Consider the following 56,112-nt stretch of genomic DNA (forward strand, 5'->3'; position numbering starts at 1 on the left):
GAGCCGGTCGCCGAGGCGGGTGAGGCCTTGCGTCAGGAATTTCTCGATCGACGCAGCGCCCTCTTTCAATACCTTGCGATTGGTGGTGAAGCGTGACGCCTTGACGCTGAATTGGAAGCCATCGGGGACCGTGGCCGCCCAACCCGCGAACGTCTCGGGCTTCTGGCTGCCGTAATAGGTGCTGTTGATCTCGATCCCGGTCAGATGCTGCCCGGCATATTCAAGCTCGCGTTTCTGCGCGAGGCCAGCGGGATAGAAGGGGCCGCGCCACGGTTCGAAGGTCCAGCCGCCGATGCCGATGTGGATGGTCACGGACCTTTCACCTCCGTCCCAAATAACAGCTCGTCATTGCGAGCGTAGCGAAGCAACCCAAGGCGTGACAAGCCGCTCTGGATTGCTTCGCTACGCTCGCAATGACGGATGAGGCAAGCGCCGCGCGGCTTAGGCCAAAGCCGCGTCGGCCCCCATCAACGCCGGGAAAAACCCCTCATGCGCCTCGCGCAGCTCGGCCAGCGTCACCTCATGGTCGCTATCCGGCAGCTCGAACACGATACGGTCCTTGATCGTCCGCCCCACCGGATCGACCGGCACGTCGGCCCGGCCCGCGGCGTCGAGGAAGTCGGCTAGGCAGGTGTCGCAGACCGTGACCAGATACAACCCCTGATCCTCACCAAAGAAACTCTCGGCAATACCGAACGGCTGTTCTTCGCTGACCAGCACGCCGATGTCGGACTTCAGCGCCATTTCGGCCAGCGTCACCGCGATGCCGCCGTCGGACACGTCATGGCACGCGGTGATCCAGCCCGCGTTGATCGCCTTGCGGATAAAATCGCCGGTGCGCTTTTCGCAGCGCAAGTTGACCGGCGGCGGCGGGCCTTCTTCGCGCCCATGGATTTCGCGCAGCCACACCGATTGGCCAAGGTGCCCGGCGCGTTCGCCGACCGCGAGCACGATGTCGCCGGTCCGCTTGAAGCCGATGCCGACCGCCTTGTTTAGGTCCTCGATCACCCCGACGCCGCCGATCGCGGGGGTCGGCAGGATCGCGCTGCCGCCGCCGGTCGCCTTGCTCTCGTTATAAAGGCTGACGTTGCCCGATACGATCGGATAGTCGAGCGCGATGCACGCCTGCGCCATTCCGTCGAGGCAGCCGACGATCTGGCCCATGATTTCGGGGCGCTGCGGGTTGGCGAAGTTGAGGCAGTTGGTAATCGCGAGCGGCGTCGCACCGACCGCGCTGATGTTCCGCCAGGTTTCGGCGACCGCCTGCTTGCCGCCTTCGACCGGGTCGGCGTAGCAATAGCGCGGGGTGCAGTCGGTCGACATCGCGAGCGCGCGGTTGGTGCCGTGGATGCGGACGAGCGCGGCGTCGCCGCCGGTCTGCACCGTGTCGGCGCCGACCTGGCTGTCATATTGCTCCCATATCCAGCGGCGGCTGGCGATGTCGGGGGTGCCCATCAGCGTCTTGAGGTCGGCGGCGACGTCCTGCGTTTCGGGGACGTTGGTGAGCTCGGCCTGTTTCGGCGTTGCGACGTGCGGGCGGTCATAGAGCGGCGCATCGTCGGCGAGCGGCGCGAGCGGGATATCGCAGACGATCTCGCCATGATGTTCCAGCACCATGCGCCCCGTGTCGGTGACGGTGCCGATGACCGCGAAGTCGAGTTCCCATTTGTGGAAGATCGCGGCGGCGAAATCCTCGCGGCCGGGCTTCAGCACCATCAACATGCGTTCCTGCGATTCGGACAGCATCATCTCATAGGTGGTCATGCCGGTTTCGCGCTGCGGCACATCGTCCATCTTGAGGTGGAGGCCGACGCCGCCCTTCGACGCCATCTCGACCGATGAGGAGGTGAGCCCCGCGGCGCCCATGTCCTGGATCGCGACGATCGCGTCCGACGCCATCAGTTCGAGGCATGCCTCGATCAGCAGTTTCTCGGTGAAGGGGTCGCCGACCTGCACCGTCGGGCGCTTTTCCTCGGCATCCTCGCCGAAGTCGGCCGAGGCCATCGTCGCACCGTGGATGCCATCGCGGCCGGTCTTCGATCCGACATAGACGATCGGATTGCCGACGCCGCTGGCGGCCGAATAGAAGATCTTGTCCTGCTCGGCGATGCCGACTGTCATCGCGTTGACGAGGATATTGCCGTCATAGGCCTTGTGGAAATTGACCTCGCCGCCGACCGTCGGGACGCCGACGCAATTGCCATAGCCGCCGATGCCGTGGACGACGCCCGAGATGAGGTGTTTCATCTTCGGATGGTCGGGGCGGCCGAAGCGCAGCGCGTTGAGGTTCGCGACCGGGCGCGCGCCCATGGTGAACACGTCGCGCAGGATGCCGCCGACCCCGGTCGCCGCGCCCTGATAGGGTTCGATATACGACGGGTGGTTGTGGCTCTCCATCTTGAAGATCGCGGCGAGCTTTTTGCCATCTGCGCCTTCGCCGATGTCGATGACGCCGGCGTTCTCGCCGGGGCCGCAGATCACCCACGGGGCTTCGGTCGGCAATTTCTTGAGGTGGAGGCGCGAGCTTTTATAGCTGCAATGCTCGGACCACATGACCGAGAAGATGCCGAGTTCGACCAGGTTCGGCTCGCGCCCGATCGCGTGCAGGACGCGCTCATATTCCTCGGGCGACAGGCCATGGTCGGCAACGACCTGAGGGGTGATGACGGAGGCGGGCGCGGTTGCGGTCTGAGTCATGGCGCGCCTTTAGCCGCGCGTGGGGAAAACGAACAGACCCCATGATGCGAAAAGCACCACGGGGTCTGCGATCGGACACGGTCAGCGCGAGGCGAGGGTGGTCGCGGGCTTGGCCAGCGGTTTGACGTCGCGCAGCGGGAAGCTGACCTGCTGCGATCCGACGGTGCCGCGGACGCGGTGGGGGCCGACGCGCAGCGTGAAGGGTTTGCCGGTGCGTTCCTCGACGCCGCTGATGACGCGAACATCGCCGACCTGGGTGACGGTATAGCTGTAGCTGCTGCCCTTATGCTCGAACCGCTGCGGTGCGGCCTCTTCGGCATGGGCGATAGCGGGAACCGCGGCGAACAGGCCGAGGATGGGGAGAATGATCTTTTTCATGATGCAAGTCCTTGTTTATCAGAACAAAACTTGCCTTTATGCCCCTCTCTCTTGTGCAATGCAGCATGATTGGCCGCGCGCCGCGCGGCAATTGCAAAAAGCGGAATCGGGATTGCCGGAAGTGAACAGCGTCACGCGCCGCGCGGCAGCAACGTCAGCACCAGCCATGCCGCGGCGCCCGCTGCAAATCCCGTCGCCAGCGTCCCCCACGCGATGTCGAGCAGCGTCACCTTGGTCGACCAGATCTTCATCGTCGCATGGTTGGTGAGGTCATAGGTCATGTAACAGAAGAAGCCGAACATCGCCCCCCACTGCGCCGCAACCTGCCATTTGCCCGCTGCCAGCGCGGGCGCGACGGCGAAAATCTGGATGCCCAGCATATAGAGCGCGTAGAAAATCAGCGCCGGAGCGGGGCGCCAGCCGTCCATCAGCAGCGCGCCGATTTCGGGGCGATAGACTTTGGTGACCATCATCCGCAGCCACAGCGCGTCGAGGACGCCAAAGATGACGGCGGTGGCGAAATAGGCAGCGATGGCTTGCGCGGTCATGGCAGGGTTTCCTTGGCAAGCGGCGGGCGATTGCGAGCGCCGATCAGGAGGAGCCAGCGTAAGCGCGCCTGGTGCGCCGTCAAGCCTGACCGCACTTGACCATTGGGGGGCGAACGGGCCAAAGCAGGGGCATGACGGAGACCCCCGAAGCCGCTGCCGCGCCCACCCCGGACCCTGCCATCGCCACGCTCTCGTTCGAAGCCGCGATGGGCGAGCTCGAAACGATCGTGCGGCGGCTGGAAAGCGGCGATGTCAGCCTGGAGGAATCGGTGGCGCTCTATGAACGCGGCCATGCGCTGCGCGGGCATTGCGAGGCGCGGCTCGCCGCGGCGCAGGCGCGGATCGAACAGGTTAGCCTGGGCGCCGACGGACGGCCGACCGGCACCACCGCCTTCGGCGAAGGCTGAGCGGATGGCGTCGACTAGCGACGAGCTTTCGCGCGCAACGCAGCTGTTGCTGAGCACCCAAGCCGAGGTGATGGCGGCGATCGACCGGCTGTTTGACCAGCTGCTGCCGGTGCCCAGCGATCCGCGCGCGCCGCTTTATGAAGCGATGCGTCATGCCGCGATCGCAGGGGGGAAGCGGCTGCGCCCGCTGCTCGTTCGCGCCGCGGGCGATCTGTTCCATGTCGATCGCGGGCTCAGCCTGCGCGTCGGCGCGGCGGTCGAGGCGATGCATGTCTATTCGCTGATCCACGACGATCTGCCGTGCATGGACGATGACGATCTGCGCCGCGGCAAGCCGACCGTGCACAAGGCATTCGACGAGGCGACCGCGGTGCTCGCGGGCGATTCGCTCCACGCGCTGGCGTTCGAATGGCTGTGCGATCCGGCGACGAGCAGCGATCCGTTCGTGCGCGGCGAACTATGCTGTGAGCTTTCGCGGGCGGCGGGTCCGGCGGGGATGGCGGGCGGCCAGATGATGGACCTTGCCGCCGAAACCGCGAATTTCGACCTGCCGACGGTGACGCGATTGCAGCAGCTCAAGACCGGCGCGCTGATTGCCTTTTCGGTCGAGGCCGGGGCGATCCTGGCGCGTATTCCGCCCGAGGGGCGCACCGCGCTCCGCGCCTATGCCCGCGACATCGGGCTGGCGTTCCAGATCGCCGACGACATCATGGATGTCGAGGGCGACGAGGCGCTGGCGGGCAAGGCGTTGCACAAGGACGAAGCGGCGGGCAAGGGCACCTTTGTCACCCTGATGGGACTGGAGCGCGCCCGCGAGCAGGCGACGGCGCTGGTCGATCAAGCGATCGGGCATCTGGCGAGCTTTGGCGATGAGGCGACGCTGCTGCGCGCCATTGCCCGCTATGTGGTGGAAAGGGACCGCTGATGCGTATTGGGGTTTATCCCGGAACCTTTGACCCGATCACGTTGGGCCACATGGACATCATCCGCCGCGGCGCCAAGCTGGTCGATCGGCTGGTCATCGGCGTCACCACCAACATTACCAAATCGCCGCTGTTCGACGACGACGAACGGATCGAGATGGTCCGCAGCGAAGTGGCGGGGCTGGGCGGCGATATTCGCGTCGTCGGTTTCAACTCGTTGCTGATGGATTTCGCCGAGCGCGAGGGCGCCGGGATGATCGTGCGCGGGCTGCGCGCGGTCGCTGATTTCGAATATGAATATCAGATGGCGGGAATGAACCAGCAGCTCAACGACCGGATCGAAACGGTCTTTCTGATGGCCGACGTCGGGCTGCAACCAATCGCATCGCGGCTGGTCAAGGAAATCGCGATCTTTGGCGGCGACATCCATAAATTTGTGACCCCGTCGGTGCGCACCGCGGTGGTTGCGCGCATCGCCGAGCGTGGGCTGTTGCAAGGCGATCACTGATACCGATCATTGAGCGTTCAGCTTTTTCACGCTAGGGCGCGCCAGTCGGGGCGCAAATCCAGTTTTTATCCAAAGGCCGATCCAGCATGACATTTTCTTTCCGCCCCATGATTCTCACGGCGATGGCGTTCGGTCTTACGGCGGCGGCCGTCGCGCAAGAGGCGCCGTCGGCGCCGAATCCGATGCCTGACACCGCCCAGCCTGCGCCGCCGATGGAAGCGCCCGCGCCGCCGGTCGAAACCCCGCCCGCCGATGCGCCCGCGGCGACCGAGGCCGCTCCCGCCACCGTCGCTGCGCCCGTCGTCGCCCCCGCGATGACCCCCGACCAATATATCAACAACCCCGAATATATGCTCAACATCGACCTTTCGACGGGGGGCCGGGTGGTGATCCAGCTCTATCCGAACGTTGCGCCCGGCCATGTCGAGCGACTGAAGCAATTGGCCCGCGCCGGCTTTTACGACGGGATCAAGTTCCACCGCGTGATCGATGGCTTCATGGCCCAGACCGGCGACCCGACCGCGACCGGGCAGGGCGGCTCGCAGCTTCCCGACCTCAAGGCCGAATTCAATGTAACCCCGCACCTGCGCGGCACCTTGTCGATGGCGCGCGCCGAAAATGAAGACAGCGCCAACAGCCAGTTCTTCATCATGCTCCAGCCGCGTTTTTCGCTCGATCGCCGCTACACCGCCTTCGGCCGCGTCGTGTCGGGGATGCAATATGTCGATGCGATCCAAAAGGGCGAGCCGCCCGTGGTGATGTCGCGCATGGTCCAGGTATCGGTGGCCGCCGACAACAAGCCGATCCCGCCGGCATCGCTGCTGACCGAGGCGGCGCCCGCTCCGGCCGCGGCGGCCGACGTGACGGTCGATCAGCTCAACGCGCCGATCGGCCAGTAAGCGCAGCGACGCGCCCGACAATCATGCGCGTCGACGCCTTCGATTTTGACCTGCCGAACGAACGCATCGCGCTGCGCCCAGCGCGGCCGCGCGACGCGGCGCGGATGCTGGTGGTCGACGGCGACCGGATCGTCGATGCGGGGGTCGGCGACTTGCCCGCGTGGCTGCGCCCCGGCGACTGTCTGGTGTTCAACGATACGCGCGTAATCCCGGCACAGCTGGAGGGACGCCGCGGCGTTCGACAAGATGACGTGCAGAGCGCGTCGGGGGCGAAAATCGGCGCGACGCTCCACAAGCGGATCGACCTGCGCCGCTGGCAGGCCTTCGTCCGCAACGCCAAACGGCTGCGGGTCGGCGAGACGGTCGATTTCGGCGCGGGCGTTTCGGCGCTGGCCGAGGAGCGATTGCCCGACGGCAGCTTCATCCTGGCGTTCGCGGGCGATGAGCCGGTGGAAGTCCTGCTCGACCGCGCGGGGACGATGCCGCTGCCGCCCTATATCGCGGGCAAGCGCCCCACCGACGATGACGACCGGTCCGATTACCAGACGATGTTCGCGACAAAGGATGGCGCGGTCGCGGCGCCGACCGCGGCGCTCCACTTCACGCCCGCGCTGCTCGAAACGCTGGCGGCCGCGGGAATCGCGACCGAGACGCTGACGCTGCACGTCGGCGCGGGCACCTTCCTGCCGGTGAAGGCCGACGACACCGAAGATCATGTCATGCACGCCGAATGGGGGCGGATCGAGGCCGACACCGCGGCGCGGCTCAACGCCGTGCGCGCCGCGGGCGGCCGCGTCATCGCGGTCGGCACCACCAGCCTGCGGTTGCTGGAAAGCGCGGCGCAGGACGACGGCACGATCGCCGCTTTCGCGGGCGACACGGCGATCTTCATCACCCCCGGCTATCGGTTCAAGGCGATCGACGGGCTGATGACCAACTTCCACCTGCCGCGCTCGACCCTGTTCATGCTGGTCAGTGCACTGATGGGGCTGGAGGTCATGCAGCGCGCCTATGGCCACGCGATCGCCGCCGACTACCGGTTCTACAGCTATGGCGACGCCAGCCTGTTGCTGCCTGGGACCGCCGGTTAGCCGCCGCTCTGCCGAGGGCTTGTGCCCGACTAAATCTCGATGATGATCTTGACATTGTCGATGCCGACATCGGCGGCCTCGGCAAGCTGCGCCTTGGCACGGGCGACGACGTCGCTCAGGCTTTCGGGTTCGCCGATCCCCAGCAATTCCGCCAGCTCGACCCCCAACAGCGCCGCCAGCACTTTTGTCCGACCCATTTTGGGCCGCGCCTTGTCCTGCTCCCAGGCCGAGATCGATTGCTCGCTGACGCCAAGTTCGGCGGCGATCTGCACCTGCGTCAGCCGCTTCGCGGTGCGCAGCCGGTGCAGGCGGACGCCAAAAGTTTCGCTGACGGCGCCCTTGTTGCTGGCATCCTCGCCGCCGTCGGTGCCGACCACGGCGCGCAATTGGGCGGCGCTGAGCGTGGCCGCCGAGATCGGCGCATCGAACTGGCAGCCGTAGAGGGGGCCGCTGGCCCAGATCACCCGGGCGCTGGTCGCGCCGGCGTGCGGCAGATCGATTTGGATCGCGTCGCCGGGTGCCAGCGTCGCCGCACCTTCCAGCAGCAATCCCGTTGCCGAAATATTGTGCACCAGCACTTCGACATCGACGCCGCGCGCCTTGGCACCCTGCAGTCGCAGTCGCAGACGCAGCTGTCGTCGTGCGCTGCGGCTCTTGACCCCGGAAGGGGCAGCCTTGTCGATGAACACAGAAATGGCCATGGCGCCCATTAGTCGGCCCGGTTCAGTTAAGGGAGCGTTACCGGAGCGATAATGCGACCATGCGTTCCGTCGCGGCGACGACCGTCCAGACCGATCAGCCGAGGACGCCGCCGGAAGCAGCTTTGTGCCGCGCCGCGCCAACGGCGCTGATTAGCTATCGACTAAATTAAAAGTTAAGTTGCGTTGCGGCCGGCGTTCAGTGCCGCCAGTGGCGGGCATCGGCGCGAATCTTGTCGCAGATCCCTCGATAAACCCAGAAGATTCAGCGATTTCGCATTTAAGTCACAATTTTAACGTCTTGCTGGCCGCTGTATCAAAGGGGAACATAGTCCGATCGCGGCCCCGAAACGGGCCGAGCCGAGCGGTATCGGCATTGCCAATGTAAATAAATTGTTTATTTTCTCAAACAGATTTGAACGATTCTTCGACCACGGGGGTGGCGAGAACAAGATTAGCCCGCGGTGCGACGCCTTGAGAACATCAGGCATCCTGCCCGGCATTGGGGGTTTTTTGGCCTATCGTCTTCGCTGCAAGGTGGCGCGATTCAGCGCGGCTACAGCCTTTATGCTGTTGTCGACGCTCGCGACCGCAGGACATGCAAAGGACCGCGCGCCGGCTTTCGACGGGGCGTCGGTCAATGTGGTTCTGGCCGGCCACATCACGGCGAAATGCTCGGTGGGCGGCGGTACGACGATCAGCCTAGGCGAACTGGCGGCCGATAAGCAGGCCACGGCGCGCTTCGACGTCGGGTGCAATGTCCCGTTTGAAATGGTCTTTCGGTCGGCGTCGGGCGGCATCGCCCATGCCACCCAGCCGCAGGGTGAGGGGCCATATGTCGGCCTGGTGCCGTATCGGCTGGGGGTCACGGTTCCGGCGCTGTCGCCGTCACCGACGCAGCTCCACGCCGATTTCACCAGCAATCAGATGATCGCAGGCGCCGCGCTCAACAGCGGCGACGCGATTGCGGCGGGCGGCGGCGAAATCCGTCTGCAAACAGAAATGGTGCAGGGCCGCGATCTGCTCGCGGGCCAATATGTGGATTCGATCACGATCGTGATCAATCCGCGCGTCTAGAAATGCTGGCCGATCAAGCCAGTTGGGTCGTTAGTTTAAGTGAAGTGCATGTAAGTTAATATGAAAGGGAGTTTTAACATGAAGGTTTCTCTGTTTATCACTGCGGCTGTTGCCGCTCTCGCCAGCACCACGGCGATGGCACAGGCCACCCCGGCGGCGAACGCAACGTTCGTCAACGGCGCGAATCCCGGCAACGTCGGCACCGCCGCCGCTTCGGAAACCGCTGATTTCACGATCACCGGCACCGTCAGCCAGGCTTGTGTTCTGGGCGCCGGCGGCGACCTGAACGACGTCAACTTCGGCACCATCGGCATCTATGCCGACGCAACCAGCACCGTTGAAAACGTCTTCACCTCGGTCGGCCCGGCCAACGGCCACACCCGCACCAACCTCGCGGGCTGCAACACCTCGAACACCATGACCATCCGCAAGACCAACGGTGTTGACGGTCTGCGCAACACCGCCAACGTCGGCGGTTACGACAGCAACGTGTTCCAGGCGAACATCCCGTACTCGATCGCTGCCCAGTACACTGCTGGCGCTGTCGGCACGCTCGTTCCGCAGGCTTCGATCAGCCAGTTCTCGGTCAGCACGACCGAAGATCAGGACTCGAAGTCGAACGCAGCCTGGAAGTCGGGCGCTGCGTTCCGCATCGACATCTCGGATCCGACGAAGGCGCTGATTGCCGGCACCTATTCGGACACCGTGACGGTTGAGCTGGCTGCCCTCTAAGGCACCAGGACGTTAGATGTCGTGGGGGACAGCAATGTCCCCCCCGACATTTTTTATGGGGGACGGGGCAAGGGCGACTGTGGTCGCACCGATGATGTCCCCGTGCGAGGGGCGGATGATCAAATTGCGGCTTGCGGGCTTGTTCACGAAACTGCGCCTCGGCGCGGTCCTGCTGTTTCTGGGCATCATCGCCTCGACCTCGGCGCTTGCGATGCGGGTGTCGCCAATGGTTTCCGAACTGTCGACTACCGGCGGCGGTGCCGTGGCGCGGATCGAAGTCGGCAACGTCGGCTCGGTCTCGATGCCCTTCGAAACCAAGATCACGCGCATCGATTTCGACGAATCGGGCAAGCTGATCGAAACCCCTGCCGACGACGACTTCATCACCTTTCCGCCGCAAGGCCTGGTCCCCGTGTCGGGCCGCCAGGTTGTTCGCGTGCAATGGATCGGTCGCCCCGACATCCCGACCTCGCAGGCCTATTATCTGTGGGTTCGCCAATTGCCGGTCGAAACCAATCCGCAAAAGATTCAGGGCACCGACGCATCGGTGTCGATCGACATTCTCTACACCATGAAGGCGTTGATCGTGGTCGCGCCGCCGGGGGCCAAGCCCGACGTCGAAGTGGTGTCGCTGGCGCCGGAAATGGTGCTGCCACCGGTGCCCGAAATCGACCCCGCGTTGAAAGCCGCCGAACCCGCCGATGCCAAGCCCCCCGAACCGCAGCCCGGCCTGAAGGTCGTGGTCGCCAACAAGGGCACGCGCTATGCCCTGATGAGCGGCGCCAAATGGGTCGTCACCGCGACCACCGCCGACGGCAAGCCCTTTGAACGTACCTATGGCAACGAAGAAGTGTCGCAGCTCGTCGGGGTCGGCTACCTCGCTCCGGCTGGCGGCAAGCGGACATTCACGATCCCGACCGGGGTCGCGCTCGATCCCGCGAAACCGATGACGATGCGGTTCATTCGGTGAGGTTGTGGGTCCGTGGTGCCGGGAGTGCCATCGCGATCAGTGTCGGACTGCTCAGCGGTCAGAACGCCGCCGCTTCCGAAGTCGTCGAGACCGCGCTGCCTGCCGCGAATTTTGTGCAGAGCGCCATCCCGGATTCGCCCGAAGCCTTGGCACGGCGTCCCGACATCAATCCGTATAACCGTGATATCGAAATCACCGCGCCGCTCCAGTTCAACCGCCGCGTGCTGGGCGAACTGCCGGTCCTGCTGACCAGCGACGATCGTTTCGTCGTCGGCACCGAGGGGTTTCTGGCGCTGATCGGGCCGTTGCTGACCCCTGAGGCGCAGGCCGAACTGCGCGCGCTGCTGGGCGACAAGGAACGGTTCCTGCCTGACGATGTCTCGACATCCGGCATCCGGCTCGAATATGATCCCGAGCAACTCGCGGTGCTGGTGCTGAAGATTGCGCCCGAAAAACGCTCGGTCGAAATCCTGTACCAGAACCGCCAGGCCGAAGAGCCGGGCGACCCGCCGCTGCCGTTCAGCGCCTTTTTGAACCTCAGCACGACCGTGTCGCGCATTTCGCAGACCGGCAATATCGAAAAGCCCGAGCTGTTCCTGAACGGCGCCGTGCGTTACAACAATCTGGTGCTCGAAGCCGACGCGCAGGCGCGGCGCGATTTCTTCACCGACAAATATAAATTCGAACGCCGCTATGCGCGGCTGGTCTATGACCAGCCCGAACAGGCGCGGCGGTGGTTCCTCGGCGACCTCGATCCCGAAACGCGCGGACGCCAGGGTTTCATCAACATGGGTGGGATCGGGGTGGTGCGCCAGCGCCAGCGCTTCGATTCGTTCCGCAACAATGTTCTGGCGGGCGGTCGGCGGCTGGTGCTGCAGGAACAATCGGTCGTACGCGTGCTCCGCAACGGCATCTATCAGCGCGAATTCACCCTCGATCCCGGCCAATATGATATTTCCAACCTGCCGCTCGATACCGGCAGCAACAATGTCCAGATCGAGGTGCAGGGTCAGTCGGGCGCGCGCGAAACCTTTGATTATCAGGCGTATCTTGACACCATCGACCTTGAACCCGGCGACTATGAATATGGCGCCTATGTCGGCATTCTTGACGATGGCGGATTCGGCAACCCCGACTATTCCAGCAAGACGCCGGTATTCACCGGCTTCTGGCGCAAGGCGTTTTTGAACCGGCCCGCGATCGGCATCGGCGCCCAGCTGTCGGAAGATGTCCAGAACATCACCGGCCAGACGCAGTTCCTGCTGGCGAACAGCGGCCGGATCCGTCTCGACGTCGGCGGCAGCCACAGCAAAGAGGGTACCGGCTATGCCGCGACGGTCGGTTATGACCAGATCATCGGCGGCGCGACCGGCTATGACACGCTGACCGTCATCGTCGATTACACCTCGCGCCGTTATGGCACGGTGGGCGGGATCGAGGGGGTCAATCCGATCTCGTTCAACCTCAGCGCCGCATATACCAAGCGTTTCTCGCAAAAATTGTTCGCGACGACGAACGTGTCGTATCGCAAGAGCCGCAGCCCGCTGTTCAACGATGCCTACAGCCTCAGCACCACCGCCAATTATCGCTTCAATCGCGAATGGACGGCACAGTTCGGTGCCGAATATGTGAAGTCGGGCTTTCCCGGCGGTTTCGGCCGCAACAACGGGTTTGGCGTGACGGTCGGCCTGGTCTGGCAGCCGCGCTATAACCGGCGTGCCGAGGCGCGCTACAATTCGCTCCGCAACAACGGCAGCGCGCGTTATCAGCAGACGGTCGACAATCGTGCCGGATCGTTCGGCTATTCGCTGGCGACCAATTACACCGACGGCGCGACCTCGGTTGGTGGGCAGGTCGATTATGTCGGCAACCGCTTCGACGCCAATCTGACCCATACTGTGTTCGGCGACAGTTTCGACAATATCGGCGACAGCCAGGTCACGACGTTGCGGGTCGGCAGTTCGATTGCCTATGCGGGCGGCAAGGTCGCGGTCGGCCGCACGATCAACGACAGCTTCGCGCTCGTCTATCCGCACAAGACGCTGAAGGATCGTCAGGTCATCGTCGGCGACGCGCTGGAGGGCGGCAATTATGTCAGCAAGAGCGGCGCACTCGGCCCCGCGGTGCAAAATTCGCTGACCGCCTTCATCAACCAGTCGGTGCGCTATGATGTGATCGACCCGCCGCGCGGCTATGACATCGGCGAAGGCGTCAAGCGCGTCCGGCCCGCCTACAAGAGCGGCTATGTGATCGAGGTCGGCAGCGCCGCATTCGTCAGCGCCATCGGCACGCTGAAAGGCCGCGACGGCCAGCCGTTGAAACTGGTGAGCGGCATCCTGCGCCGCACCGACGTCGCCGATGCAAAAGAAGAGCCGTTCTTTACCAATACGGCAGGCCGATTTGCTATCGCCAAGCTGGAGCCAGGCGCCGAATATAGCGTGCAGTTCCACTCGGGCGGCCATGGGGCATTTACGTTCCGGGTGCCCGAAGACAATGATGGCCTGTTGGAGCTCGGCGTGGTCGAGCTGGGGCGCAAGGAAGGTCCGTAAGATGACGATGACGCGCAAGTATCGAGCACGCTGGCCGCATCTTTGCGCCGCCGCCTGCAGCATTGCCGCCTTTGCGCCGTCGGCGGCGCACGCGGCGTGCAACCTGTCGGTCGAACCGGTCCAGGACCAGCTGGTGATCCGCCACAATCCGCTGGAGGCCGGCGCCGCTTACGGGACGGTCGAAGTCAATGTGGTGAACCGCGGCGACAGCGAATGTGTCGGGCGCCTGGGCGCGTCGCTGCGCGGAGAAACCTTTGGCTTTGCATCCGATGATGGCGCGCAGTCGATTCCGTACCAGCTGGTCGATGAAAAGGGCAGCAACGACATCACGCCGCGGGCCGGGCGCAACCTGCGCGGCATGGGCGGCCGGGCAATCCGCCTGATGCCCGGCGAACGCAGCATGGAGCTGCTGTCGATTGCGGCCGCGCCGGACAGCGCGACGTCGCAGGGTCGCTACACCCAGTCGCTCGACCTCAACGTGTCGGGCGACGATGGCATGTTGCTCGGCACCAAGCCGCTGACGCTGGGCATCGACATTCTGCCCGCGGCGCTGATCGGCCTGAAAGGCCAGCTGGCGCGGGCACGCGGCACCAATTCGGTCGATCTGGGCGAGTTGTCGCCGGGCGCCAAGGATCTGCCGATCACCCTCTATGTCATTTCGACCGGCGGCTATCGCGTCTCGATCGTGTCGGAAAATCAGGGCCGCTTAAAGCATGAAAGCGCGCAGTGGTTCGTCGATTACCGGCTGCGGCTGGGTCGCCATGACCTTGACCTGACGTCGCCCGACAGCTTTGAAATCGTGTCGCGGCGCGCGCGGTTCGACAATTATCCGGTGCGGATCGAAATCGGCGAAACCGCCGGCAAAAGGGCCGGCGGTTACATGGATACGGTGACCTTTACCGTCGCGGCGCTTTAGGGGCGATCGCAGGTCAGATCGGCTGGATCGTCAGCGACAGCGTCAGGGGCGCGTCGAGCGACACCTGATCGAACCGGTAGGCGATCTGCTGGATGCGCGGGCCATATTCACGGTGGACTTCGTCTGCGCCGAGCGCCGACAGATCGACCATATTGGTGCCATAGACCAGACGCGCGCTTTCGGTCGCCGCCAGCGGCCGATATTGCGCCGACACCATGTAACCCGAAGCATTGTTGCATCCTTCGGTCACCAGCCCCGGCGCATTGGCCAGCGCGTCAGCCTGGACGCTATGATCGACCCAGCACGCCATTGGTACGGTCGCGGTGACTTGAAAGGTTCCGGTCGCCTGCTGGCTCGCCAACGCGGGGGTGGACGCGAGCAGCACGGCCGTGCAGCTCAGCTTGATCATATTCTGTATCGCGGTCGACATTTCATCAGCCCCTACAAATCCGAGGGGCGTCTTAGCGGGGCAGTAGTTAATTCCCCGTTCGCCAAAGCTGGTTAACAATTTGCTGCCGCGGCGCGGGCCCGCGCGGTGATCGCGCCAGCACCATGGTTCCCGATTTATTTACGTTATCGCAAGGCATTGTGCGCATAGCGGTCACCATGTGGGGGCCAGCAAGAGTGTGATTTGATGGACGGACCATCGCGGATCGATGTGGGCGAACAAACGGTTTCAGGTGTTGATGAAAGCCAGCGCGGCTTTTTCGGCATGATCGGATCGCGTATCAGTAAACCGCGCGGCGACGTCGCGCCGAACCTGCATACCCGCGAAGCCCTCCTCCTCCTCCAGAATTACGAAGAAAGCGGCCAGGGCTGGTTCTGGTCGACCGACGCCAAAGGGCGCCTGACGTATATCACCGATTCGGTGGCGCGGCTGATGGGACGGACCAGCGGCGAATTGCTGGGGACGATCTTTACCGAGCTGTTCCTGCCCGTCGACAGCCATGGCGAGCGCCAGCGCACCTTGCCGTTCCTGCTCACCAAACAATCGAAATTCGACGAGTTGCCGCTCCGCAGCGCGTTCGAGGGCGATGACCGCTGGTGGGCGATTTCGGGGCGGCCGCAGTTCGACAGTGGCGGCAAGTTCACCGGCTATCGCGGCAGCGGCACCGACATCACGGCCCAGCGCCGATCCGCGGAGGATGCATCGCGGTTGGCGCTTTACGATTCGCTGACCGGGCTTGCCAACCGCTTCAACATCTCGAAAAAGCTCGACACCACGCTCGCCGCCTTTGCCACGCAACAGCGCGTCTGTGCGATCATGCTGCTCGACCTCGATCGGTTCAAACAGGTCAATGACACGCTGGGTCATCCGGCGGGCGATGCGCTGCTCAAACAGGTCGCCGAACGCCTGCTCAAGATTGTCGGCGACAAGGAAATGGTCAGTCGGCTCGGCGGCGATGAATTCCAGATCATTCTGCCCGACATCGACGACCGCGGCAAATTGGGCGACATGGCCGCCGACATTATCAACAGCCTGTCGCAGCCCTATTCGGTCGAGGGCAGCCGCTGTATCATCGGCGCCTCGGTCGGGGTGGCGATTTCACCGTTCGATGGGCTGAGCAGCGATGATCTGGTCCGGAACGCCGACCTGGCGCTCTACGCCGCCAAGGGCAACGGGCGCGGCCGATTCAGTTTCTATTCGAGCGACCTGCATCAGGCCGCCGAGGTGCGCCGCGCTCTCGAAGATGATCTGCGCGACGCTTTGGCGCGCGGCGAGATGGAGCTGAGCTATCAGCCGGTCGTCAACGCCAAGTCGAATATGGTGACCGGGGTCGAGGCGCTGGTCCGCTGGACGCACCGCGAGCGCGGGCTGATTTCACCGGCGGTCTTCATTCCGATCGCCGAGGAAGCCAATCTGATCTGGGCACTTGGTGAATGGGTGCTGCGCAAGGCGTGCGAGGATGCGATCAAATGGCCCGGCGACATGCGGGTCGCGGTCAACGTATCGCCGATCCAGTTTGCCAACGAAGACTTGCCCAAGATCATCGCCAGCGCGCTCGCGACGACCGGGCTGGCGCCCGACCGGCTCGAACTGGAAATCACTGAAAGCGTGTTCCTTGGCGACTCCGCGGAAACCGGCAAGATGTTCAACGCGCTGAAAGCATTGGGGGTGCGCCTCGCACTCGACGATTTCGGCACCGGCTATTCGTCGCTCAGCTATTTGCAGACCGCGCCGTTCGACAAGATCAAGATCGACCAGAGCTTTGTGCGCGACGCCACAGTGCCGGGGTCACGCAACGGCGCGATCATCGCCGCGATCGTCGCGCTCGCCGAAGCGCTAGAGATGGAAACGACCGCAGAGGGCATCGAATCGCTCGATCAGCTCGACCTCATCCGCAAGCTCAACGTCAGCCATGTTCAAGGCTATGTGTACAGCAAGCCGGTGCCGCATGATGAGCTGCTCGAACATGCCGAGGCGGGATCGTGGATGATCAAGCCGGCGGGGCCGGCGCGTCAGCGCAACGACCGTTTCTCGCTGTTCCGCACGGTTGGGGCGATCCATGACAACCACCGCTATAACGTGGTGATTCGTAACCTGTCGTCGACCGGCGCCTTTATCGAGGGCATTTTGAATGTCCCGCTCGGCACCCAGTTTGTCATCGATTTCGGCGAAGGGCAGCTCGTCACTGCCACCGTCCGCCGGTCGATGAAGCACCAACAGGGGGTCGAATTCGAACAAACGATGGTCAGCGACGGCAATGGCGGGCTGTGTACGCGGCACCGCGTGTCGCCCTATCTGATCGCCGCCGCGACGCAATCGACCGCCGCGATGGCGCTGCCGATGTTTACGACCACGAGCGACTGGAAAGCCGCCTGATCGCAGGCGTGGAACCGTCCGCGCCATCGCCCGTTTTGCTCCGAAACAGGAGAAGACCATGGCTGAAACCAAAATCTTTGCGCGACTGAAGGCCGATCACGACCGCCACCGCAAATTGCTCGACCAGATCGACGAAACCAAGGGCGACAGCCCCGAGCGCGAAAAGCTGTTTGAGGCGTTTCGCGTCGAGGTGACCGCGCACGCCGCGTCCGAAGAGATGTCGCTCTATGCGACGATGCTCGGCAAACCCGACCTCCGCGAAGACGCCCAGCACAGCGTGTCGGAACACAAGGAAATCGACGACCTGCTGACCGAGCTTTACGAGATGGACTTCGCCTCGACCGGCTGGCTGACCCGCTTTCGCACGATGAAGCACCGCTACCTCCACCATATCGAGGAAGAAGAAGACGAAATGTTCCCCGAAGCCGAAGAGGGCCTGTCGGAAGCGAAAAAGAAGGAACTGGTCGCCATCTTTGAAAAGGAAAAGCCGAAGGAAAAGGCGAAGGCGGCCGCCGACGAGCCGTCGAGCGAGGACGAGAAGGAATAATTGGGTTCGAGCGGAAGCGGATTTAAACGATCCTCCCCGTCGCTACGCGACAGGGAAGATCGCCCATAGCTCGACTTTTGCTCACCCCGCCGCCATAGGCGCGCCCGATGACCGACAGATTCACCTTTTCGATCGCCGCGACCGACGGCGCCGCGCGCACCGGCACGATTACGATGAAGCGCGGCGAAATCCGCACGCCTGCCTTCATGCCCGTGGGCACCGCGGCGACGGTGAAGGCGATGCGCCCGGCTGAGGTGCGCGCCACCGGCGCCGACATCATCCTCGGCAACACCTATCATCTGATGCTGCGCCCGACCGCCGAACGCATGGCGCGGCTGGGCGGGCTGCACAAATTCATGGGCTGGGACCGCCCGATCCTGACCGACAGCGGTGGCTACCAGGTGATGAGCCTGTCAGCGCTGACCAAGCAGAGCGAAGAGGGGGTCGCGTTCAAGAGCCACCTCGACGGTTCTAAGCATATGCTCACCCCCGAACGCTCGATGGAAATTCAGCGCCTGCTCGGTAGCGACATCGTGATGGCGTTTGACGAATGTCCGCCGAACGGGGTCGATGCGAAACGCGCCGAGGCGAGCATGCAGCGATCGATGCGCTGGGCGGCGCGCAGCCGTGCCGGGTTCGATGTCGGCGGCGATCATGCGACGCGGTCAGCACTGTTCGGTATCCAGCAGGGATCGCTCGACGAAAAATTGCGGGCGCGATCGGCGGCGGCGCTGACCGACATCGGTTTCGATGGTTACGCGATCGGCGGCCTCGCGGTGGGCGAGGGGCAGGCGGCGATGTTCGGCGTGCTCGACTATGCCCCCGCGCAATTGCCCGCCGACAAGCCGCGCTATCTGATGGGGGTCGGCAAGCCCGACGATCTGGTTGGCGCGGTCGCGCGGGGGGTTGATATGTTCGATTGCGTGCTGCCGACGCGGTCGGGCCGCAACGGGCAAGCCTTTACCTGGGATGGGCCGATCAACATTCGCAACGCCAAATTTTCCGAGGATCAGGCGCCGCTCGATGCGTCATGCGCCTGTCCGGTGTGCACGACCTGGTCGCGCGCCTATTTGCACCATCTGGTCCGGTCGGGCGAGATGCTGGGCGCGATGCTGATGACGCAGCATAATCTGCATTTCTATCAGGCCCTGATGCAGGCGATGCGCGATGCCATCGCGGCCGGGAAATTCGCCGCGTTTCAGAGTGATTTCGACGCGCGTTACCGGCGCTGACGTCAGTCCAACTTGCTGAGCAGATCCAGCAATGATTGGGGAATCGTCTCATCGACGGTCGATTCATACGCCCGGCGCAAGGCACCATTGACGTCCTGCGCCTTGGCGGCAGGTTTTTTGTCCGTGTCCTTCCGGGACGTCTCGCCACGTGACGAACCGGTTTCAGACGGCATTATTCGAGCATTCGCTTAACATGGGCCCTGTTGCTAACCGCGCATTTATCAAACCGCAATGGCGCGTTTGTTCTTCCCCATGAAACTAATTTGCGGCTAAATCGTTCCCTTAGGGTGAAATTATGTCGGTCGGCGCCGCTTCAGGCTGCGTTTGCTGGTTTTTCGGCGGGTTAAGACCCGCATCAGGAGGGAATTTTATGTCATTGGGTCAGGCGATCGCCCCGCATTTGCCGTATCTGCGGCGCTACGGTCGGGCGATCTCGGGAAGCCAGCAGAATGGCGACGCGCTGGTTGCGTGTTTGCTCGAAACGCTGGTCGCCAATCCCGCGGCGGTAGATACCGGCAACGATCTTCGCATCCAGCTTTACCGCATGGTCCACGACAATTTCGGCCTGATGGCCGAAGCATCCGCGGCGGGTGACGAGGCCGATCTGACCGACATGGCGATCGCCGACGCGCGGTTGCGCCGGATTCCGTCGCTGGCGCGGCAAGCCTTGCTGCTGACCGCAGTCGAAGGGTTCAATGCCGAGGATACCGGCCGGATCATCGGCCGCGATCCCGACGCGGTAAAGACGCTGATCGCCGAGGCAACCGACGAAATCGATCGCCAGACCCGGGCGCGCATCCTGATTATCGAGGACGAGCCGATCATCGCGATGGACATCGAAATGATCGTCCGCGACCTCGGGCATGACGTCGTTGCGGTCGCCACCACCCACCGCGAGGCGGTCGCCGAAGCGCAGAAGCATCAGCCGGGCCTCGTGCTTGCCGACATCCAGCTCGCCGACAACAGCTCGGGGATCGAGGCGGTGCAGGAAATCCTGACCGATCTGAAGGTGCCGGTCATCTTCATCACCGCCTTCCCCGAACGGTTGCTGACTGGCGATCGTCCCGAACCGGCGTTCCTGCTGACCAAACCCTATCAGCCGGCGACGTTGCGCGCCGCGATTTCGCAGGTGCTGTTCTTCGACGAAAGCACCGTTCCGGCCTGAGGGCTCGGCCCCTCCAGCCATCGTCATTGCGAGCGCAGCGAAGCAATCCAGAGCGGTTTACACAAGCTCTGGATTGCTTCGCTGCGCTCGCAATGACGAGGAGGGGTTGATACCATAAAGTTGGCGGGCGATAGCAGCGCGCAATGACGACGTCCGACGCTTCCCATCGCCAATCCGCGCTCGACCGCCTTATCGCCAACGCGCCGTTTTTGGCGCGGCTTGCCGAAATCAACCCGGATGATGTGACGCGCTTCCTGACCGACGGGACGGACGCGGCGCTGGCAGCGGTGACTGCGCCGACCGCGGATGACGACATCATGCGGACCATGCGCCAATGGCGCGGCCAAATCGCGCTGCTGCTCGCGCTCGGCGATCTGTCGGGCGAACATGACGTGGCGACGACGACGCGCTTGCTGTCCGAATTTGCCGACCAGGCCTGTGACACAGCGCTTGCCGCCGCCTTTGCCGAACGCGTGCCGGATGAGGAACCGCGCGGCCTGTCGGTCATTGCATTGGGGAAGCTCGGCAGTCACGAACTCAACTATTCGTCCGACATCGACCCGATCCTGATTTTCGATCCCGACACGCTGCCGCGGCGCCAACGCGACGATCCCACCGAAGCCGCGGTGCGGATCGCGCGGCGGATGGTCGAAATCCTGTCGGCGCGCACTGGCGATGGTCACGTCCTGCGGGTCGACTTGCGGCTGCGCCCGCACCCCGAGGTCACCCCGATCGTGCTGCCGGTGGACGCGGCCATCTCCTATTATGAATCCGAGGCGCTGGCGTGGGAGCAGGCGGCGTTCATCCGCAGCCGCGCGTCGGCCGGCGACCGGGCGCTGGGCGGGCAATTCCTGTCGGCAATTCAGCCATTCATTTGGCGCCGCAGCCTCGATTTCCGCCAGCTCAAAGAAATCGGCGCGATGAGCGACCGCATCCGCGACCATTTCGCGCAGGGGCAGGCGTTCGGACCCGGATTTGATCTGAAACGCGGGCGCGGCGGGATTCGCGAGATCGAGTTTTTTGCGCAGGTCCACCAGCTGATCTATGGTGGCCGCGACCCGTCGCTGCGTGTGCCCGCAACGGTCGATGCGCTCGCCGCTCTCGCCGCGGCGGGGCGGATCGAGGCGGAGGTCGCGACGCGGCTGTCGGGCCATTATGCCATGCTGCGCCGGATCGAACACCGGTTGCAGATGGTCGAGGATCAGCAGACGCATTGCCTGCCAACCCAGCCGACGGCACTCGATGGCGTGGCGCGCCTTGACGGCGCGGCCGATGGTGCGGCGCTGCTGGCGATGCTCGAACCGGTCAGCGCCGACGTCGGCGCCTGCTATGACCGGCTGGTCGCCGAACGCGCAGTCACCACCGGGCTGCCGCGCGACGACGATGGGCTTGCAGCGGCGTTGCTGGCCGCGGGGTTCGACCCTCCAGACGCGGCGCTGCGCACGATCGCCGAGTGGCGCGGCGGCAAATTGCGCGCGCTGCGCAGCCCGGCGGCGCTCGACGCGCTCGAAACGGTGCTGCCCGAACTGATCAAGGCGCTGGGCGCGGCACCCGATCCGCGAGCGACGCTGACCCGGTTCGACACGCTGGTCGCGGGGCTGCCCAGCGCGATCAACTTCTTTCACCTGCTCGCCGCGCAACCCGCGCTGGCACGCATCGCGACGCGCATTTTGGCCCTCGCCCCGACGCTTGCCGACGCGCTCGGCGCGCGGGCGCAGCTGATCGAGGGGCTGATCGACAGTCGCGCTTTTGACGCGCCAGCCGACACGGTGACGTTGCTGGCCGAATGGGAACCGGGGCTGGCGGCGCTCGATTATGAACGTCTGCTCGACCGGGTGCGCGATCTGGTCGGCGAGCGGCGCTTTGCCTATGGGGTGCAGCTCGTCGCCGGAGCGACCGATCCCTTGACGATCGCTTGCGGCTATTCCGACCTTGCCGAGGCGGCGCTCGGCGTGCTTGCCGACGCGACGGTGGCCGAATTTGTTGCGGCGCACGGGCGGATCGCCGACAGCGAACTGGTCGTGCTGGCGCTCGGGCGGTTCGGGGGCAGGGCGCTGACCCACGCGTCGGACCTTGACCTCATCTACCTGTTCACCGGCGATCACCTCGCCGAATCCGACGGGCCGCGGCCCCTCGGCGCGACAACCTATTACAACCGCCTCGCGCAGCGGGTTACCGCGGCGATGTCGGTGCCGACCGCGGCGGGCAAGCTCTATGACGTCGATACGCGGCTGCGGCCGCAGGGCGCGCAAGGCCCGCTGGTCGTCACCCTCGACAGTTTCGAACGCTATCAGCGCGAGGAAGCCTGGACGTGGGAGCATATGGCGCTGCTCCGCGCGCGGCCGGTCTATGGGTCGAACGCAGCCTGCGCCGATGTCAAGCGGATCATCGCCGAGCTGCTGGCCATCCCGCGCGATCCGGCCAAACTTGCGACGGATGCTGCCGAGATGCGGGGCAAAATTGCGGCGCACAAACCCGCGCAGGGCGCGCTCGACATCAAGGGCGGCCCCGGCGGCCTCGTCGATCTGGAGTTCGCGATGCAGGTGACCCAACTCGCCAGCGGGCAGTGCCATGACCCCAATATCGCCGCCGCGCTCGCCTGCCTGAAAGCGGCGGGGCTGGCGCCCGACGGGGTGTGCGAGGCGCACGGGTTGCTGGCGCGGATGCTGGTGATGCTGCGGCTGACGGCGCCCGAGGGTGAGCCGCCGACCGCGGCGGCGCGGCAGCTCGTTGCGAGCCAATGCGGCGAACCCGGCTGGCCGCAACTGCTTGCCGCGCATGATTCGGCGCGGCAGGAGATTGCCGATTGGTGGGTATCGATTCGCCCGGCGCAGGAGAGTGAAACATGAGCGGTATGAAACTGGGCGATGCCATCCCCGCGGTGACGCTGCTGGACGCCGATGGTGCGACGATCGATCTCGCCGCGATGACGGGGGCGCCGCTGGTGGTTTATTTCTACCCCAAGGCCGATACGCCGGGCTGCACCGTCGAAGCGCAGGATTTCACCCGCCTTGCCCCCGACTTCGCGCATCTCCATGCGCAGGTGCTTGCCGTGTCGCGCGATGCGCCCGCGAAGCTGTGCAAGTTCCGCGACAAATACGGCCTGACCGTGCGGCTGGCTTCCGACGAAGACGGTAAGGTGTGCGAAGCGTTCGGCACCTGGGTCGAAAAGCAGAATTACGGTAAGACCTATATGGGGATCGAACGTTCGACCTTCCTGTTCGGCGCCGATGGCAAGCTGGCCAAGGAATGGCGCAAGGTGCGCGTCAAGGGTCATGCCGAGGCGGTGCTGGAGGCGGCAAAGGCGCTTTAAGCGTTCAACAGCAGCTTCCGTTCGTCCTGAGGAGGGACTGAGCGCGGCGAAGGCCCGTCTCGAAGGACTAAGCGCGGCGCGAGCGTCCTTCGAGACGCCATTTCGACAAGCTCAATGGCTCTTCAGGACAAACGGAAAGAAATTTGGTCCCTGTATGAATAGTTTAGGAGAAGCCGCGCGCGCGGTCCTGCTGACGCCCGACCCGCACGACAAACGCCGCGCGGCGCGGAGTCTGGCGCGGGCGTGGCGACAGGGGCGTCTCGACCATCGTTGCAATACGCCGATGCCCGATCAGCCCGCGTGGCCCGCCCACCCCGAACTGCTCGAACCCAGCCGCATGCCGCGGCGCGGCAAGGGCGGTTCCGAACGCGGCCGAATCGCGCTGCTCCACGCGCTCGCGCATATCGAATTTGTTGCGATCGACCTGGCGGTTGATCTGATCGGCCGCTTTGGCGACGAATTTCCGCGCGCGTTTGTCGATGACTGGATCGGCGTCGCGGCCGACGAGGCGATGCATTTTGCGCTGCTCGACCGCCGCCTGCGGCAGCTTGGCAGCCATTATGGTGCACTGCCCGCCCACGCCGGATTGTGGGAGGCGGCGCAGGTCACCGCCGACGACGTATTGGCGCGGCTCGCGATCGTGCCGATGGTGCTGGAGGCGCGGGGACTCGACGTCACGCCGCCGACGATCGCGCGCTTTCGCGACGCGGGGGACGAGGCTTCGGCAAATATTTTGTCGCGCATTTACAACGACGAAATCCGCCATGTGCGCGCGGGCACGGTCTGGTTCGGTTGGAAGTGCGACGAACGGGGATTCAACGCCGCCCAAGCGTGGCACAGCCTCGTAAAAGCGCGATTTCGGGGTGCGCTCAAAGCGCCGTTCAACGACTCGGCGCGCCACGACGCCGGTCTGACGCAAGAATTCTATGGTGTTATTGCGTCTTAACCATTGGGATAGCACACAGGCTTCGCGGGGGATGAGCAATCATCCAAACCAACAAACACCGGCGCCAAAGCCTCTTTATGACTTTGGCGACATGGCACACGCAGGGTCGTATTTTGATAAACACTCTTCTGACGCAGAAGTTGCATCAAGTCGCAATCGTCTGCGCCGCAGCATGTTTCGGACTGGCAACGCCAGCCGCCCACGCTGCCGAAACCAGCGCCGATGCTGGTATTGTCGCTCCCGACGAGCCCGATGACGACAGCTTTACTGCTGGCGTTCCCTCTGTCGGCGAAGATAGCGAAGCCCGCGCAATTTTTCAGGCGTGGAAGCGTCTCGACACCGGCCTGACCGCTTCGATCGGCGTTGCGGTGCCCTCGCGCCGCCCGATCGACCAGATGTCGCTGTCATCCTCCTATGGCATGCGCGTCCATCCCGTCACCGGCAAGGTCGCCCGCCACAATGGCATTGACATCCCGGCGCCGCACGGCACCCCGATTTACGCGACGGCCGACGGCATCGTCGGCCGCGCCCAGCGCCTCGGCGGCTACGGCAATTACGTCGAGGTCGAACATGGCAACGCGATTCAGACGCGTTACGGCCATATGTCGTCCTACGTCGTCATCCCCGGCCAGTCGGTCAAAAAGGGCGACGTGCTCGGCTATGTCGGTTCGACCGGCCGTTCGACCGGCAACCACCTGCATTATGAAGTCCGCATCGAAGGCGCGCCGGTCAATCCGATGCCGTTCGTGCGGTCGGACCAGATGGCGATCGCTGCGATCACCGGCAAGAATGTCGCGATGGGCGGTCCCGAATAAGAATATTGACGAGCTTTCCTGGGTCGGAGAGGAGGGGCGCCAGGCGGGACAACCGTCGCGGCGCCCTTTTCATTTGGTATAAAGCGCCTATCTAACGCCCATGGCCAAGCAGCTTTCCGATATCACCCTGTCACCCGCCGCCGCGGCGCGCGTCCGCTGGATCGCCGACCGCAAGGGTGAGAGCGACGCCGCGCTGCGCCTCGCCGTCGATGGCGGCGGCTGTTCAGGCTTCACCTATCGCTTCGGCTTGGCCGAAGGCATCGATGCCGACGACATTATCACCGAGACCGACGGGGTAAAGCTGGTCGTCGATCCGGTGAGCATCGATCTCGTGCGCGGGTGCATCGTCGATTTCGTCGATTCGCTCGGCGGGTCGTCGTTCAAGGTCGAAAACCCCAATGCAGCGTCGGGCTGCGGCTGCGGGTCCAGCTTCTCGATCTGACGCCTTTCGCCGCGCCGTGCTTGCTGGCATAGGTGCGCCATGAAAATCGCGACCTTCAATATCAACGGGATCAAGGCCCGCCTGCCGCGTCTGATCGAATGGCTCGAGGAAACCCAGCCCGATGTCGCCTGCTTGCAGGAACTGAAATCGAGCGACGAGACGATGCCGACGAAGGAGATCGAGGCGGCGGGTTACGGCTTTCTCTACCACGGGCAAAAGGGCTTCAACGGCGTCGCGATCCTCGCGCGTGGCGCCCAGCCGGTCGAAACCCAGCGCGGTCTCGCGGGTGAGGCCGAGGACGAGCAGTCGCGCTACCTGGAGGCCGACGTCCACGGGGTGCGCGTCGCGTCGATCTATCTGCCCAACGGCAATCCGCAGCCCGGCCCCAAATTCGACTACAAGCTGCGCTGGATGGCGCGGCTGCGCGAGCGCGCCAAATTCCTGCTCGCGTCCGAAATCCCGACGATCCTGACCGGCGATTACAACGTCATCCCGCACGACGACGATGTCTGGGATCCGCGGGTGATGGCGACCGACGCGCTGATGCAGCCCGAATCGCGCGATGCGTGGTTCCGCCTGCTCGGCGACGGATGGACCGACGCGCTCCGCAGCCGTCATCCGGCTGGTCGTATCTGGACTTTCTGGGATTATCAGGCGGGCGGCTGGCAACGCGACCACGGCTTTCGCATCGATCATCTGCTGCTCAGCCCGGCGCTCGCCGACCGGCTGGTCGACGCGGGGGTCGACAAGGATCACCGCGGGCGGGAAAAGGCGAGCGATCATGCGCCGACCTGGGCGGTGCTTTCATAACCCATCGTCAATCCGGCCTTCGCCGGGATGACGAGCTAAATGCCGATCATGCCGCGTCGGGATACAACGTCGCCATCACCCGCTTCTGATCGAGCGCATAGTGATGCGCCACCGCGCCAGCGATCACGCTTTCAAGGCTACGCGTCGGTTTGAGGTCGCGGCCGTCGAGCCGCGCTGAGGCCGTCAGTCCGGGCCAGTCGGCCGAAACCTTGCCCCCCGCCGCCAACCCGCCGCCGAGCAGCATCGCGGTCGATGCGGTGCCATGGTCGGTGCCGCCGGTACCGTTGACCTCGACCGTCCGACCGAATTCGGTGGCGACGATGACCAGCGTGTCGGTCCACGCCGGACCGAGGCCGGTCTGAAGCGCACCGACCAGTTGATCGAGCCCGCGCAACTGCGCGTTCAGCCGCCCGCGCTGACCGCTGTGGGTGTCCCAGCCGCCGGTTTCGACCATCATCACCCGCGCGCCATCGGCGGGCAGCATCAGCGACGCGGCGAGCTTGCCAAGATCGGCGCCGTTGCGGCCGTTGTTGCCGCCGATGTCGCTCGCCAGCTCCTGCGTCTTGACCGCGCTGTTCCACAGCGGATGGAGCAGCGTATCGTCGGCATAAAGTGCGGACAGCCGCGCGATCAGGTCGCCGTCGGCCTGCGGCAACCGGCTCGGCGCATAGGTGCCGACCTGGACCGTGCCGCGCATCGCCAGCGGCACCGCGGGGGCGATTGCCAGCGCGTCGCGCTCTGCCGCGGGCAGCAGGGTCAGCAGCCGTCCGACCCAGCCGTCGGCGCGGCCATAGGGTCGCGACCCGCCGCCTTCGAGCATGTTCTGCCCATCGAAATGCGACCGGTCGCGATAGGCAGTGGCGACGGCGTGGGCGAAATGCGCCTGGCGGCCGGTGTAAAGCCCAGCCGTCGTCGCCAGCGCCGGATGCAGCGTGAACATCGCATCGAGCTTGGCGCCGCCCGCCGTCTCGTCGGCCAGCGCGCGGCGCGCCGCGGCGAACGCGGGATCGCCGGTCGGCGCTACCGTCGCCAGCCCGTCGGCGGCGCCGCGCTGGATGATGAACACCAGCCGCTTGGGCGTCGCCGCTGCGGCATAGGCAAAACCGGGCAGCGCGCCCGCGGCGGCGGCGGTGATCCCCGACAGGATGATCGAACGGCGGGAAAGGATCATGGTCTATCTCCGCAAAAAGGCCGGGCTGGCGAACAGTATCGCGATGCCCTGACCCGGGCTGTCGGCGCGGGCGATCGCCTGGCCGGTCGCGGGCGTGAGGGCGTCGGCGAGGACGAGCGGCGCCAGTTGGCGGGCATCGGCGCGATCGCCGATCCGGCCGGCGATGCGGCTGGCCAGTTCGACGCGCTGCATCAATCCCGCCGATCCCGCCCAGGTCGCGACCTTGTCGTCATAGCCGGCGGGCGATCCGGGGCGCCAGATCGGCTGGCCCAGCTGGGTGAACATCGCCGCGACATTCTGTCTCTCGCCCAGCGCCGGAATTTTCAGCGCGCGCAGCATCGACACCGTCCAGTCCCACGGCGATTTGAACATCGTCGGCGCCGCGGCCCAAGGTTCGGGGGACGCGACAAGGGTGCGGTAGACCGACGACAGGTCGCCGCCGGTCTTGCCGAAATCGGCGGCCAGTCGGTCGACCAGCGCCGCAGGCGGATCGTCGGCGGTGAAATGGCGCGCCAGCTTGGTCGCGATATGGCGCGCCGTGGCGGGATGGACGGCCAGGTCGCGCAAAACCGCTTCCGCCTGCGCGGCCCCAGCGGCATCATAGCGGCGGCCCAGCACGGTCTGCGCGCCCGGTTCGTGCAGCGGCGCGATGAACACCGTGTCGCCGGCCTGCGCGTCGGCGGGCATCAACCGCTGCCCCGCGCCGCGCCCCAGCCCGGCGACGGTCCGCCCGGTCAGCGCCTTGGCCAAGGCGGTGACGTCGGCCTGGCTATAGCCCGTCCGCACCCCCAGCGTGTGCAGTTCCAATATCTCGCGCGCCAGATTTTCGTTGAGCCCCGGCGCCTGTCGGTTGCCGCGGTTGCGGACGCGGGTCGCAAACGCGCTGCCGGGGCCGAAACTCTGCGCCTGATCGAGGTAGAGCAGCATCGCGGGATGGCGCACCGCGGCGATCAGCAGGTCGGCAAACTTGCCCATGATGTGCGGGCGGATCGCCTCATTTTCATAATTGCCGACAAAGCCGATCACCGTCTGCTTGTCGGCCGACACCGCGAAATGATTGGCCCAGAAATGGACCAGTCGTTCGGGGAAGGGGGTGGAGGTCGCGACCGCCGCGGTCAGGCGCGCCGCGGCGGCATCGACATAATGGCGCCGGATCGCCGAACGCGACAGCCGCCGCATTTCGGGGTCCATGCCTTGTTCCTCGACGCTCATCCGCATTTCGGCCGCTTCGCGGCGCATCGCTTGGCGATCTTCGCGATATTCGAAATAGGCGGCGGCGATCGCGGCGCGCCCGGCAAGCCCGGTGATCGCCGCAGGCGCCGGATCATAATCGCCAAGCTGACGGGTCAGCCAGGCCCTGGCATCGCCGATCGCCGGATCGTCAAACCGGCGGCCGAGGCCGAAACGATTGGCGGCAAGATATTGGACTGCCATGACAAAGCCTTTCGTGCTCCAAACGCACGATGGCCCGCATTTGTCGCAAAGCTGTCCCAGCCGTCAGAGCGGCTTGTCGTAAATCTGATACACCCGGTTGACCTTGGCATCGATCGCTTCGGCGACCGCGTTCATCCCCTGATTGTCGTCGAGCACCCAGCCGATGTCGCCGCGCTCGGTGCCATAATCCTTGACCGCGTCACGGCGGATCAGTTCGATCATCATGAAGGCGAGGGTGCTCGCCATGCGGCTGTTCTGCAATTTCTTGGCCACGCCCATCAGCGGCACGCGCAAGGTGCGGCTCTTTGGCTTGTGCAGCCACCACAGCAAGCGCGCCCAGTTGAACGGGAGTAACGAGCCGTCCATGTCGACCAGCAATTCGTTGATGTTCGGCAGCACGATGGTGAACGCCACCGCCTCGCCGTCGAGTTCGGCGACGCGGACCAGATCTTCGAACACGATCGTTTTCAGCTTTTTGCCGACAAAGGCGATTTCGCTGTCGGTCAGCGGGACGAAGCCCCAATTGTCCGACCATGCGTCGTTGAGCAGCCCCATGATCAACGCCGCTTCGGCGTCGAAATTCTTCTTGTCGACCTTGCGGACGCGGATGCGCGCATTCTTCTCGCCTGCCGCGACGATGCGGTTCACCAGCGGCGAAAAACCCTCTTTGACATACACGTCATAGTTGATCAGCTGCTTGATCGGTCGATAGCCGGTGGCCTCGATCCAGCCGCGATACAGCGGGCTGTTGTGCCCCATCATCACCGTCGGGCGATTGTCGAACCCTTCGATCAACAAGCCCGGTTCGTCCCAGACCGAAATCGACAGCGGACCGAGCGACCGGTGCATACCCTGACCGCGCAGCCAATCCTCGGCGGCGGCGAGCAGCGCGCGGGTGGTTTCTTCGTCTTCGGCTTCGAGCAGGCCCCAATTGCCGGTGCCCGGCCCCATGCCCTGTTGGGCGGGCTGGGCGAGCGCGAGTTCGTCGATATGCGCCGAAATGCGCCCGACGGTGCGCCCCTTGCGGCGCGCCAGAAACAGCTGCGCCCTGCCATGTTCGAACCACGGATTCTTGCCCGGGGTCAGCAGGTTATAGACCTCGCCCTTCAGCGGCGGCACCCACGCCGGATCACCGCGGTTGAGCCGAAAGGCGAGCTCGACAAACTCGCGCGTGTCGTTCTTGTCCTTGACGGGATGGATGGTGATCGGGCCGTCCGAATGTCCGCTCATACTGGTTTCCTGAAATGCCAACCCTATATGTCTGGCGACGCATTAGGGCATCGCCAAGCTGCTGGCGACCCGCATTTGGCCATTTTGCTGCCACGAAATGATGATGAAGAGTGCAGGTTATGACGACGATCAACCCCTCTGCCGATCGGGTCGCGACGCCTTTCGCGCCTGCCGCGGTAAAGACGCCCAAGTCGGCGATTGCCGACGATATGGCGATGATCCGCGCGGCGTCCGAGCTGACGCGCGACCTCGTCACGCCCAGCCCAGGCATCTATTGGACCGACTTTCTGGCGTCGGCGTTCATCGGCTACGCCGGCGTCGCGGGCGCGATTTTTGCCCCGAGCACCGCGTGGGCGCTCGCCGCGGCCTTTGTCGCGATCCTCGCGCTCTATCGCGCCGGCAGCTTCATTCACGAATTGACCCATATCCGCAAAAACGCGCTGCCGGGGTTCCGCTTTGCATGGAATTTGCTCGTCGGTGTCCCGCTGCTGATCCCGTCCTTCATGTATGAAGGCATCCATAGCCTGCACCACAACCGCACCAAATATGGGACGGTCGACGATCCCGAATATCTGCCGCTCGCGCTGATGAAGCCGTGGACGGTGCCGCTGTTCGTGGTCGCTGCGGCGTTTGCGCCGCTGGCCCTGTTGTTTCGTTACGCGGTGCTGACCCCGCTGTCGTTCCTGATCCCGCCGCTGCGCCGGATCGTTGTCGAACGCTATTCGGGGATGATCATCAACCCGTTGTTCCGCCGCAAAGCGCCCGACGGCGCGTTTCGCCGCATGTGGTCGTGGCAGGAGGGCGGCGCGTGGGCGTGGTCGAGCCTGCTGATCGCCGCGGGCGTCTTCGGCTGGGTGCCGCTGCGCGCGCTGCTGATCTTTGGCGCGATTGCCGCGGCGACGCTGGTGCTCAACCAGATCCGTACTTTGGTGGCGCATCTGTGGGAAAATGACGGCGAAGTGCTGACCGTGACCGGCCAGTTTCTCGACAGCGTCAACGTCCCGCCGCCGGGCTTGCTGCCCGAGCTGTGGGCGCCGGTGGGCTTGCGCTATCATGCGCTGCACCATCTGCTGCCGGGCGTCCCCTACCACGCGCTCGCCGAGGCGCATCGCCGGTTGAAGGATGTTCTGCCCGCGGATTCGCAATATCATGGCGCGAATTACGACAGCCTGCCGAAGCTGGTGGCTAATCTGGTTGCGGGTTCGGCGCGGGGCACTTCGGTCTGACTTCGACGAGAGTTGGATTAATCCGGCAGATGACCGCTTCGGGGTGGGAAGCGGACAAACCCCACCCCTCGTCACCCCGGACTTGATCCGGGGTCCATGACCCGTTGAGCCGCCGTAATCTTGAGAGGGCAGATGGATCCCGGATCAAGTCCGGGATGACGAAATTAAAGGTCCGAAATCGGTCGCTAGCGGTCATTCACCCAAGGGCGAACGAGACGAACCGGATGCGCCCTATTCCTCGGTCCTAATCAAAATCATCTCACCGATCAGCGCGAACAAGATGAACGGCCCCCACGCCGCCAGAAACGGCGAGTAAGCCCCCAAATCGCCCATCGCGAGCGCGAAATTGTCGGCGACGAAATAGGCGAAGCCCAGCGCCATGCCAAAGATTGCACGGATGAACAGCTTGCCCGACCGCGCCAGCCCGAACGCCGCGACCGCGCCGAGCAGCGGCATCAAGATCGCCGACAGCGGCCCCGAAATTTTGTGCCACAGCACGCCCTTCAGCGCATTGACCGGCCGCCCCGCCGCCTCCAGATCGGCGATCGCCGCCCGGAGTTGCAGGAAGGGCAATTCGTCGCCATCGACTTGCGCCAGCGTGAACTGGTCGGGCCGCACATTGGGCGCGGCGATGATCGTGCCGAGCGGCTCGACCGTGCCGGAGCGGCGCAGGAAGCGGGTCGCGCCCGACATTTCCCATCCCCCCGCGACCGCGCGCGCGCTGTCGGCCTTGAGCATCGATGACAGCACCCCGCCGGTTCGTTCGTAAATGGTGACGCCGCGCAGGACGATCGACGGACCGCCGGTCTCGACCGTCTCCGCATTGATCAGATCGTCGCCGTCGCGCACCCAGATGTTGCTGCGCACCCCATTATCGGCGGGCACGCGTTTATACTCGACCTTTTGCCAGGCGCTGAGCGCCGCGGTCGAACGGGTGACGATCCGTTCGTTGAACGCAAAGCTGATCCCCGCGACGAGCAGCGCGGCCAAGAACAGCGGCGCCAGCACCTGATGCGCCGACATGCCCGACGCCTTCATCGCGACGACTTCGCTGTTCTGGTTCAGCGTGATCAGCGTCAGGATCGTGCCGAGCAGCACCGAAAAGGGCAGGAAAGTCTCGATAATCTGCGGCAGCCGCATCCCGACATAGCGCCAAACGTCCGAATCGCTGTTGCCCGCCACCGCCAATATCTTGCCGCTTTCGCCGAGCAGATCGAGCGTTTGCAGGATCAGCACCAGCGCGAACAGGATCGAAAAGGATCGGATCAGGAACAGGCGGCCGACATACAGCGCCATCGTGCGCGACGGGAAAAAGTGAAGCTGGTGCATATCAGGTCAGGCTTTCCACGCCCCGCGGCTTGCGCTGGAACAATGTCATCAGGCCGCGGATCTTTTGCGCCGCCTTCGCCGCGACCCGTTCGAGCGCGCCGATCGGCTGGCCGCCCGGCACATGCGCGACGACATAATACATCCAGATCGCCAGCGCCGCGAACAGCAGGAAGGGCACCCACAGCGCGATCACCGGATCGATCACCCCGCGCGCGCCCATATCCTCGGCATATTGGTTGATCTTGTGCTGGGTCACCAGCAGCACGATCGACAGGAAGACGCCAAGCGACGAGGTCGATCGCTTGGGCGGGATCGCCAGCGCGATGGCGATCAGCGGGATCAGGAACATCGACAGCACTTCGACGATGCGGAAATGGAAATTGGCGCGCGATTCGAGCCGCGTCTGTTCGGACTGGCTGGCATCCTTGCCCGCGACGAACAGCTCGGGGATCGTCATTTCGCGGTCAGCGCCGCCGCGCAGCCGGAACGCCTCGATCTTGGGCAGCGGGATCGGCAGGTCGTGGTTGTCAAAGGTCAGCACCCGCGGCACCGAAAATTTCGGCGATTCGTGGATCAGCACCCCCTGCGACAGCCGCAGGATGATCGTGTTGGGATCGTCGGTGGCGAGGAACTGGCCGCGCGCCGCAGTCGCCGACACGCGCTGGCCGTCGCGGTTGTCGCCGCGCACGAAAATGCCGCGCAAGCTGCGTCCATCGTCATAGCTTTGCTCGATCCGCAGGGTCATGCGGTCGCCCAGATTGGTGAATTCGCCGACCTTGATCGACGCCCCCAGCGCGCCCGAGCGCAGCTCGAATTGCAACCCTTCATAGGCGTAGCGCGCGACCGGCTGAATGAAGCCGACGATCGCGAGATTGAGCGCCGCCAGCGCGATCGCAAAGGCAAAGGGCACCCGCATCAAGCGTCCGAAACTCATGCCCACGCCCTTCAGCACGTCGAGTTCACTGGTCGTGGCAAGTTTGCGAAATGCCAGCAATATCCCCAGCATCAGCCCGATCGGGATGCCCAGCGACAGATATTCGGGGATCAGATTGGCGAGCATCCGCCACACGATGCTGACCGGCCCGCCCTCGGTGGCGACGAAGTCGAACAGCCGCAGCATTTTTTCGAGCACGAGCAGCATTGCCGACAGCACCAGCGTGCCGACCATGGGAAAGAAGATGAGCCGCGCGATGTAGCGGTCGATGGCAGGCAGCTTATTCAATCTTTCGTCGCCCCATCACCATGATTTGGCCGCAAATGGTTCCGATATGCCGATGCAAGGGCGACAGGAACCCGTGTCGGCATGTGCTTTTGCGGTTGCTGGCGTGGCTATAACCTCTGGAGGTATTGAGGTCATGTCGAAAATTTTTCTCGCCGGCATACTCGCCGCTGGCGCTGCCGGAGCGCTGATTGCGCCCGTCGCGGCGCAGGGTGCGGCACTGGGTCCGGCGGCGGCGCTGTGCAACAGCAATGCGACCGCGGTGCAGGTCGATGTGCGCGGCTTCAAGGCGCGCACCGGCACCGTGCGGGTCCAGATTTACAGCGCGACCAGCAGCTATCTGGAAAAGCGCAAATGGATCGAGCGGGTCGATGTGCCCGTGTCGCGCGCTGGCACCATGGCGATCTGCGTCCCGGTCAAGCAGCCGGGCAATTATGTCGTGTCGGTGCGGCATGACATGAACGGCAATGGAAAGTCGGATCGCAGCGATGGCGCCGGACTGTCGGGCAATCCCGACATGAAGGTCAGCGACTTCATCTTCAAGCGGAAGCCCAAATTGGCGACGGTCAGCTTTGCGGTCGGCGGCGCCACCCGGCGCGTTCCCGTGGTGCTGAACTACGTCAACGGCCTGTCGTTCGACCCGGTCGAATAGGGAGTTTTATGGCCAGCGTCGCGCTTCTTTCCAATCCGCGTTCGACCGGCAACCGGGCTTTGCTGCCCCGGGTTCGCGAATATTGCGCGGCGCATCCCGACATCTTTCATTATGAGGTCGAGGACGTCGATCAGATCGGCGAGGCGATCCGCACCATCGCGATGGTCGGCCCGCGCGTCGTGGTCATCAACGGCGGCGACGGCACGGTGCAGGCCGCGCTGACCGAACTCTATTCGGGCGGCCACTTCGGCGGTTCGCCGCCACCGGTCGCGGTGCTGCCGAACGGCAAGACCAATTTGATCGCGCTCGACCTGGGCGCCGAGGGCGATCCGATCAAGGCGTTGCAGCGGGTGATCGAGCTGGTCAATTCGGGTCAGCTGGAAGACCATGTGATCCAGCGCCAGCTGATCTCGCTCGACAGCGGCGGCGAAGCACGCCCGGTGCTCGGCATGTTCCTGGGCGGCGCCTATCTTGCCGACGTCATGCTGTATTGCCGCAACCGTATCTATCCGCTCGGCCTGCCCAACGGCATCTCGCATTTTCTGGCCGCAATCCTCGGCCTGTTCGCGATGATGTTCGGTCTCGGCGGCGGGCGCCTGCCGCCCAAGCCCCAGGCGATGACGGTGTCGTTGATCCGGCAGGGCGAATATCAGGGCAAATTTTCGCTGCTGATCGTCACGACGCTGGAAAAGCTGCTGCTCAGTATGCGGACCAACGATGCAGCGGGACAGAGCGGGCAGATGAAATTGCTCGCGGTGGAACGCGGGCTGGGCGCGCTGGTCCGCATGCTCGGGGCCACCTGGCGCGGCACGCTGGGGCAGAATCAGCTCGACGGGGTGCATTTCCAGCAGGGCGACGAAATCCGCATCGAGGGCGAGCGGTCGAACGTGATTCTGGATGGCGAGATTTTTCAGGCCAAGACCGGCATGCCGATCATTCTCACCTCGACGCAGCCGGTTCCCTTCCTGCGCCTTGCCGCCTGACCGCATCATGTCGGCGTTGACGGACCTCGTCCGCGAAGAACTGAATACTCCGGTCGATCCGCGCGTCGCGGCCATGGCGCAGGCGATTGCGGCGCAATATCCTGGCAGCGCGCGCGCGGTGCTGTTTTACGGCAGCTGCCTGCGGATGAGCGAACTCGACGGGTTGATGCTCGATTTCTACCTGATTGTGTCGGACTATGGCGACGCTTATCCCAAACGCTGGATGGCCGCCGCCAACCGGCTGATCCCGCCCAATGTGTTTCCGTTTCAGCACGGCGGGTTGATCGCCAAATATGCGGTGCTCAGCGAGGCCGATTTTCATCGCCTGAACGGCGCCGAGACGCGCAACGTGTCGGTGTGGGCGCGCTTCGCCCAGCCGTCGCGGCTGGTCTGGGCGGTGGACGACACCGCGCGGCAACGGGCGGTGGCAGCGGTGGCGCGCGCTGCGCCCACCTTGCTGGCCGCGGCGGGGTCGATTGATGGAGAGGCGCCGCTCGACTGGTGGCGACGGGCGTTTGCGCTGACCTATTCGGTCGAACTGCGCGCCGAACGGACGGGGCGCGCTCAGTCGGTGGTGGACGCCGATTCCGACCGCTACCAACGCTTCAGCATCCCCGCGATCGCCGCAATCCCGACCGGCGCCCGCGGTGGCGGCTGGGCGCGGCGGCGCGTCGAGGGCAAGGCGCTCAGCATCGCGCGGCTTGCCAAGGCCAGCCTGACCTATGCCGGCGGCATCGATTATCTGGCGTGGAAGATCAATCGCCATGCCGGGACAAAGATCGAGATCAAGCCGTGGCAACGCCGCTGGCCGCTGGTCGCCGCGCTGACGCTGGTGCCGCGGTTGATCAAGGGCGGCGCGATCCGGTGAGGCCGCTCGCCGCCTAACTCGCCAGCCGTTGTGCTTCGCCCGACCGGGCCTCGCCGCGCCGGCGGATCGCCTGATCGAGCGCGTTCAGGGTGAAGGGTTTGCGCAGCACGTCATGGTCGCCGAAACTTGCGATCTCGCTCGCATCGCCAGAATAGCCGGTGACGAACAGCACCGACAGTTCGGGCCAGCGCCGCTTGAGTTGGGCGACCAGTTCGGGACCGGTGATTTCGGGCATCAGCACGTCGGACAGGATCAGGTCAAAGCCGCCCCCGTCGGCCAGCCGCCCTTCGACCAGCCGCTCGGCTTCCAGCGGATTGCCGCATCCGACCGCGCGGTGCCCCAGTTCCTCGACCGCATCGACCGTCGCGGTGAGCACACGCTCATCGTCCTCGACCACCAGAATGTGCAACATTTCGGTCGGCGCGGCATCGGCCGGGTCGGCGTCGGTGTAGCTCGCGGCGGCAGCGACCTCCTGCGGCTTGGCCACCGGCAACAGCATGGCGACGCTGGTGCCTTCGCCTTCGGTCGATGAAATCTGCACCTCGCCGCCCGACTGGCGGCAAAAGGCGAACACCTGGCTCATGCCGAGGCCGGTCCCCTGACCCGCGGGTTTGGTGGTGTAAAAGGGGTCGAACACGCGTTCGAGCACCTCGGGCGCCATGCCGCACCCGGTGTCGATCACCTGCACCGCCAGCGCTTTGCCGTCGCCGTCGTCGAGGGTGCGGATGGTCAGCGCGCCATGGCCCTCCATCGCATCGCGCGCGTTGACCGCGAGGTTGAGCAGGGCGTTTTCGAACTGTTGCCGGTCGAGCCAGCAGGCGAGGCCGTCGGCATCAAGGTCGAGGGTCAGCGCGATCCGGTCGCCGATCGTCCGTTCGATCAGCTCGGCAAAACTGGCGATGCAGTCGTCGACCGCGGTGATTTCCGGGCGCGCGGGTTCGGAACGGGCAAAGGTCAGCAACCGCCGCGTCAGGTCGGCGGCGCGGTTGGCGCCGTCGAGCGCGTTGGCGAGGTGGCGTTCGGCCTTTTCCGGCGTATCGGGCAGCCAGCGCTGGGCCAATTCAAGCCCGCCGACAACGACCGCCAGCATATTGTTGAAATCATGCGCGATGCCGCCGGTCAGCTGGCCGACCGCCTCCATCTTCTGCGCCTGGCGTAGCTGCGCCTCGGCGGCTTCGCGTTCGGTCATCTCGCTGCGGAGCGCAATATTGGCGCGTTCCAGTTCGGCGGTGCGCGCCTCGACCGCTTCTTCCAGTTGCGCGGCGCGGTCGCTTTCGACGGCCTGTTCGCGCCGTGCGACGCGGCGCTCGGCCTCGGCGCGGACGAGCGAAAAAGTGGCGCCGATCGCCACCGCGGCCGCCGCAGCGCCGAGCAGCGAAAACAGCAGGATCGCCTGGTTCAGGCTGGCGCGGTCGGCGGCGGCGACGCGGTTGCGTTCGCGCAGCAGGGCACGTTCATTGCTGATGATCTGGGTCAGCAACCGATCGATGCGGCCCAGCGCGGCGTCATGGCCGGCGGCGTGATATTTCGAGATTGCAGCGACGGTCTGGCTGTAGTTGGCGCTGAGCGCGGCGTCGCCGAGTTGGCGTCCGCGGCGATCCATCTCTTGCGTCAGATCCTCGACCAGCTTCGATTGCACGTCATTGTCGCGGACGGTACGGTCGAGCCGGGTCAGATATTGCCGCGCCAGCCCCCATTGCTGTTCATAAACACGGCCGTCCTCCTTTTGCAGCCCGACGGCAAAGCGTCCTAGCGCGGCCTCGGCGCGCGCCAGCGCGGCGTCGAGCGAGCGGGTCTGCGAAATCACTTCCAGGCTCTGCGTCTGCCAGCCGAGCGAGCGGTCGTAATTGTCGTTGGCACGCGCCAGGAGCAGGACGAGCGCCGTGACCACGCCGGTCAGCAGCGTCGCCATACCGATCGTCAGCCAGAAGCGTATCCGCTCCCGCCGACCGTCGCTTTCCGTATCGCCATCCCGCTCGAACACGCGCCCGTCTTACCGGACAAGCGCAGCGTCGCAAAGCACCGAAGCCGCCGGTGCTGCGGCGCCGCTTCGGTTCGGCGCAAAAAAGAATCCGCTGGTCGGGGATTGGCCCGGATCAACCGCTGTCGCTTCAGCCGATTATACCGACGCGCTGGCCCGCGCGTTCGAACCGGCCAAGGATTTCGGTGACCTGTTCGCTGCTATGTTCCGCGCACAGCGAACAGCGCAGCAGCGTCATATTCGCCGGGGTTGCGGGCGGGCGCGCGAGGTTCACGTAAAGCCCTTCCTCCAGCAGCGCTTCCCACATCATCGCGCCGCGCTCCAGGTCGGGCATGATCACTGCAATGATCGCCGACTGCGGCTCGTCGGTGCCGAGCGTAAAGCCGAGGTCGCGCAACCCCTTATGCAGCGTCTTGGAATTTTCCCACAGATGGGCGCGCTTGTTCGATCCGTGCATCAGCTTGCGGATGCTCGTCGCCGCCGTCGCGACGACGCTGGGCGGCAGCGACGCGGTGAACACATAGGGGCGGCAGACAAGCCGCAGGATTTCGAATTTCGGATGGTTCGATACACAGAAACCGCCGACGGTGCCGACGCTCTTGCTGAACGTGCCGATGACGAAATCGACGTCGTCCAGTACGCCCTGTGCCTCGGCGACGCCGCGGCCATGCTCGCCGATGAAGCCCATCGAATGCGCTTCGTCGACCAGCACCATCGCGCCATTTTCCTTGGAAACGCGGATCATCTCCTTCAGCGGCGCGATGTCGCCCAGCATCGAATAGACGCCTTCGAGGACGACGAGCTTGCCCGCTTCGGGCGGCAGGCGCTTCAGCCGTTTTTCCAGCGCTTCGACGTCATTGTGGCGGAACGCGACGATTTCGGCATTGCCCATCGCGCACCCGTCATAGATCGACGCATGGCTGTCGATGTCGAGGATGACATAGTCGCCCTTGCCCGCGATCGTGCTGATGATGCCGAGGTTCGCCTGGTAACCGGTTGAAAACACCATGGCATGATCCATGGCGTAAAATTCTTTCAGCGCCTCTTCGCACTCCTTGTGGCCCTGATAGGTGCCATTGAGGACGCGGCTGCCGGTCGTCCCGGCGCCGAATTTGTCGAGCGCGTCCTTGCCCGCTGCGATGACATCCTCGTCGAACGTCATGCCCATATAATTGTAGGTGCCGAGCAGGATCGTCTCGCGGCCGTTGCAGATCGCGACGGTCGGCGACACGACGCGCTCCATCACGAGGCTGAACGGATCGGTGACCCCGGTCGCGAGGAGGTCTTCGCGCTGCTGGATCAGCGGATCGAATTTCGAAAAGAGGTCGGTCATGTCTGGATCCTAAAACATCCGTTTGCCCTGAGGAGCCATTGAGTGCTGAGCTTGTCGAAGCATCGAAATGGCATCTCGAAGGGCCGCAGGAGTGCTTCGAGACGGGTCTTCGCTTCGCTTAGCCCGTCTTCAGCACGAATGGGCAGAAGGGGTCAGCCCTGCAATTTCTCAACCGCGGCGACCAACTGGCCCACGGTTTCGATTTCGGCCTGCATGTTCATGCTGATGATGATGTCGAACGTGTCTTCGACTTCGGCGACGAAATCCATCACCGTCAGGCTGTCCCACTCAAGATCGCCCGCAAAGGTCGTCGCGTCGGTCAGCGCGACGCCCTTTTTGTTGAACGGGCCGATCAGGCCGTGAATCTGGTCGGTGAGGGCGGTGCTCATCGGGTGCGTCCCTTAATGGAAGAATGTTGCGCGCGGGAATGCCGCGCTCCTGTCTGATTGGCAAGCGATTGCGGCGGGAACAGGGCAGCATCTTGCCGCCCCCGGCACTTCATGGCATCGCTGTGACGGGTCGCTGGCGCATTGCGAAGGCAGGGGAACAAGCCATGGACAGCGAAAACGCATCGACACCAGCGGCGCGGCCGGCGGTCTCTTTCCCGCCGAACGCAGTCCACCTCGTCCGCACCAACCAGCAACTGACGATGCAATTGTCGCAGATGGCGGATCAAAAGGCATCGATCCTGATGGGCGCGACCTTCGTCGTCTTCACGCTCGCGGTGGGGCAGGCGCGCGCGGGGGCAGGGGCGCTGGCGATGCCGCTGACTATTTTGGCGACCTTTTCCTTCCTGTCGGCGCTACTCGCCGTATCGGCGGTGCTGCCGCGCGTCGGCAAGGCGCCCCCGATCGTTTACAAGGACGGCAAGGACCACAGCAACATCCTGTTTTTCGGCCGCTTCGCGCAGATGGAGGAGGATGAATTCATCGACGCGGTGAAAGCGCGGCTGCGGACCGAGGACGATCTTTACGAGACGATGCTGCGCGATACGTATCAGAACGGCATTGTGCTGGCGCGGCGCAAATATCGGTATCTGGCCTATGCGTACCGGTTGTTCGTCGTCGGGCTGACGCTGACCTTCGGCGCGTTCGCGTTCGAGATGGTGGCGATGTGGCGGGGGTAGCAAGACCGTCGTCATTGCGACGAGCGAAGCGACGCGGCAATCCAGGGTCTGCGTAAACCGCCCCTGGATTGCTTCGCTACGCTCGCAATGACGAGTGGTTGGTGCCGCTGTTGCCATTTTGCCACCCCCGCCCTCGAAAATCCCGCCAGCCCCCACCTGCGATTGAACCCCCGCACCGCCGCGCCTATCCGGGCCGGCCATGTTGCAGCAGGCCACGCCTTTGACCGCGGAAACACCGCAGGGTCTTCGCCAGGAATTCCGGGCGACGCTGGCGCTCGCCCTGCCGCTGGCGGCGGCGAACCTGCTCCAGATGCTTGTCCACGCGATCGACGTGATTTTTGTGGCCCGGCTCGGCGATGCGGCGCTCGCTGCCTCGTCGCTCGGGGTGTCGATCTTTGGCCTGCTCCTGTGGACCGGCAGCGGGCTGGTCGGCGCCGCCGCGCCGCTGATCGCCGCCGAACTTGGGCGCCGCAAACATGCGGTGCGCGAGGTGCGGCGAACGGTGCGCATGGCGTTATGGCTTAGTGCGCTCGTGTCGCTCGTCTTCATGGGCATCTGCGCCGCGGGCGGGCCGATCATGGTGGCGACCGGCCAGCCCGCCGAAACCTCGGCGCGCGCCGCGGGCTTCCTGCTGATCCTGATGTGGGGCATGTTCCCGATGATCGCCGCGACGGTGCTGCGCATCTTCGTCTCGGCGCTCGGACGGCCGACGATCGCGACCGCGATCACTTTTGGCGCGCTCGGGGTCAACGCGCTCGGCAACTGGACGCTGGTGTTCGGCAATCTGGGGATGCCCGCGCTTGGGCTGCACGGCTCGGCGATCTCCAGCGTCATCACCAGCGTTCTGATGCTGCTCGCCTATGTCGTCGTCATCCAGTCCGACCGGCGGCTGCGGCGCTATCATCTGTTCGGCAACTGGTGGCGCACCGAATGGACGCGCTTTTTCGACATGCTGCGCATCGGCACTCCGATCAGCTTGACGATTCTGGCCGAGGCCGGGCTGTTCACCGGCGCCGCGTTCCTGATGGGGCGGATCGGCGAGGCCGAACTCGCGGGTCACACCATTGCGTTGCAGGTCGCGGCACTCGCGTTCCAGATCCCGTTCGGGGTGGCGCAGGCGGCGACGATCCGCGTCGGGCTGGCCTATGGCGCCCGCGACCACCGCGGCATAGCGCAGGCGGGGCAGGCGTCGCTGGTGCTCGGCATCGGCTTCATGGCGTTCACCGCGCTCTTGATGTGGCTGTTCCCGGCGCTGGTGCTGTCGATCTACGTCGATGTCGACGCGGCGCGCAACGCGGCGCTGGTCGGCTTTGCGATGCAGTTCCTCGTCGTCGCTGCGGCGTTCCAGCTGTTCGACGGCGCGCAGGCGGTCGCCGCTGGGGTCCTGCGCGGGCTGCAGGATACGCGGACCCCGATGATTATCGCGATCTGCGGCTACTGGATCGCCGGATACGGTACCGCCATCTACCTCGGCTTCTGGACCCCGCTCGCCGGGGTCGGCGTATGGATCGGGCTGGCGGTCGGACTCATTGTGGTGTCGGCGGTGCTGCTGGCGCGCTGGCGGATGCGGGCGCGGCTGGGGTTGCTGCCTTAAGTTGCTGGTGAGGGAATTGCGTCGCCAGACGATTGGCGTCTTGGGTCATCTGCCGAAGCTGATCGACCGAGAGGACGCGAAGCGGTTTGTCCGCAAGACTGGCGTTCTGAAAACCTAGCCAGTGGTCTATAACTTTTGTCTCGTCATATTGAACGATGACGGTCAGGGCCGCGTGAGCAAGGTCAGAGCGCAACTCGTTCAGCTTTACGATCGCGGCAATCCGGTCGTCCAGTTTCTTGGGATGGACGAAGCGGTCACGCGACGCCGTCAGATATTTCAGCTTTTGCGAGAATAGCGCGCGTGGCGCAGCTTTGTATTCCAAGCGGACAAGATATTCGGTCACCGCGCTTTCGATCCGCGAAAACGCGTCGATAAAGCGACCGCGCATCAGCTGCCCCTCGGTCCAGACGGCGTTCGGGTCCTGCCTCAAGGCAACCTTGTCGATTGGTATTTCACACCCCATCTGACCGCCCTACCGCTCAGCCGAAAATTTTCCCTTAATCGCCTTGACGCTGTCACAACCCCCACCCATATGCCGGCTGTTAGCACTCGCACTCCGTGAGTGCTAAATCACATCCATTGCATCATTGGAGGGATATCCATGCAATTTCGTCCGCTGCACGACCGAGTGCTCGTCCGCCGTATCGAAGCCGAAGAAAAAACGGCTGGCGGCATCATCATCCCCGACACCGCCAAGGAAAAGCCGCAGGAAGGCGAAGTCGTCTCCGTCGGTTCGGGCGCTCGCGCCGATGATGGCAAGGTGACCCCGCTCGACGTCAAGGCCGGCGACCGCATCCTGTTCGGCAAATGGTCGGGCACCGAAGTCAAGGTCGACGGCGAAGAGCTGTTGATCATGAAGGAATCGGACATCCTCGGCGTCATCGCCTGAGCGATTTGATCGAATCTCGAGTGAAGTTGCGCAGTTTTCTGCCATTTTTTAAAGGAGCATCCACATGGCTGCAAAAGACGTAAAATTTAGCCGCGACGCGCGCGAACGCATCCTGCGCGGCGTCGACATCCTCGCCGACGCGGTGAAGGTGACCCTCGGTCCCAAGGGCCGCAACGTCGTCATCGACAAGAGCTTCGGCGCCCCCCGCATCACCAAGGACGGCGTCACCGTCGCCAAGGAAATCGAACTCAAGGACAAGTTCGAAAACATGGGCGCGCAGATGGTGCGCGAAGTCGCTTCGAAGACCAACGACCTGGCCGGTGACGGCACCACCACCGCGACCGTGCTGGCGCAGGCGATCGTCCGCGAAGGCATGAAGTCGGTTGCTGCCGGCATGAACCCGATGGACCTGAAGCGCGGCATCGACCTTGCGGTCACCAAGGTTGTCGAAACGATCAAGGCACAGTCGAAGCCGGTTTCGGGCACTGCCGAAATCGCGCAGGTCGGCATCATTTCGGCCAACGGCGACACCGAAGTCGGCGAGAAAATCGCCCAGGCGATGGACAAGGTCGGCAAGGAAGGCGTGATCACCGTCGAGGAAGCCAAGGGTCTCGATTTCGAGCTCGACGTCGTCGAAGGCATGCAGTTCGACCGTGGCTACCTGTCGCCCTACTTCATCACCAACCCGGAAAAGATGCTCGTCGAGCTGGCCGATCCGTACATCCTGATCTTTGAAAAGAAGCTGTCGAACCTCCAGTCGATGCTGCCGATTCTCGAAGCGGTTGTGCAGTCGGGCCGTCCGCTGCTGATCATCGCCGAAGACATCGAAGGCGAAGCGCTCGCCACGCTGGTGGTCAACCGCCTGCGCGGCGGCCTGAAGGTCGCGGCCGTCAAGGCACCGGGCTTCGGCGATCGCCGCAAGGCAATGCTGCAGGACATCGCGATCCTCACCAACGGTGAAATGATCAGCGAAGACCTGGGCATCAAGCTGGAAACCGTCACCCTGAACATGCTGGGTCAGGCCAAGCGCGTCACGATCGACAAGGACAACACCACCATTGTCGATGGTGCCGGCGACGCCGACACGATCAAGGGCCGCGTCGAACAGATTCGCGCCCAGATCGAAACGACCACGTCGGATTACGACAAGGAAAAGCTGCAGGAACGTCTGGCGAAGCTCGCTGGCGGCGTTGCGGTCATCAAGGTCGGCGGCGCCTCGGAAGTCGAAGTGAAGGAACGCAAGGATCGCGTCGATGACGCGCTCCACGCAACCCGCGCTGCGGTCGAAGAAGGCATCGTCCCCGGCGGCGGTACGGCGCTGCTTTATGCGACCAAGGCGCTCGAAGGCCTGACCGGCGTCAACGAAGACCAGACCCGCGGGATCGACATCATCCGTCGCGCGCTGCAGGCTCCGGTCCGCCAGATCGCCGAAAACGCCGGCTTTGACGGCGGCGTCGTCGCGGGCAAGCTGTTTGATCAGAAAGACCCGAGCTTCGGCTTCAACGCCTCGACCGACGTCTATGAAGACCTGGTCAAGGCCGGTGTCATCGACCCGACCAAGGTTGTCCGCGTCGCGTTGCAGGACGCCGCATCGGTCGCCGGTCTGCTGATCACCACCGAAGCCGGCATCGCCGAAACGCCCGACGACAAGCCCGCCATGCCCATGGGCGGCGGCGGCATGGGCGGCATGGGCGGCATGGACTTCTAAGTCCGAACCGTTCGGCGCTCAGCCAACGAAAAGAGGGCCGGGGGAGCAATCCTCCGGCCTTTTTTTCTATGCCGCACCCCTGCGAAGGCAGGGGCCCATCACCGACCCTCTCGACATTTTGCAGAGGGCTGCTTTGCAATGCGCCCGTGGGTGATGGGCCCCTGCCTTCGCAGGGGCACGGCGGTTCTGTCATTGCCAGTTCATCCCGCGCCGCATAGCAAAGCGCCATGATCGTGCTTGCTCTCCTGACCGCCGTCGCCGACCCGCCGCAGCCGATCGCACGATGCGGCTATCGCATCGTTCAGAGCTACCCCCACGACACGACCAGCTTCACCCAAGGCCTGTTCTGGGACGGCGGCCATCTGTACGAAGCCACCGGCCAATATGGCCGCTCGCGCGTCGCACGGCTCGACCTCAAGACTGGCAAGGCAGTCGCCCAAACGAAGCTGCCCTCCAGCCAGTTCGGCGAAGGCATCACCCGCTGGCGCGACCAGATCATCGGCGTCACCTGGCAGGGCGGGGTCGGCAATCGCTGGCGGGTCAAGGATCTGAAGCCCGTCGGCAGTTTCAAATATGCGGGCGAGGGCTGGGGCGTCACGATGGTCGGGGACAGCCTGGTGCTGAGCGACGGCACGTCGCAGCTGCGCTTTTTTGACCCCGCGACGATGACCGAGCAAAAACGCGTCACCGTGCGGTTCGGCACCCGCCCATTGGCGATGCTCAACGAGCTGGAGACGATCGACGGCGAGATCTGGGCCAATGTCTGGATGACCGACATGATCGTGCGGATCGACCCCGCCAGCGGCGCGATCAAATCCTATGTCGACCTGTCGGGGCTGAAGGACCAAGCGGGCGCGTCGGGCGGCGATAGCGTCCTCAACGGCATCGCCTGGGATGCGCAGAAAAAGCGCCTGTTCGTGACAGGCAAATATTGGCCGAAGCTATACGAGATTGCGCTCGCAGACTGCAGTTAGCCGCCCAGCGCCTGTTCGATCCGCGCCGCCGCGGCGTCATAGACGCGCGTTTTCAATCCCGCGGTGATCGCGGGCGGGGTGCGGTCGGGATGGCCGCCGGCATAGGGCGGCGCGGGGTCATATTCGATTCCGAGCTGGATCGCCTGGGCCACCGCATCGCCATGCAGCCGCCCGATCAGCGTCAGCGCGAAATCGAGACCCGAGGTGACCCCGCCGCTGGTCACCAGATGGCCGTCCTCGACGATCCGCGCGCTCACGGGTTCGGCGCCAACCAGCGGTAGCAGATGCGCATAGGCCCAATGCGTCGTCGCGCGTTTGCCGGTCAGCAACCCGGCACGGCCGAGCAGGAAGGCGCCGGTGCAGACGCTGGTCACCCACCGCGCGCCCGCCGCCTGCTGCGCGATGAAAGCGATCGTCGCGGGATCGTTCAACGCCTCGGCAACCCCATGCCCGCCGGGGATGCACAGGATGTCGGCCCCCGGACAGCTGGCGAAATCGTCGGTCGGCAGGATCGCAAAGCCGCAGTCGGTGGTGATCGGATCGCGGCTTGCCGCGGCGCCGACCAGACGCGCGCCGGGCATCCGGCACAGCGCCTGCGCGGGCGCGGTGAAATCGAGCTGGGTGATGCCCGGAAAAAGCAGAAAGACGATGGTGGTGGTGGTGGTGGTGGTGGTGGTGGAGTCGGTCATGCGGATGTCCTTGCGCTGGCTATGGATCACCCAGGCGCGCGGCTCGCAATGGCGTCTTGGCCAGCCTCGCTTCCCGATGGGGCTCCATCTTCAGCGCCAGTCGCGAGGCCAGGAGAGAGTAACGCCGCGCGGCGCGAAGGGGAAGGCGCTATTTGTCCGTCTGCTCGGTCTTGTCTGCTGCCGACTGCTCGACCGCCGGTGCGGCGTCGCGGCTTTCGAGCATTTCGGCGGCATCGTCGAGCGCCTTTGCCTCGCTGACCGTCACCCCGCCAGGGCCGGGTTCGTTGTCGGTCCGACTGCAGGCGGACATCAGCGTCGCCGCCGCCAAAATCGCGACCAGTCCATAGCGGTGCATCGGCATCTCTCCCACGAAAAAGGGCTCCATCCGCGCGGGATGGAGCCCTTCCATAGTCGCACGCTCAGACGCGCGCCAACGACTTACTGCTTGTCGTTGGCTTCGGCCTTGGCGGTTTCTTCTGCGATCTTGTCGCCAGCCGCAGCGGCGGCGTCGCCGGCAGCGTTCACGGTGCCTTCGACGGCGTTGCCGGCATCGTCGGCAGCAGCAGCGGTGGCGTCGGCGGCGTCGGCCGCACCTTCGGCAACGGCATCGCCAGCGGCGGCGGCGTCGTCAGCAACGGCAGCGCCGGCTTCCGACGTTTCTTCCTGGGCCTTTTCCGAGCAGGCGGTCAGGCTGAAGGCCGCGGCGGCCATCGAAGCGATGAGGATCTTGCGCATGGGTAATTCCTTTCGAATAAAATGACCGTGCAAACGGCCATTGACGCAGAGAGTTAGCGGGGGATCAGGGGCTTGGCAATCAATAGCTTTTGCTGCCTGACCGCATCATATCTGTCCCCGAAAAGGACAAAGGGGCCGCCGGCGAACCGGCGACCCCCGTTGGTCCTCTGGCCAAATCGGCCGGAAAGACGCTTACTTCTTGGCTTCTTCCATCGCGCCCTTGGCGGCGTCGGTCGCTTCCTTGGCGGCGTCGGCAGCTTCGGTCGCCTTGTCGGCGGCAACGGCGGCGTCGCCAGCAGCAGCGGCATCGGCAGCGCCTTCGGCGGCCGCGCCAGCGGTAGCAGCAGCATCGGCAGCGCCCGAAGCGGCTTCCATCGCGCCGTCAGCGGCACCTTCGACGGTCGCTGCCGTGTCTTCGGTGGCAGCGGCGGTGTCGTCGGCAGCCTTTTCACCGCAAGCGGCGAGGCCCAGCGAGGCGGCAAGGACGAGCGACATGGTGAACGATTTTTTCATGTAGGAAACCCCTCTCGGTTAAAACGGATCGACCGGCACAGGAACAGATCGATCCCGAAATATGCCAATCGGGCGCAGAATTACTCGCTCACCAAATCGCGCGCAACGCCCTTTTTGCGCGAGCCAAGATGTTTTGTCGCAAACCTCGTCCAAGACGATCTGGCGTGGCGGAAATAGGGGTTCGAGGCTTGGTTGACCAGATATAAAGAAACCTTTATATCTGTTGTCATGAGCGAGCTGATCGACATCTTTCGGGCCTTGGCCGACCCGACGCGACTGCGAGTCGTCGCGTTGCTCCGCGAAATGGAGCTGGCGATTGGCGAACTCGCGGTCGTTCTCGACCAGAGCCAGCCGCGCGTGTCGCGCCACGTCCGTATCCTGGTCGAGGCGGGGATTGTCGAGCGGCGGCGCGAAGGGAGCTGGGTGTTCCTGCGGATCGCCAAGGGCGGACCGATCGCCGAGATCATCGGGCAGGCGGAGAAATGGCCATTTTCCGCACGCGAGGCGCTGGTCATCGCGCATGACGCGCGGCGCCTGGCGGCGGTGCGCGACGAACGCGCCGCGGTTGCTGCGCGCTATTTTGCCGAACATGCCGCCGAATGGGACGCGATCCGTTCGCGCCATGTCGCCGAAAGCGAGGTCGAGGCGGCGATGCTGGCGATGATGCACAATCGTCGGCTCGGCCATCTTCTCGACATCGGCACCGGCACCGGCCGGATGGCGGAGATATTTGCGCCGACGGCGCGCCGGATCACCGCGCTTGACCGCAGCCCCGAAATGCTGCGCATCGCGCGCGCCAAACTGGCCGGGCAGGCGATTCCGGTCGATCTGGTCCAGGGCGATTTCCTGCATTTGCCAGTGGGCGACGCCAGCGTCGACAGTATCGTCATCCATCAGGCGCTGCATTTCGCGCACGAGCCCGACCGGGTGATCGGCGAAGCGAGCCGGGTGCTGCGCGGCGGCGGCCATTTGCTGGTCGTCGATTTCGCACCGCATGAGGATGAAGATCTGCGCAACCTCGCGGCGCATGCGCGGCTCGGCTTTTCGGACGCTCAGATCCGTGGCTGGTTCGCTTCGGCAGGACTGCTGCTCGAAAACACCCAGACGCTCGAAGGCGGGGAGCTGGCGGTCAAACTATGGCTCGGCCGCCGTCGCAGCGATGAAGATCAACCGCCGGTCGCCCATGATGGCGACGCTCAGCAAAAAAGGCTTGCGGCATGACGTCGAATTTGAACTCGCTCGCGGAGGCGCGCCGCGCCGCGGCCTCACCGCTGTTCGCCAATCTGGACGGCGATATCGGCGTCAGCTTCGAATTTTTCCCTCCCAAGACCGACAAGATGGAAGCGCAGCTGTGGGACACGTTCCGCACCCTCGAACCTCTTGCGCCACGCTTTGTTTCGGTCACCTACGGTGCGGGCGGGTCGACACGCGAGCGCACCCATGCGACCGTCGCGCGCATCGCCGCGGAAAGCGCCGTGCCGCCCGCTGCGCACCTGACCTGTGTCGAGGCTTCGCGCGCCGAGATTGACGAGGTTGCAGCGGCCTATTGGGACGCCGGGGTGCGGCACATCGTCGCGCTGCGCGGTGACGTGCCGGGCGGGGCGCCATACAGCGCGCATCCGCAGGGCTATGCCAATGCGATCGAGCTGGTCGCGGGGCTCAAGGCGGTGGCGCCGTTCGAAATCTCGGTCGCCGCCTATCCCGAAACCCACCCCGATGCCGATTGTCCGCAGTCCGATCTCGACAATCTGAAGCGCAAGCTCGACGCCGGGGCGACGCGCGCGATCACCCAGTTTTTCTTCTCGCCCGACAGCTTCCTGCGCTTTCGCGACGCGGCGGCGGCGGCGGGGATCGACGCACCGATCATTCCGGGCATCCTGCCGGTGTCGAACGTGTCGCAGACGCGGCGCATCGCCGATATGTGCGGGACGGCGATCCCGGCGTGGATGGTGTCGCTGTTCGACGGGCTCGACGATCATCCCGCGGCGCGCCAGCTGGTGGCGGCGACCGTCGCTGCCGAAATGTGCCGCCGACTCTATGCCGGCGGCGTCCGTGATTTCCATTTCTACACCCTCAATCGCGCCGAACTCAGCTATGCCATATGTCATCTGCTCGGCCTGCGCCCTACCCCGACCGCAAAGGATCAAGCCGCATGAAAAGCGCACGCGAAGCTCTGCAAGCGGCCGGTCAAGAGCGTATTCTGCTCACCGACGGCGCGTTCGGGACCGAGATCCAGAACTGGAAGCTGGCCGAAGCGGATTATGCCGGGTCGCTTGGGCTGAGCCATGATCAGAAGGGCAACAACGACATCCTCGCGATCACCAAGCCCGAGGTGCCGGAGACGATTACGCGCGCCTATCTCGACGCCGGATCGGACATCGTCTCGACCAACACCTTCTCGGCCAATATCATCAGTCAGGCTGATTATGGCGCCGAACATCTGGTCCGCGCGATCAACGTCGAAAGCGCCAAGATCGCGCGGCGGCTGGCCGACGAATATGCTGCAAAGGACGGGCGGCCGCGCTTTGTCGCCGGAGCGATCGGGCCGACCAACAAAACCTTGTCGTTGTCGCCTGACGTCAACGACCCCGGTTTTCGCGAGATCGACTTCGACTATCTCAAGGCCGTCTATCTGGAGCAGGTCGTGGCGCTGGCCGAGGGCGGCGCAGACTTCATCCTGATCGAGACGATCTTCGACACGCTGAATGCCAAGGCGGGCATCGCCGCGACGCTGGAGGCCGAAGCGACGGTCGGGCGCGAATTGCCGCTGATGATCTCGATGACGCTGACCGACCTGTCGGGTCGCAATCTGTCGGGGCATACGGTCGAGGCGTTCTGGTACGCGGTGCGCCATGCCAAACCGCTGACGATCGGTCTGAACTGCTCGTTCGGCGCCGCTCAGCTGCGCCCGCATGTGAAAGTGCTGTCGGACATCGCCGATGCACTGGTGATGGTCTATCCTAACGCTGGCCTACCCAACGAGCTGGGTGAATATGACGAGATGCCCGACACCACCGCGGGGCTGGTTCGCGAATGGGCCGAGCATGGCCAGGTCAATATTCTGGGCGGTTGCTGCGGTTCGACCCCGGCGCATATCGCGGCGATGGCGAAGGCGGTCGCTGGGTTGCCTGCGCGGCAGGTTCCGCAGGTGCCGGTGCGGACGCGGTTGGCCGGGCTGGAGCCATTCACGATGGCGGCATAACGCCCAAACATCCGTTCGTGTCGAGCGAAGTCGAGACACGTTCAGGGCTCAGCGTCGCGTGGACGTTTCTCGACTTCGATCGAAACGAACGGAATTATAGTGTCATCTGCCGCCGCCTCCGCCACCAACTTCGTCAATATCGGCGAGCGCACCAACGTCACCGGATCGGCGGCGTTCAAGAAGCTGATCCTCGCCGACGACTATGCCGCGGCGGTCGAAGTCGCGCGCCAGCAGGTCGAGAACGGCGCGCAGATCATCGACGTCAACATGGACGAAGGCCTGCTCGACGCCGAATATGCAATGACCACCTTCCTCAAGCTCATCGCCGCCGAGCCCGACATCGCGCGGGTGCCGGTGATGATCGACAGCTCGAAATGGAGCGTCATTGAGGCGGGTCTCAAATGCGTTCCGGGCAAACCGATCGTCAATTCGATCAGCATGAAGGAGGGCGAGGCGCCCTTCCTCGAACACGCCCGCAAGTGCATGGCTTACGGCGCTGCGGTGGTCGTGATGGCGTTCGACGAGGTCGGCCAAGCCGACACGATGGAACGCAAGATCGAGATTTGCGAGCGCGCCTACAAGCTGCTGATGACCATCGGCTTTCCGCCCGAAGACATCATCTTCGATCCCAATGTGTTCGCAGTCGCCACCGGCCTTGAAGAGCATGACAATTATGCGGTCGATTTCATCGAGGCGGTGAAGGTGATCCGCGTCCGCTGTCCACACGTCCATTTTTCGGGCGGGCTATCGAACCTGTCGTTCGGGTTCCGTGGCAACGAGACGGTGCGCCGCGCGATGCACAGCGTCTTCCTTTATCACGCGATCCCCGCCGGGCTCGACATGGCGATCGTCAACGCGGGTCAGCTCGACGTATACGATACGATCGATCCCGAATTGCGCGAGGCGTGCGAAGATGTCGTGCTCAACCGTAAAAAGGACGGCGAGGCCGAAAGCCCGACCGAACGGCTGATCGCGCTCGCCGAACGCTATAAGGGCAGCAATCCGGCGCAGGAAAAGGCCGCCGAGGAATGGCGCGGCTGGCCGGTCGCCAAGCGGCTCGAACATGCGCTGGTCAAGGGCATCGACGCCTATGTCGTCGACGACACGGAAGAAATGCGCCAGTTGATGCCGCGCCCGATCGAGGTGATCGAAGGCCCGCTGATGGACGGCATGAACGTCGTCGGCGACCTGTTCGGGTCGGGCAAGATGTTCCTGCCGCAGGTCGTCAAATCGGCGCGCGTGATGAAGAAAGCCGTCGCGCATTTGCTCCCCTTCATCGAGGCCTCGAAAGAGCCGGGCGCGAAGGGCAAGGGCAAGGTCGTGATGGCGACCGTCAAGGGCGACGTCCACGACATCGGCAAGAACATCGTCGGCGTCGTGCTGCAATGTAACGGGTTCGAGATTATCGACCTCGGCGTCATGGTGCCGTGGTCGAAGATCCTGGAGGCAGCGAACGAGAATGATGCAGACATGATCGGTCTCAGCGGCCTCATCACCCCCTCGCTCGACGAGATGGTGACGGTGGCCGAAGAAATGCAGCGCGCGGGCATGACGATGCCGCTGCTGATCGGCGGCGCGACGACGTCAAAGGTTCACACGGCGCTGCGTATCGATCCCGCCTATCAGGGGCCGGTGCTGCACGTCCTAGACGCCAGCCGCGCGGTCGGCGTCGCAACCGCCCTGGTCAGCGACACCGGGCGCGAAGCCTATGTCGGCGGATATAAGGACGATTACGCGCACATCCGCGACGTGCGCGCTGGCAAGGGTCAGAGCGTCCTCCATACGCTGGAGGAGGCGCGCGCCAATTATTACGACGCCTATCTCAGCGACAAACCGGCGCCGCCCTTGCAGCCCGGGCTGCACCGCTTCGACGACTGGTCGCTCGAAGATTTGCTCGAATGCATCGACTGGACGCCCTTTTTCCGCGCGTGGGAATTGCACGGCACCTGGCCATCGATCCTGACCGACGAGGTCGTCGGCGAGACGGCGGTGGCGCTGAAGGCCGACGCTGATGCGATGCTCGACCAGCTGATCGCTGAAAAATGGCTGACCGCCCGCGGCGTCTGCGCCTTCTGGCCGTGCGCGCGCGATGGCGACGATGTGACGATCCACCTTGCCGAGGAGGAACGCCATGTGACGCTGCCGTTTCTGCGCCAGCAGATCAAGAAAAGCCGCGACCGCGCCAATATGTGCCTCGCCGACTTCATCGATCCGGCGGGCGATTGGATCGGCGGCTTTGCGGTCGGCATCCACGGTATCGAGCCGCATTCGGAACGCTTCCGCGCCGACAAGGACGATTATTCGGACATCCTGCTGAAAGCCTTGGCCGATAGGTTTGCCGAGGCGTTCGCCGAGCGGCTGCACCAGCATGTCCGCACGACCCTCTGGGGCTATGCGCCCGGCGAGCAACTGACCAACGAGGCGCTGATCAAGGAAGAATATCGCGGCATCCGTCCGGCGCCCGGCTATCCCGCCTGCCCCGACCACAGTCTGAAACCGATCCTGTTCGATCTGCTGGCGGCGGGAGAAAATGCGGGACTGGTACTCACCGAAAGCTTTGCGATGTTGCCGACCGCGGCGGTCAGCGGCTTTTATTTCGGCCATCCCGAAAGTCAGTATTTCGGCGTTGCGCGGATCGGCAGCGACCAGCTGGAAGACTATGCGACGCGTCGCGGCGTCGATCTGGAAACCGCGACGCGCTGGCTGCGGCCCAATCTGGACTAGCCCATGCTTCGTCACCTCGGACTTGATCCGGGGTCCATGGACGCTGCGGTCGAAGATGGACCCAGGATCAAGTCCGGGGTGACGATGGTTTAATATCTCGCGGCGGTGACGTCCGACAACGGGACACGCCCACGGTTAACCAGCTTCGCCAACGACTGGCGCCGCAAAAACCGCTATAGCCCGCCGATGCTCAAGTCCCTTTTCCGTCGGCCGCTGCTGCCGCTGCTCGCCCTGCCGCTGTTGTTCGCGCCAGCGCCACTCCCCGCGCAGATCGCTGGCGCTCCCTACAGCGTCGATGGCCGCAGCTTCGGGCGGTTGCAGGATGCGGTCGATTCCATTGGCGAGGGCACGGGAACGATCAGCATCGCGGCCGGCTATCACCGCGACTGCGCGGTGCAGACCGCGGGCCGCATCGCGTTTGTCGCCGCAGAGCCCGGCCGCGCGATCTTTGACGGCGTGGCGTGCGAGGGCAAGGCCGCGCTGGTGCTGCGCGGCGCGGGCGCGCGGGTCGATGGACTGGTGTTCCAGAATATGCGCGTTCCCGACGGCAATGGCGCGGGCATCCGCCTCGAACAAAGCGACCTCGACGTCGTCAACAGCCTGTTCCGCGGCAGCGAGGAAGGCATTTTGACCGCCGACGATTCCGATGCGACGCTGACCATCGACCGCTCGACCTTCTCGCGCCTCGGTCGCTGCGACCGGGGCCTCAGTTGCGCACACAGCGTCTACACCGGCCTGTATGGCCGCGTCGTCGTCACCCGCACCCGCTTCGAAAAGGGCAGCGGCGGCCATTATCTCAAGACCCGCGCGATCACCGTCGACGTCAACGATAACAGTTTCGACGACACGCAGGGGACGGGGACCAACTATATGATCGACCTGCCGTCGGGATCGGTCGGGCGGATCGCGAACAATCTGTTCATCCAGGGCCGCGACAAGGAAAATTATTCGGCGCTGATCGCGGTTGCGGCCGAGGAGCGCAAGAATCCGTCGCGCGGCCTGTCGATCACCGGCAACCGCGCCAGCCTGCCCGCGGGCCTGGACCGCAAATCGGTGTTTGTCGCCGACTGGAGCGGCGAGGCGCTGGCGATCGGCGCGAATGAGCTCGGCGCGGGGCTGACGCGGTTCGAGAAGCGGTAGGCATCCCCTCAACCCGTTCGTCCTGAGGAGCCATTGAGCTTGTCGAAATGGCGTCTCGAAAGAGGCAGCCGTGGTGCCTAATCCTTCGAGACGGGCCTTCGGCAAGGCTCAGTCCCTCCTCAGGACGAACGGATCAGGGAGGAAGGCGTCAGGCTTCCCCGCGCGTTTCGATCAGCGACGCTGCCAGCGCTTCGGCGGGAGACTTGCCGCCCCACAGCACGAACTGGAACACCGGATAAAAGCGCTCGCATTCGTCGATCGCGCTTTCGATCAGCGTTTCGGTCATGTCGAGCGCCAGCGAACCATCGCTGCCCAGCAGCATCCCGTGGCGGAACAATATCGTCCCGCTGTTCGACCACAGCTCGAAATGCCCCAGCCACAATTGTTCGTTGATCAGCGCCAGCGCCTCATGCGCCACGGCGCGTTTTTCCTCGACGACGCGGATGTCGGGAAAGGCGAGCAGCTGGATGACGCCGTCGTCGGCGCGCCACACCGCGCGTAGTTCATAGGCGGTCCAGCTACCCTGCGCGGTCGCGACGATCTCGTCCTCGCCGACCATTTCGTGCGGCCAGTCGTGCGCGGCAAAATAGGATGCCAGCATGTCCATCGGGGCGGCGTCCTGGCCGTCTTCGTCGTCGTAGATATCGTCGCTCATCGGGGCGCTTTAGCGGGTGTTGTCCTGCGACGCGAGTCATAGACCGCCCAAAACCGTCGCCCCCGCGAAGGCGGGGGCCGCCATCGGCCTAGCTTAAGGTTGCCAGCGGCCCCCGCCTTCGCGGGGGCGACGTCTTACTTTGCCTTGGGCGCTGGCTTGGACTTGGGCGCAGCTGCCGCCTTCGGTGCCGCAGCCTTTGCCGTAGCAGCAGGCTTTGCCGCGCCTTCCAGCTTATCGAGCCGTGCCTTCA

Annotated in this window: 56 protein-coding genes and 1 riboswitch (2 of these 57 only partly in view); of the genes, 34 read left to right on the forward strand and 22 right to left on the reverse strand. The window is 64.5% G+C overall.

Going from position 1 to position 56,112, the window contains the following annotated elements; all coding sequences use genetic code 11:
- From J2X44_RS06025 to J2X44_RS06040, 4 genes are all read right to left on the reverse strand, one after another.
- On the reverse strand, positions 1-312 hold the beginning of the coding sequence (locus J2X44_RS06025) for a DUF72 domain-containing protein (protein WP_310088624.1). 426 nt of this gene lie to the left of the window's left edge; only the first 312 of its 738 coding nucleotides appear in the window; its start codon is at positions 310-312; its stop codon lies off the left edge, out of view.
- Positions 313-441: 129 nt separating this feature from the next.
- On the reverse strand, positions 442-2,697 hold the full coding sequence (gene purL, locus J2X44_RS06030) for a phosphoribosylformylglycinamidine synthase subunit PurL (RefSeq protein ID WP_310088625.1): 2,256 nt from the start codon (positions 2,695-2,697) through the stop codon (positions 442-444).
- Positions 2,698-2,778: 81 nt separating this feature from the next.
- Positions 2,779-3,075: a hypothetical protein gene (locus J2X44_RS06035; protein WP_310088626.1), complete on the reverse strand. Its 297-nt coding sequence runs from the start codon at positions 3,073-3,075 to the stop codon at positions 2,779-2,781.
- Positions 3,076-3,206: 131 nt separating this feature from the next.
- Entirely contained in the window at positions 3,207-3,623 is a 417-nt protein-coding gene (locus tag J2X44_RS06040) for a DUF2177 family protein (protein ID WP_310088627.1), read from the reverse strand.
- A 131-nt stretch (positions 3,624-3,754) separates the two neighbouring features.
- Between J2X44_RS06040 and J2X44_RS06045 the strand changes: the two genes are divergently transcribed.
- From J2X44_RS06045 to queA, 5 genes are all read left to right on the forward strand, one after another.
- Positions 3,755-4,030 (forward strand): exodeoxyribonuclease VII small subunit, encoded by a 276-nt coding sequence (locus J2X44_RS06045; protein WP_310088628.1) that lies wholly within the window; start codon positions 3,755-3,757, stop codon positions 4,028-4,030.
- A gap of 70 nt (positions 4,031-4,100) precedes the next feature.
- Positions 4,101-4,955 carry a polyprenyl synthetase family protein gene (locus J2X44_RS06050; protein WP_405053392.1) on the forward strand — a complete coding sequence of 285 codons (855 nt, stop codon included), beginning with the start codon at positions 4,101-4,103 and terminating at the stop codon, positions 4,953-4,955.
- Entirely contained in the window at positions 4,955-5,461 is a 507-nt protein-coding gene (coaD, locus tag J2X44_RS06055; protein ID WP_310088630.1) for a pantetheine-phosphate adenylyltransferase, read from the forward strand. The genes J2X44_RS06050 and coaD overlap by 1 nt, the downstream gene beginning before the upstream one ends.
- Positions 5,462-5,547: 86 nt before the next feature.
- Positions 5,548-6,360 carry a peptidylprolyl isomerase gene (locus J2X44_RS06060; RefSeq protein WP_405053342.1) on the forward strand — a complete coding sequence of 271 codons (813 nt, stop codon included), beginning with the start codon at positions 5,548-5,550 and terminating at the stop codon, positions 6,358-6,360.
- Positions 6,361-6,383: 23 nt separating this feature from the next.
- On the forward strand, positions 6,384-7,451 hold the full coding sequence (gene queA / locus J2X44_RS06065) for a tRNA preQ1(34) S-adenosylmethionine ribosyltransferase-isomerase QueA (RefSeq protein WP_310088632.1): 1,068 nt from the start codon (positions 6,384-6,386) through the stop codon (positions 7,449-7,451).
- 29 nt (positions 7,452-7,480) lie between these two features.
- Here the strand turns inward: queA and J2X44_RS06070 are convergent, their stop codons facing one another.
- Positions 7,481-8,152: a helix-turn-helix domain-containing protein gene (locus J2X44_RS06070; RefSeq protein WP_310088633.1), complete on the reverse strand. Its 672-nt coding sequence runs from the start codon at positions 8,150-8,152 to the stop codon at positions 7,481-7,483.
- A gap of 534 nt (positions 8,153-8,686) precedes the next feature.
- Here J2X44_RS06070 and J2X44_RS06075 point away from each other — a divergent pair.
- The 5 genes from J2X44_RS06075 to J2X44_RS06095 all read left to right on the forward strand — a co-directional run bounded on the left by J2X44_RS06075 (position 8,687) and on the right by J2X44_RS06095 (position 14,393).
- Complete coding sequence (locus tag J2X44_RS06075; protein ID WP_310088634.1) at positions 8,687-9,226, forward strand: hypothetical protein; 540 nt, start codon at positions 8,687-8,689, stop codon at positions 9,224-9,226.
- A 78-nt stretch (positions 9,227-9,304) separates the two neighbouring features.
- Positions 9,305-9,958, forward strand: a complete 654-nt coding sequence (locus J2X44_RS06080; RefSeq protein WP_310088635.1) for a hypothetical protein — start codon at positions 9,305-9,307, stop codon at positions 9,956-9,958.
- A gap of 139 nt (positions 9,959-10,097) precedes the next feature.
- On the forward strand, positions 10,098-10,928 hold the full coding sequence (locus tag J2X44_RS06085) for a molecular chaperone (protein ID WP_310088636.1): 831 nt from the start codon (positions 10,098-10,100) through the stop codon (positions 10,926-10,928).
- Entirely contained in the window at positions 10,925-13,477 is a 2,553-nt protein-coding gene (locus J2X44_RS06090; protein WP_310088637.1) for a fimbria/pilus outer membrane usher protein, read from the forward strand. Before J2X44_RS06085 ends, J2X44_RS06090 begins: the two co-directional genes overlap by 4 nt.
- 1 nt (position 13,478) lies before the next feature.
- The gene (locus J2X44_RS06095) at positions 13,479-14,393 is read left to right on the forward strand and encodes a hypothetical protein (RefSeq protein ID WP_310088638.1); all 915 of its coding nucleotides are present in this window, start codon (positions 13,479-13,481) and stop codon (positions 14,391-14,393) included.
- 13 nt (positions 14,394-14,406) lie between these two features.
- Here the strand turns inward: J2X44_RS06095 and J2X44_RS06100 are convergent, their stop codons facing one another.
- Complete coding sequence (locus J2X44_RS06100; RefSeq protein WP_310088639.1) at positions 14,407-14,823, reverse strand: hypothetical protein; 417 nt, start codon at positions 14,821-14,823, stop codon at positions 14,407-14,409.
- Between the two features lie 204 nt (positions 14,824-15,027).
- Between J2X44_RS06100 and J2X44_RS06105 the strand changes: the two genes are divergently transcribed.
- The 3 genes from J2X44_RS06105 (at position 15,028) to tgt (ending at position 18,996) form a co-directional block, all read left to right on the forward strand.
- On the forward strand, positions 15,028-17,217 hold the full coding sequence (locus J2X44_RS06105) for an EAL domain-containing protein (RefSeq protein WP_310088640.1): 2,190 nt from the start codon (positions 15,028-15,030) through the stop codon (positions 17,215-17,217).
- A 58-nt stretch (positions 17,218-17,275) separates the two neighbouring features.
- Entirely contained in the window at positions 17,276-17,764 is a 489-nt protein-coding gene (locus J2X44_RS06110; RefSeq protein WP_310088641.1) for a hemerythrin domain-containing protein, read from the forward strand.
- A gap of 107 nt (positions 17,765-17,871) precedes the next feature.
- A complete protein-coding gene (gene tgt, locus J2X44_RS06115; protein WP_310088642.1) occupies positions 17,872-18,996 on the forward strand; it encodes a tRNA guanosine(34) transglycosylase Tgt in 1,125 nt (374 codons plus the stop codon).
- A 2-nt stretch (positions 18,997-18,998) separates the two neighbouring features.
- Here the strand turns inward: tgt and J2X44_RS06120 are convergent, their stop codons facing one another.
- The gene (locus tag J2X44_RS06120) at positions 18,999-19,169 is read right to left on the reverse strand and encodes a NepR family anti-sigma factor (RefSeq protein ID WP_310088643.1); all 171 of its coding nucleotides are present in this window, start codon (positions 19,167-19,169) and stop codon (positions 18,999-19,001) included.
- A gap of 197 nt (positions 19,170-19,366) precedes the next feature.
- Between J2X44_RS06120 and J2X44_RS06125 the strand changes: the two genes are divergently transcribed.
- The 7 genes from J2X44_RS06125 (at position 19,367) to xth (ending at position 26,487) form a co-directional block, all read left to right on the forward strand.
- Positions 19,367-20,161, forward strand: a complete 795-nt coding sequence (locus J2X44_RS06125) for a response regulator (protein WP_310088644.1) — start codon at positions 19,367-19,369, stop codon at positions 20,159-20,161.
- Between the two features lie 143 nt (positions 20,162-20,304).
- Entirely contained in the window at positions 20,305-23,010 is a 2,706-nt protein-coding gene (locus J2X44_RS06130; protein WP_310088645.1) for a bifunctional [glutamine synthetase] adenylyltransferase/[glutamine synthetase]-adenylyl-L-tyrosine phosphorylase, read from the forward strand.
- 5 nt (positions 23,011-23,015) lie between these two features.
- Positions 23,016-23,474 (forward strand): peroxiredoxin, encoded by a 459-nt coding sequence (locus J2X44_RS06135; RefSeq protein ID WP_405053393.1) that lies wholly within the window; start codon positions 23,016-23,018, stop codon positions 23,472-23,474.
- 154 nt (positions 23,475-23,628) lie between these two features.
- Positions 23,629-24,420: a ferritin-like domain-containing protein gene (locus J2X44_RS06140; protein ID WP_310088647.1), complete on the forward strand. Its 792-nt coding sequence runs from the start codon at positions 23,629-23,631 to the stop codon at positions 24,418-24,420.
- Positions 24,421-24,650: 230 nt separating this feature from the next.
- Positions 24,651-25,235, forward strand: coding sequence for a M23 family metallopeptidase (locus J2X44_RS06145; RefSeq protein ID WP_405053394.1), 585 nt, complete (start codon positions 24,651-24,653; stop codon positions 25,233-25,235).
- 100 nt (positions 25,236-25,335) lie between these two features.
- Positions 25,336-25,677, forward strand: coding sequence for an iron-sulfur cluster insertion protein ErpA (erpA, locus tag J2X44_RS06150; RefSeq protein WP_310088649.1), 342 nt, complete (start codon positions 25,336-25,338; stop codon positions 25,675-25,677).
- Positions 25,678-25,716: 39 nt separating this feature from the next.
- Positions 25,717-26,487: an exodeoxyribonuclease III gene (xth, locus tag J2X44_RS06155; RefSeq protein WP_310088650.1), complete on the forward strand. Its 771-nt coding sequence runs from the start codon at positions 25,717-25,719 to the stop codon at positions 26,485-26,487.
- 46 nt (positions 26,488-26,533) lie between these two features.
- Here xth and J2X44_RS06160 read toward each other — a convergent pair whose 3' ends face one another.
- The 3 genes from J2X44_RS06160 to J2X44_RS06170 form a co-directional block, all read right to left on the reverse strand.
- Positions 26,534-27,658, reverse strand: coding sequence for a DUF1501 domain-containing protein (locus J2X44_RS06160; protein WP_310088651.1), 1,125 nt, complete (start codon positions 27,656-27,658; stop codon positions 26,534-26,536).
- A 3-nt stretch (positions 27,659-27,661) separates the two neighbouring features.
- Positions 27,662-29,092 (reverse strand): DUF1800 domain-containing protein, encoded by a 1,431-nt coding sequence (locus tag J2X44_RS06165; RefSeq protein ID WP_310088652.1) that lies wholly within the window; start codon positions 29,090-29,092, stop codon positions 27,662-27,664.
- 63 nt (positions 29,093-29,155) lie between these two features.
- Complete coding sequence (locus tag J2X44_RS06170; RefSeq protein ID WP_310088653.1) at positions 29,156-30,322, reverse strand: N-acetyltransferase; 1,167 nt, start codon at positions 30,320-30,322, stop codon at positions 29,156-29,158.
- 119 nt (positions 30,323-30,441) lie between these two features.
- Here J2X44_RS06170 and J2X44_RS06175 point away from each other — a divergent pair, with 119 nt between their 5' ends.
- On the forward strand, positions 30,442-31,548 hold the full coding sequence (locus J2X44_RS06175; protein ID WP_310088654.1) for a fatty acid desaturase: 1,107 nt from the start codon (positions 30,442-30,444) through the stop codon (positions 31,546-31,548).
- A 231-nt stretch (positions 31,549-31,779) separates the two neighbouring features.
- Here the strand turns inward: J2X44_RS06175 and lptG are convergent, their stop codons facing one another.
- Together lptG and lptF are read right to left on the reverse strand one after the other, a co-directional pair.
- Positions 31,780-32,877: an LPS export ABC transporter permease LptG gene (gene lptG / locus J2X44_RS06180; protein WP_310088655.1), complete on the reverse strand. Its 1,098-nt coding sequence runs from the start codon at positions 32,875-32,877 to the stop codon at positions 31,780-31,782.
- Between the two features lies 1 nt (position 32,878).
- The gene (gene lptF, locus J2X44_RS06185) at positions 32,879-34,099 is read right to left on the reverse strand and encodes an LPS export ABC transporter permease LptF (RefSeq protein ID WP_310088656.1); all 1,221 of its coding nucleotides are present in this window, start codon (positions 34,097-34,099) and stop codon (positions 32,879-32,881) included.
- A 133-nt stretch (positions 34,100-34,232) separates the two neighbouring features.
- Between lptF and J2X44_RS06190 the strand changes: the two genes are divergently transcribed.
- From J2X44_RS06190 to J2X44_RS06200, 3 genes are read left to right on the forward strand one after another with little or no spacing between them, the layout of a single operon-like run.
- Complete coding sequence (locus tag J2X44_RS06190; protein WP_310088657.1) at positions 34,233-34,748, forward strand: DUF2141 domain-containing protein; 516 nt, start codon at positions 34,233-34,235, stop codon at positions 34,746-34,748.
- A gap of 8 nt (positions 34,749-34,756) precedes the next feature.
- Positions 34,757-35,731: a diacylglycerol kinase family protein gene (locus J2X44_RS06195; RefSeq protein WP_310088658.1), complete on the forward strand. Its 975-nt coding sequence runs from the start codon at positions 34,757-34,759 to the stop codon at positions 35,729-35,731.
- A 7-nt stretch (positions 35,732-35,738) separates the two neighbouring features.
- Positions 35,739-36,599 carry a hypothetical protein gene (locus J2X44_RS06200; RefSeq protein WP_310088659.1) on the forward strand — a complete coding sequence of 287 codons (861 nt, stop codon included), beginning with the start codon at positions 35,739-35,741 and terminating at the stop codon, positions 36,597-36,599.
- Positions 36,600-36,612: 13 nt separating this feature from the next.
- Here the strand turns inward: J2X44_RS06200 and J2X44_RS06205 are convergent, their stop codons facing one another.
- The 3 genes from J2X44_RS06205 to J2X44_RS06215 form a co-directional block, all read right to left on the reverse strand.
- Positions 36,613-38,583: an ATP-binding protein gene (locus tag J2X44_RS06205; RefSeq protein WP_310088660.1), complete on the reverse strand. Its 1,971-nt coding sequence runs from the start codon at positions 38,581-38,583 to the stop codon at positions 36,613-36,615.
- A gap of 127 nt (positions 38,584-38,710) precedes the next feature.
- Positions 38,711-39,913 (reverse strand): serine palmitoyltransferase, encoded by a 1,203-nt coding sequence (spt, locus tag J2X44_RS06210; RefSeq protein WP_310088661.1) that lies wholly within the window; start codon positions 39,911-39,913, stop codon positions 38,711-38,713.
- A gap of 152 nt (positions 39,914-40,065) precedes the next feature.
- On the reverse strand, positions 40,066-40,302 hold the full coding sequence (locus J2X44_RS06215) for an acyl carrier protein (protein ID WP_293643523.1): 237 nt from the start codon (positions 40,300-40,302) through the stop codon (positions 40,066-40,068).
- Between the two features lie 164 nt (positions 40,303-40,466).
- Here J2X44_RS06215 and J2X44_RS06220 point away from each other — a divergent pair, with 164 nt between their 5' ends.
- Positions 40,467-41,039: a Pycsar system effector family protein gene (locus tag J2X44_RS06220; RefSeq protein WP_310088662.1), complete on the forward strand. Its 573-nt coding sequence runs from the start codon at positions 40,467-40,469 to the stop codon at positions 41,037-41,039.
- A 199-nt stretch (positions 41,040-41,238) separates the two neighbouring features.
- Positions 41,239-42,633 (forward strand): MATE family efflux transporter, encoded by a 1,395-nt coding sequence (locus J2X44_RS06225; RefSeq protein WP_310088663.1) that lies wholly within the window; start codon positions 41,239-41,241, stop codon positions 42,631-42,633.
- Here the strand turns inward: J2X44_RS06225 and J2X44_RS06230 are convergent.
- Entirely contained in the window at positions 42,566-43,021 is a 456-nt protein-coding gene (locus J2X44_RS06230; RefSeq protein WP_310088664.1) for a hypothetical protein, read from the reverse strand. The two genes, J2X44_RS06225 and J2X44_RS06230, sit on opposite strands and share 68 nt — an antisense overlap.
- 213 nt (positions 43,022-43,234) lie before the next feature.
- Here J2X44_RS06230 and groES point away from each other — a divergent pair, with 213 nt between their 5' ends.
- The 3 genes from groES (at position 43,235) to J2X44_RS06245 (ending at position 46,204) form a co-directional block, all read left to right on the forward strand.
- Entirely contained in the window at positions 43,235-43,522 is a 288-nt protein-coding gene (gene groES / locus J2X44_RS06235; RefSeq protein ID WP_088440350.1) for a co-chaperone GroES, read from the forward strand.
- Positions 43,523-43,586: 64 nt separating this feature from the next.
- Positions 43,587-45,230 (forward strand): chaperonin GroEL, encoded by a 1,644-nt coding sequence (gene groL / locus J2X44_RS06240; RefSeq protein ID WP_310088665.1) that lies wholly within the window; start codon positions 43,587-43,589, stop codon positions 45,228-45,230.
- 227 nt (positions 45,231-45,457) lie between these two features.
- Complete coding sequence (locus J2X44_RS06245) at positions 45,458-46,204, forward strand: glutaminyl-peptide cyclotransferase (RefSeq protein ID WP_310088666.1); 747 nt, start codon at positions 45,458-45,460, stop codon at positions 46,202-46,204.
- On the opposite strand, the gene J2X44_RS06250 is transcribed toward J2X44_RS06245, so the two are convergent.
- The 4 genes from J2X44_RS06250 to J2X44_RS06265 form a co-directional block, all read right to left on the reverse strand.
- Positions 46,201-46,893 carry a DJ-1/PfpI family protein gene (locus tag J2X44_RS06250; protein ID WP_310088667.1) on the reverse strand — a complete coding sequence of 231 codons (693 nt, stop codon included), beginning with the start codon at positions 46,891-46,893 and terminating at the stop codon, positions 46,201-46,203. The two genes, J2X44_RS06245 and J2X44_RS06250, sit on opposite strands and share 4 nt — an antisense overlap.
- A gap of 21 nt (positions 46,894-46,914) precedes the next feature.
- Positions 46,915-47,007, reverse strand: a riboswitch (ZMP/ZTP riboswitch).
- A 34-nt stretch (positions 47,008-47,041) separates the two neighbouring features.
- Positions 47,042-47,248, reverse strand: coding sequence for a hypothetical protein (locus J2X44_RS06255; RefSeq protein ID WP_310088668.1), 207 nt, complete (start codon positions 47,246-47,248; stop codon positions 47,042-47,044).
- Positions 47,249-47,331: 83 nt separating this feature from the next.
- Entirely contained in the window at positions 47,332-47,628 is a 297-nt protein-coding gene (locus J2X44_RS06260) for an entericidin EcnAB (protein WP_137754470.1), read from the reverse strand.
- 192 nt (positions 47,629-47,820) lie between these two features.
- Positions 47,821-48,141, reverse strand: a complete 321-nt coding sequence (locus J2X44_RS06265) for a hypothetical protein (protein ID WP_310088669.1) — start codon at positions 48,139-48,141, stop codon at positions 47,821-47,823.
- Between the two features lie 228 nt (positions 48,142-48,369).
- On the opposite strand from J2X44_RS06265, the gene J2X44_RS06270 reads away from it, so the two are divergent.
- The 5 genes from J2X44_RS06270 to J2X44_RS06290 all read left to right on the forward strand — a co-directional run bounded on the left by J2X44_RS06270 (position 48,370) and on the right by J2X44_RS06290 (position 55,207).
- A complete protein-coding gene (locus J2X44_RS06270; protein ID WP_310088670.1) occupies positions 48,370-49,362 on the forward strand; it encodes a metalloregulator ArsR/SmtB family transcription factor in 993 nt (330 codons plus the stop codon).
- Positions 49,359-50,297 carry a methylenetetrahydrofolate reductase gene (gene metF / locus J2X44_RS06275; RefSeq protein WP_310088671.1) on the forward strand — a complete coding sequence of 313 codons (939 nt, stop codon included), beginning with the start codon at positions 49,359-49,361 and terminating at the stop codon, positions 50,295-50,297. The genes J2X44_RS06270 and metF overlap by 4 nt, the downstream gene beginning before the upstream one ends.
- Positions 50,294-51,343: a homocysteine S-methyltransferase family protein gene (locus J2X44_RS06280; RefSeq protein ID WP_310088672.1), complete on the forward strand. Its 1,050-nt coding sequence runs from the start codon at positions 50,294-50,296 to the stop codon at positions 51,341-51,343. The genes metF and J2X44_RS06280 overlap by 4 nt, the downstream gene beginning before the upstream one ends.
- 99 nt (positions 51,344-51,442) lie before the next feature.
- A complete protein-coding gene (metH, locus tag J2X44_RS06285; RefSeq protein ID WP_310088673.1) occupies positions 51,443-54,067 on the forward strand; it encodes a methionine synthase in 2,625 nt (874 codons plus the stop codon).
- A 186-nt stretch (positions 54,068-54,253) separates the two neighbouring features.
- Complete coding sequence (locus tag J2X44_RS06290; RefSeq protein ID WP_310088674.1) at positions 54,254-55,207, forward strand: right-handed parallel beta-helix repeat-containing protein; 954 nt, start codon at positions 54,254-54,256, stop codon at positions 55,205-55,207.
- A gap of 148 nt (positions 55,208-55,355) precedes the next feature.
- On the opposite strand, the gene J2X44_RS06295 is transcribed toward J2X44_RS06290, so the two are convergent.
- Together J2X44_RS06295 and J2X44_RS06300 are read right to left on the reverse strand one after the other, a co-directional pair.
- Entirely contained in the window at positions 55,356-55,862 is a 507-nt protein-coding gene (locus tag J2X44_RS06295) for a YbjN domain-containing protein (protein WP_310088675.1), read from the reverse strand.
- A 134-nt stretch (positions 55,863-55,996) separates the two neighbouring features.
- Positions 55,997-56,112, reverse strand: partial view of an accessory factor UbiK family protein gene (locus tag J2X44_RS06300; RefSeq protein ID WP_310088676.1) — the end only. 205 nt of this gene lie beyond the right edge of the window; only the last 116 of its 321 coding nucleotides appear in the window; its start codon lies beyond the right edge, outside the window; its stop codon occupies positions 55,997-55,999.

This window comes from Sphingopyxis sp. BE259, assembly GCF_031457495.1.
Lineage (GTDB): Bacteria > Pseudomonadota > Alphaproteobacteria > Sphingomonadales > Sphingomonadaceae > Sphingopyxis.

Bases quoted from the DNA above. Each gene is read 5' to 3' on its own strand.
- J2X44_RS06260 (WP_137754470.1), bottom strand. From the start codon at position 47,628: ATGCGCAAGATCCTCATCGCTTCGATGGCCGCCGCGGCCTTCAGCCTG.
- J2X44_RS06175 (WP_310088654.1), top strand. From the start codon at position 30,442: ATGACGACGATCAACCCCTCTGCCGATCGGGTCGCGACGCCTTTCGCG.
- J2X44_RS06160 (WP_310088651.1), bottom strand. From the start codon at position 27,658: ATGATCCTTTCCCGCCGTTCGATCATCCTGTCGGGGATCACCGCCGCC.
- J2X44_RS06105 (WP_310088640.1), top strand. From the start codon at position 15,028: ATGGACGGACCATCGCGGATCGATGTGGGCGAACAAACGGTTTCAGGT.
- metF (WP_310088671.1), top strand. From the start codon at position 49,359: ATGACGTCGAATTTGAACTCGCTCGCGGAGGCGCGCCGCGCCGCGGCC.
- J2X44_RS06035 (WP_310088626.1), bottom strand. From the start codon at position 3,075: ATGAAAAAGATCATTCTCCCCATCCTCGGCCTGTTCGCCGCGGTTCCC.
- J2X44_RS06125 (WP_310088644.1), top strand. From the start codon at position 19,367: ATGTCATTGGGTCAGGCGATCGCCCCGCATTTGCCGTATCTGCGGCGC.
- J2X44_RS06120 (WP_310088643.1), bottom strand. From the start codon at position 19,169: ATGCCGTCTGAAACCGGTTCGTCACGTGGCGAGACGTCCCGGAAGGAC.
- groES (WP_088440350.1), top strand. From the start codon at position 43,235: ATGCAATTTCGTCCGCTGCACGACCGAGTGCTCGTCCGCCGTATCGAA.
- queA (WP_310088632.1), top strand. From the start codon at position 6,384: ATGCGCGTCGACGCCTTCGATTTTGACCTGCCGAACGAACGCATCGCG.
- J2X44_RS06290 (WP_310088674.1), top strand. From the start codon at position 54,254: ATGCTCAAGTCCCTTTTCCGTCGGCCGCTGCTGCCGCTGCTCGCCCTG.
- purL (WP_310088625.1), bottom strand. From the start codon at position 2,697: ATGACTCAGACCGCAACCGCGCCCGCCTCCGTCATCACCCCTCAGGTC.
- J2X44_RS06250 (WP_310088667.1), bottom strand. From the start codon at position 46,893: ATGACCGACTCCACCACCACCACCACCACCACCACCACCATCGTCTTT.
- groL (WP_310088665.1), top strand. From the start codon at position 43,587: ATGGCTGCAAAAGACGTAAAATTTAGCCGCGACGCGCGCGAACGCATC.
- J2X44_RS06220 (WP_310088662.1), top strand. From the start codon at position 40,467: ATGGACAGCGAAAACGCATCGACACCAGCGGCGCGGCCGGCGGTCTCT.
- J2X44_RS06080 (WP_310088635.1), top strand. From the start codon at position 9,305: ATGAAGGTTTCTCTGTTTATCACTGCGGCTGTTGCCGCTCTCGCCAGC.
- J2X44_RS06170 (WP_310088653.1), bottom strand. From the start codon at position 30,322: ATGAGCGGACATTCGGACGGCCCGATCACCATCCATCCCGTCAAGGAC.
- J2X44_RS06165 (WP_310088652.1), bottom strand. From the start codon at position 29,092: ATGGCAGTCCAATATCTTGCCGCCAATCGTTTCGGCCTCGGCCGCCGG.
- J2X44_RS06060 (WP_405053342.1), top strand. From the start codon at position 5,548: ATGACATTTTCTTTCCGCCCCATGATTCTCACGGCGATGGCGTTCGGT.
- J2X44_RS06280 (WP_310088672.1), top strand. From the start codon at position 50,294: ATGAAAAGCGCACGCGAAGCTCTGCAAGCGGCCGGTCAAGAGCGTATT.
- erpA (WP_310088649.1), top strand. From the start codon at position 25,336: ATGGCCAAGCAGCTTTCCGATATCACCCTGTCACCCGCCGCCGCGGCG.
- J2X44_RS06040 (WP_310088627.1), bottom strand. From the start codon at position 3,623: ATGACCGCGCAAGCCATCGCTGCCTATTTCGCCACCGCCGTCATCTTT.
- J2X44_RS06215 (WP_293643523.1), bottom strand. From the start codon at position 40,302: ATGAGCACCGCCCTCACCGACCAGATTCACGGCCTGATCGGCCCGTTC.
- J2X44_RS06195 (WP_310088658.1), top strand. From the start codon at position 34,757: ATGGCCAGCGTCGCGCTTCTTTCCAATCCGCGTTCGACCGGCAACCGG.
- J2X44_RS06135 (WP_405053393.1), top strand. From the start codon at position 23,016: ATGAAACTGGGCGATGCCATCCCCGCGGTGACGCTGCTGGACGCCGAT.
- J2X44_RS06095 (WP_310088638.1), top strand. From the start codon at position 13,479: ATGACGATGACGCGCAAGTATCGAGCACGCTGGCCGCATCTTTGCGCC.
- spt (WP_310088661.1), bottom strand. From the start codon at position 39,913: ATGACCGACCTCTTTTCGAAATTCGATCCGCTGATCCAGCAGCGCGAA.
- J2X44_RS06045 (WP_310088628.1), top strand. From the start codon at position 3,755: ATGACGGAGACCCCCGAAGCCGCTGCCGCGCCCACCCCGGACCCTGCC.
- J2X44_RS06070 (WP_310088633.1), bottom strand. From the start codon at position 8,152: ATGGCCATTTCTGTGTTCATCGACAAGGCTGCCCCTTCCGGGGTCAAG.
- J2X44_RS06130 (WP_310088645.1), top strand. From the start codon at position 20,305: ATGACGACGTCCGACGCTTCCCATCGCCAATCCGCGCTCGACCGCCTT.
- J2X44_RS06190 (WP_310088657.1), top strand. From the start codon at position 34,233: ATGTCGAAAATTTTTCTCGCCGGCATACTCGCCGCTGGCGCTGCCGGA.
- J2X44_RS06245 (WP_310088666.1), top strand. From the start codon at position 45,458: ATGATCGTGCTTGCTCTCCTGACCGCCGTCGCCGACCCGCCGCAGCCG.
- J2X44_RS06295 (WP_310088675.1), bottom strand. From the start codon at position 55,862: ATGAGCGACGATATCTACGACGACGAAGACGGCCAGGACGCCGCCCCG.
- J2X44_RS06225 (WP_310088663.1), top strand. From the start codon at position 41,239: ATGTTGCAGCAGGCCACGCCTTTGACCGCGGAAACACCGCAGGGTCTT.
- J2X44_RS06110 (WP_310088641.1), top strand. From the start codon at position 17,276: ATGGCTGAAACCAAAATCTTTGCGCGACTGAAGGCCGATCACGACCGC.
- J2X44_RS06100 (WP_310088639.1), bottom strand. From the start codon at position 14,823: ATGTCGACCGCGATACAGAATATGATCAAGCTGAGCTGCACGGCCGTG.
- xth (WP_310088650.1), top strand. From the start codon at position 25,717: ATGAAAATCGCGACCTTCAATATCAACGGGATCAAGGCCCGCCTGCCG.
- J2X44_RS06050 (WP_405053392.1), top strand. From the start codon at position 4,101: ATGGCGGCGATCGACCGGCTGTTTGACCAGCTGCTGCCGGTGCCCAGC.
- lptG (WP_310088655.1), bottom strand. From the start codon at position 32,877: ATGCACCAGCTTCACTTTTTCCCGTCGCGCACGATGGCGCTGTATGTC.
- J2X44_RS06255 (WP_310088668.1), bottom strand. From the start codon at position 47,248: ATGCACCGCTATGGACTGGTCGCGATTTTGGCGGCGGCGACGCTGATG.
- J2X44_RS06265 (WP_310088669.1), bottom strand. From the start codon at position 48,141: ATGAAAAAATCGTTCACCATGTCGCTCGTCCTTGCCGCCTCGCTGGGC.
- J2X44_RS06140 (WP_310088647.1), top strand. From the start codon at position 23,629: ATGAATAGTTTAGGAGAAGCCGCGCGCGCGGTCCTGCTGACGCCCGAC.
- J2X44_RS06230 (WP_310088664.1), bottom strand. From the start codon at position 43,021: ATGCGCGGTCGCTTTATCGACGCGTTTTCGCGGATCGAAAGCGCGGTG.
- J2X44_RS06200 (WP_310088659.1), top strand. From the start codon at position 35,739: ATGTCGGCGTTGACGGACCTCGTCCGCGAAGAACTGAATACTCCGGTC.
- J2X44_RS06270 (WP_310088670.1), top strand. From the start codon at position 48,370: ATGAGCGAGCTGATCGACATCTTTCGGGCCTTGGCCGACCCGACGCGA.
- coaD (WP_310088630.1), top strand. From the start codon at position 4,955: ATGCGTATTGGGGTTTATCCCGGAACCTTTGACCCGATCACGTTGGGC.
- tgt (WP_310088642.1), top strand. From the start codon at position 17,872: ATGACCGACAGATTCACCTTTTCGATCGCCGCGACCGACGGCGCCGCG.